Source organism: Solirhodobacter sp., from assembly GCF_964715405.1.
Genome location: NZ_CBAICG010000018.1, coordinates 1 through 54,766, shown reverse-complemented (window position 1 = coordinate 54,766; position 54,766 = coordinate 1). Strand labels below are relative to the sequence as shown.

General features: G+C 68.1%; 54 protein-coding genes, 2 tRNA genes, 1 other RNA gene and 1 pseudogene (1 of these 58 cut by a window edge). 36 read left to right on the top strand and 22 right to left on the bottom strand.

Translation table 11 applies throughout. The features are described from left to right. From AC11WY_RS10025 to AC11WY_RS10000, 6 genes and pseudogenes are all read right to left on the bottom strand, one after another. Positions 1-387, bottom strand: a pseudogene (locus tag AC11WY_RS10025) (ATP-binding cassette domain-containing protein) (it extends 92 nt beyond the left edge of the window). A gap of 151 nt (positions 388-538) precedes the next feature. After that, entirely contained in the window at positions 539-778 is a 240-nt protein-coding gene (locus AC11WY_RS10020) for a hypothetical protein (protein WP_482924966.1), read from the bottom strand. Between the two features lie 46 nt (positions 779-824). Then, a complete protein-coding gene (locus tag AC11WY_RS10015; protein WP_482924964.1) occupies positions 825-1,277 on the bottom strand; it encodes a hypothetical protein in 453 nt (150 codons plus the stop codon). A 49-nt stretch (positions 1,278-1,326) separates the two neighbouring features. Further along, positions 1,327-1,668 (bottom strand): Gfo/Idh/MocA family oxidoreductase, encoded by a 342-nt coding sequence (locus tag AC11WY_RS10010; RefSeq protein WP_482924962.1) that lies wholly within the window; start codon positions 1,666-1,668, stop codon positions 1,327-1,329. After that, on the bottom strand, positions 1,665-2,681 hold the full coding sequence (locus tag AC11WY_RS10005; RefSeq protein WP_482924960.1) for a Gfo/Idh/MocA family protein: 1,017 nt from the start codon (positions 2,679-2,681) through the stop codon (positions 1,665-1,667). The genes AC11WY_RS10010 and AC11WY_RS10005 overlap by 4 nt, the downstream gene beginning before the upstream one ends. Beyond that, positions 2,678-3,742, bottom strand: a complete 1,065-nt coding sequence (locus AC11WY_RS10000; RefSeq protein WP_482924958.1) for a Gfo/Idh/MocA family protein — start codon at positions 3,740-3,742, stop codon at positions 2,678-2,680. Before AC11WY_RS10000 ends, AC11WY_RS10005 begins: the two co-directional genes overlap by 4 nt. A 110-nt stretch (positions 3,743-3,852) precedes the next feature. Between AC11WY_RS10000 and AC11WY_RS09995 the strand changes: the two genes are divergently transcribed. From AC11WY_RS09995 to AC11WY_RS09975, 5 genes are all read left to right on the top strand, one after another. Continuing rightward, positions 3,853-4,605 carry a GntR family transcriptional regulator gene (locus AC11WY_RS09995; RefSeq protein ID WP_482924956.1) on the top strand — a complete coding sequence of 251 codons (753 nt, stop codon included), beginning with the start codon at positions 3,853-3,855 and terminating at the stop codon, positions 4,603-4,605. 7 nt (positions 4,606-4,612) lie between these two features. Continuing rightward, entirely contained in the window at positions 4,613-6,001 is a 1,389-nt protein-coding gene (gene uxaC, locus AC11WY_RS09990) for a glucuronate isomerase (RefSeq protein ID WP_482924954.1), read from the top strand. Between the two features lies 1 nt (position 6,002). Further along, on the top strand, positions 6,003-7,268 hold the full coding sequence (locus tag AC11WY_RS09985) for a mannitol dehydrogenase family protein (protein WP_482924952.1): 1,266 nt from the start codon (positions 6,003-6,005) through the stop codon (positions 7,266-7,268). Then, a complete protein-coding gene (locus AC11WY_RS09980) occupies positions 7,265-8,221 on the top strand; it encodes a sugar kinase (RefSeq protein WP_482924950.1) in 957 nt (318 codons plus the stop codon). The genes AC11WY_RS09985 and AC11WY_RS09980 overlap by 4 nt, the downstream gene beginning before the upstream one ends. A 331-nt stretch (positions 8,222-8,552) precedes the next feature. Then, positions 8,553-10,037, top strand: a complete 1,485-nt coding sequence (locus tag AC11WY_RS09975; RefSeq protein ID WP_482924948.1) for an ArnT family glycosyltransferase — start codon at positions 8,553-8,555, stop codon at positions 10,035-10,037. A 123-nt stretch (positions 10,038-10,160) separates the two neighbouring features. On the opposite strand, the gene AC11WY_RS09970 is transcribed toward AC11WY_RS09975, so the two are convergent. Then, positions 10,161-10,236, bottom strand: a tRNA-Ile gene (locus tag AC11WY_RS09970). A gap of 36 nt (positions 10,237-10,272) precedes the next feature. Continuing rightward, the gene (locus AC11WY_RS09965) at positions 10,273-10,794 is read right to left on the bottom strand and encodes a cupin domain-containing protein (RefSeq protein WP_482924946.1); all 522 of its coding nucleotides are present in this window, start codon (positions 10,792-10,794) and stop codon (positions 10,273-10,275) included. Positions 10,795-10,924: 130 nt separating this feature from the next. Between AC11WY_RS09965 and purM the strand changes: the two genes are divergently transcribed. The 3 genes from purM (at position 10,925) to rnd (ending at position 13,859) form a co-directional block, all read left to right on the top strand. Then, positions 10,925-11,971, top strand: a complete 1,047-nt coding sequence (purM, locus tag AC11WY_RS09960; RefSeq protein ID WP_482924944.1) for a phosphoribosylformylglycinamidine cyclo-ligase — start codon at positions 10,925-10,927, stop codon at positions 11,969-11,971. Continuing rightward, positions 11,968-12,558, top strand: a complete 591-nt coding sequence (gene purN / locus AC11WY_RS09955) for a phosphoribosylglycinamide formyltransferase (protein WP_482924942.1) — start codon at positions 11,968-11,970, stop codon at positions 12,556-12,558. The genes purM and purN overlap by 4 nt, the downstream gene beginning before the upstream one ends. Before the next feature lie 146 nt (positions 12,559-12,704). Beyond that, complete coding sequence (gene rnd / locus AC11WY_RS09950) at positions 12,705-13,859, top strand: ribonuclease D (RefSeq protein WP_482924940.1); 1,155 nt, start codon at positions 12,705-12,707, stop codon at positions 13,857-13,859. 5 nt (positions 13,860-13,864) lie between these two features. Here rnd and AC11WY_RS09945 read toward each other — a convergent pair whose 3' ends face one another. After that, the gene (locus tag AC11WY_RS09945; protein WP_482924938.1) at positions 13,865-14,344 is read right to left on the bottom strand and encodes a hypothetical protein; all 480 of its coding nucleotides are present in this window, start codon (positions 14,342-14,344) and stop codon (positions 13,865-13,867) included. A 123-nt stretch (positions 14,345-14,467) separates the two neighbouring features. Between AC11WY_RS09945 and AC11WY_RS09940 the strand changes: the two genes are divergently transcribed. Next, the gene (locus AC11WY_RS09940; protein ID WP_482924936.1) at positions 14,468-14,896 is read left to right on the top strand and encodes a SufE family protein; all 429 of its coding nucleotides are present in this window, start codon (positions 14,468-14,470) and stop codon (positions 14,894-14,896) included. Position 14,897: 1 nt separating this feature from the next. Here AC11WY_RS09940 and AC11WY_RS09935 read toward each other — a convergent pair whose 3' ends face one another. From AC11WY_RS09935 to AC11WY_RS09925, 3 genes are read right to left on the bottom strand one after another with little or no spacing between them, the layout of a single operon-like run. Continuing rightward, on the bottom strand, positions 14,898-15,938 hold the full coding sequence (locus tag AC11WY_RS09935; RefSeq protein ID WP_482924934.1) for a zinc-dependent alcohol dehydrogenase family protein: 1,041 nt from the start codon (positions 15,936-15,938) through the stop codon (positions 14,898-14,900). A gap of 1 nt (position 15,939) precedes the next feature. Further along, positions 15,940-16,179 carry a phosphoribosylformylglycinamidine synthase subunit PurS gene (gene purS / locus AC11WY_RS09930; RefSeq protein WP_482924932.1) on the bottom strand — a complete coding sequence of 80 codons (240 nt, stop codon included), beginning with the start codon at positions 16,177-16,179 and terminating at the stop codon, positions 15,940-15,942. An 11-nt stretch (positions 16,180-16,190) separates the two neighbouring features. Continuing rightward, positions 16,191-16,949 carry a phosphoribosylaminoimidazolesuccinocarboxamide synthase gene (locus tag AC11WY_RS09925; RefSeq protein ID WP_482924930.1) on the bottom strand — a complete coding sequence of 253 codons (759 nt, stop codon included), beginning with the start codon at positions 16,947-16,949 and terminating at the stop codon, positions 16,191-16,193. A gap of 152 nt (positions 16,950-17,101) precedes the next feature. Between AC11WY_RS09925 and AC11WY_RS09920 the strand changes: the two genes are divergently transcribed. Then, a complete protein-coding gene (locus AC11WY_RS09920) occupies positions 17,102-17,416 on the top strand; it encodes a DUF1476 domain-containing protein (protein WP_482924928.1) in 315 nt (104 codons plus the stop codon). A 132-nt stretch (positions 17,417-17,548) separates the two neighbouring features. Continuing rightward, complete coding sequence (gene bmt / locus AC11WY_RS09915; RefSeq protein ID WP_482924926.1) at positions 17,549-18,559, top strand: betaine--homocysteine S-methyltransferase; 1,011 nt, start codon at positions 17,549-17,551, stop codon at positions 18,557-18,559. Positions 18,560-18,625: 66 nt separating this feature from the next. Here the strand turns inward: bmt and AC11WY_RS09910 are convergent, their stop codons facing one another. Further along, a complete protein-coding gene (locus AC11WY_RS09910) occupies positions 18,626-19,714 on the bottom strand; it encodes a PA0069 family radical SAM protein (RefSeq protein WP_482924924.1) in 1,089 nt (362 codons plus the stop codon). Between the two features lie 164 nt (positions 19,715-19,878). On the opposite strand from AC11WY_RS09910, the gene AC11WY_RS09905 reads away from it, so the two are divergent. From AC11WY_RS09905 to AC11WY_RS09870, 8 genes are all read left to right on the top strand, one after another. Continuing rightward, positions 19,879-20,580, top strand: a complete 702-nt coding sequence (locus tag AC11WY_RS09905) for a corrinoid protein (RefSeq protein ID WP_482924922.1) — start codon at positions 19,879-19,881, stop codon at positions 20,578-20,580. Positions 20,581-20,684: 104 nt separating this feature from the next. Beyond that, entirely contained in the window at positions 20,685-20,849 is a 165-nt protein-coding gene (locus AC11WY_RS09900; protein WP_482924920.1) for a hypothetical protein, read from the top strand. Further along, complete coding sequence (locus AC11WY_RS09895; protein WP_482924918.1) at positions 20,846-21,484, top strand: DUF1638 domain-containing protein; 639 nt, start codon at positions 20,846-20,848, stop codon at positions 21,482-21,484. The genes AC11WY_RS09900 and AC11WY_RS09895 overlap by 4 nt, the downstream gene beginning before the upstream one ends. Positions 21,485-21,569: 85 nt before the next feature. Next, positions 21,570-22,238 (top strand): phosphoribosylformylglycinamidine synthase subunit PurQ, encoded by a 669-nt coding sequence (gene purQ, locus AC11WY_RS09890; RefSeq protein WP_482924916.1) that lies wholly within the window; start codon positions 21,570-21,572, stop codon positions 22,236-22,238. Positions 22,239-22,284: 46 nt separating this feature from the next. Continuing rightward, positions 22,285-24,051 (top strand): sensor histidine kinase, encoded by a 1,767-nt coding sequence (locus tag AC11WY_RS09885; RefSeq protein WP_482924914.1) that lies wholly within the window; start codon positions 22,285-22,287, stop codon positions 24,049-24,051. Between the two features lie 7 nt (positions 24,052-24,058). Further along, on the top strand, positions 24,059-25,390 hold the full coding sequence (locus AC11WY_RS09880) for a sigma-54-dependent transcriptional regulator (RefSeq protein WP_482924912.1): 1,332 nt from the start codon (positions 24,059-24,061) through the stop codon (positions 25,388-25,390). A 225-nt stretch (positions 25,391-25,615) separates the two neighbouring features. Then, positions 25,616-25,825, top strand: a complete 210-nt coding sequence (locus AC11WY_RS09875; protein ID WP_482924910.1) for a hypothetical protein — start codon at positions 25,616-25,618, stop codon at positions 25,823-25,825. A 428-nt stretch (positions 25,826-26,253) separates the two neighbouring features. Further along, complete coding sequence (locus AC11WY_RS09870) at positions 26,254-28,977, top strand: Rne/Rng family ribonuclease (RefSeq protein ID WP_482924908.1); 2,724 nt, start codon at positions 26,254-26,256, stop codon at positions 28,975-28,977. 54 nt (positions 28,978-29,031) lie between these two features. Here the strand turns inward: AC11WY_RS09870 and AC11WY_RS09865 are convergent, their stop codons facing one another. Beyond that, entirely contained in the window at positions 29,032-29,259 is a 228-nt protein-coding gene (locus AC11WY_RS09865; protein ID WP_482924907.1) for a sulfurtransferase TusA family protein, read from the bottom strand. A 106-nt stretch (positions 29,260-29,365) separates the two neighbouring features. On the opposite strand from AC11WY_RS09865, the gene AC11WY_RS09860 reads away from it, so the two are divergent. From AC11WY_RS09860 to AC11WY_RS09850, 3 genes are read left to right on the top strand one after another with little or no spacing between them, the layout of a single operon-like run. Continuing rightward, entirely contained in the window at positions 29,366-30,118 is a 753-nt protein-coding gene (locus AC11WY_RS09860) for a cytochrome c biogenesis CcdA family protein (RefSeq protein ID WP_482924905.1), read from the top strand. 39 nt (positions 30,119-30,157) lie between these two features. Further along, positions 30,158-31,384, top strand: a complete 1,227-nt coding sequence (locus AC11WY_RS09855) for a hypothetical protein (protein WP_482924903.1) — start codon at positions 30,158-30,160, stop codon at positions 31,382-31,384. After that, the gene (locus AC11WY_RS09850; protein WP_482924901.1) at positions 31,381-32,724 is read left to right on the top strand and encodes a cytochrome P450; all 1,344 of its coding nucleotides are present in this window, start codon (positions 31,381-31,383) and stop codon (positions 32,722-32,724) included. Before AC11WY_RS09855 ends, AC11WY_RS09850 begins: the two co-directional genes overlap by 4 nt. A 27-nt stretch (positions 32,725-32,751) precedes the next feature. Here AC11WY_RS09850 and AC11WY_RS09845 read toward each other — a convergent pair whose 3' ends face one another. The 8 genes from AC11WY_RS09845 to AC11WY_RS09810 all read right to left on the bottom strand — a co-directional run bounded on the left by AC11WY_RS09845 (position 32,752) and on the right by AC11WY_RS09810 (position 38,829). Next, positions 32,752-32,982 carry a ribbon-helix-helix domain-containing protein gene (locus AC11WY_RS09845; RefSeq protein WP_482924899.1) on the bottom strand — a complete coding sequence of 77 codons (231 nt, stop codon included), beginning with the start codon at positions 32,980-32,982 and terminating at the stop codon, positions 32,752-32,754. After that, positions 32,979-33,158: a DUF4169 family protein gene (locus AC11WY_RS09840; protein WP_482924897.1), complete on the bottom strand. Its 180-nt coding sequence runs from the start codon at positions 33,156-33,158 to the stop codon at positions 32,979-32,981. Before AC11WY_RS09840 ends, AC11WY_RS09845 begins: the two co-directional genes overlap by 4 nt. Next, positions 33,158-34,552, bottom strand: coding sequence for a class II fumarate hydratase (gene fumC, locus AC11WY_RS09835; protein ID WP_482924895.1), 1,395 nt, complete (start codon positions 34,550-34,552; stop codon positions 33,158-33,160). The genes AC11WY_RS09840 and fumC overlap by 1 nt, the downstream gene beginning before the upstream one ends. Before the next feature lie 88 nt (positions 34,553-34,640). After that, positions 34,641-35,093: an SspB family protein gene (locus AC11WY_RS09830; RefSeq protein ID WP_482924893.1), complete on the bottom strand. Its 453-nt coding sequence runs from the start codon at positions 35,091-35,093 to the stop codon at positions 34,641-34,643. An 86-nt stretch (positions 35,094-35,179) separates the two neighbouring features. Next, positions 35,180-36,436, bottom strand: a complete 1,257-nt coding sequence (gene chrA / locus AC11WY_RS09825) for a chromate efflux transporter (RefSeq protein ID WP_482924891.1) — start codon at positions 36,434-36,436, stop codon at positions 35,180-35,182. Next, positions 36,433-37,227 (bottom strand): chromate resistance protein ChrB domain-containing protein, encoded by a 795-nt coding sequence (locus AC11WY_RS09820; RefSeq protein ID WP_482924889.1) that lies wholly within the window; start codon positions 37,225-37,227, stop codon positions 36,433-36,435. Before AC11WY_RS09820 ends, chrA begins: the two co-directional genes overlap by 4 nt. A 126-nt stretch (positions 37,228-37,353) precedes the next feature. Next, positions 37,354-37,709: a transfer-messenger RNA gene (gene ssrA / locus AC11WY_RS09815) on the bottom strand. Between the two features lie 70 nt (positions 37,710-37,779). After that, positions 37,780-38,829, bottom strand: coding sequence for an ABC transporter substrate-binding protein (locus AC11WY_RS09810; RefSeq protein ID WP_482924887.1), 1,050 nt, complete (start codon positions 38,827-38,829; stop codon positions 37,780-37,782). 323 nt (positions 38,830-39,152) lie between these two features. Between AC11WY_RS09810 and AC11WY_RS09805 the strand changes: the two genes are divergently transcribed. From AC11WY_RS09805 to tcmP, 14 genes are all read left to right on the top strand, one after another. Next, positions 39,153-39,689, top strand: a complete 537-nt coding sequence (locus tag AC11WY_RS09805) for a DinB family protein (RefSeq protein ID WP_482924885.1) — start codon at positions 39,153-39,155, stop codon at positions 39,687-39,689. A gap of 10 nt (positions 39,690-39,699) precedes the next feature. Then, positions 39,700-40,689 carry an acryloyl-CoA reductase gene (gene acuI / locus AC11WY_RS09800; RefSeq protein ID WP_482924883.1) on the top strand — a complete coding sequence of 330 codons (990 nt, stop codon included), beginning with the start codon at positions 39,700-39,702 and terminating at the stop codon, positions 40,687-40,689. Positions 40,690-40,883: 194 nt separating this feature from the next. Then, positions 40,884-42,113 (top strand): aminotransferase class V-fold PLP-dependent enzyme, encoded by a 1,230-nt coding sequence (locus AC11WY_RS09795; protein WP_482924881.1) that lies wholly within the window; start codon positions 40,884-40,886, stop codon positions 42,111-42,113. 33 nt (positions 42,114-42,146) lie between these two features. Next, entirely contained in the window at positions 42,147-43,562 is a 1,416-nt protein-coding gene (locus AC11WY_RS09790; RefSeq protein ID WP_482924879.1) for a cryptochrome/photolyase family protein, read from the top strand. Positions 43,563-43,610: 48 nt separating this feature from the next. After that, on the top strand, positions 43,611-44,825 hold the full coding sequence (locus AC11WY_RS09785) for a class I SAM-dependent methyltransferase (RefSeq protein ID WP_482924877.1): 1,215 nt from the start codon (positions 43,611-43,613) through the stop codon (positions 44,823-44,825). Next, positions 44,826-45,266, top strand: coding sequence for a TrgA family protein (locus tag AC11WY_RS09780; RefSeq protein WP_482924875.1), 441 nt, complete (start codon positions 44,826-44,828; stop codon positions 45,264-45,266). After that, the gene (locus tag AC11WY_RS09775; protein WP_482924873.1) at positions 45,263-46,405 is read left to right on the top strand and encodes a gamma-glutamylcyclotransferase; all 1,143 of its coding nucleotides are present in this window, start codon (positions 45,263-45,265) and stop codon (positions 46,403-46,405) included. The genes AC11WY_RS09780 and AC11WY_RS09775 overlap by 4 nt, the downstream gene beginning before the upstream one ends. Before the next feature lie 69 nt (positions 46,406-46,474). Next, positions 46,475-47,506 (top strand): cysteine synthase A, encoded by a 1,032-nt coding sequence (locus AC11WY_RS09770; protein ID WP_482924871.1) that lies wholly within the window; start codon positions 46,475-46,477, stop codon positions 47,504-47,506. Then, entirely contained in the window at positions 47,506-49,860 is a 2,355-nt protein-coding gene (locus AC11WY_RS09765) for a DUF3772 domain-containing protein (RefSeq protein ID WP_482924870.1), read from the top strand. Before AC11WY_RS09770 ends, AC11WY_RS09765 begins: the two co-directional genes overlap by 1 nt. Continuing rightward, positions 49,857-50,582 (top strand): alanyl-tRNA editing protein, encoded by a 726-nt coding sequence (locus tag AC11WY_RS09760; protein ID WP_482924868.1) that lies wholly within the window; start codon positions 49,857-49,859, stop codon positions 50,580-50,582. Before AC11WY_RS09765 ends, AC11WY_RS09760 begins: the two co-directional genes overlap by 4 nt. A 211-nt stretch (positions 50,583-50,793) precedes the next feature. Then, the gene (locus AC11WY_RS09755; RefSeq protein ID WP_482924866.1) at positions 50,794-52,737 is read left to right on the top strand and encodes a potassium transporter Kup; all 1,944 of its coding nucleotides are present in this window, start codon (positions 50,794-50,796) and stop codon (positions 52,735-52,737) included. A gap of 75 nt (positions 52,738-52,812) precedes the next feature. Next, a tRNA-Ser gene (locus tag AC11WY_RS09750) sits at positions 52,813-52,902 on the top strand. Positions 52,903-53,285: 383 nt separating this feature from the next. Continuing rightward, a complete protein-coding gene (locus AC11WY_RS09745; RefSeq protein WP_482924864.1) occupies positions 53,286-54,053 on the top strand; it encodes a DUF5131 family protein in 768 nt (255 codons plus the stop codon). Continuing rightward, on the top strand, positions 54,053-54,631 hold the full coding sequence (gene tcmP, locus AC11WY_RS09740; protein ID WP_482924862.1) for a three-Cys-motif partner protein TcmP: 579 nt from the start codon (positions 54,053-54,055) through the stop codon (positions 54,629-54,631). Before AC11WY_RS09745 ends, tcmP begins: the two co-directional genes overlap by 1 nt. The last annotated feature ends 135 nt before the right edge of the window (positions 54,632-54,766 follow it).

The following is a 54,766-nucleotide window of genomic DNA, read 5'->3' as shown; positions in this document are numbered from 1 at the left end:
CCTTGCTGACGCGGCCGACGAAGAAGTTCATCCGGGGGCTGCCGATGAGGCCCGCGACGAAGGCGTTCGCGGGCGCGTTGTAAAGGTCGAGCGGGCTGCCGAACTGTTCCGGCCGCCGGCCGCGCGGCACGGCGATCTTGTCGGGCATCGTCAGCATCTCGACCCGGAGTTCGGCATCGAGGTTCGACGGCGGCTGGTCGAACAGGAACACGCGCGGTTCACGCACCACGGCGCTGCCGATCGCGACGCGCTGACACTGACCGCCCGACCGGTCTTTCGGGCTCCGGTCCGGCAGCATGTCGATCTGCAGCATCCGGGTGGTGGCGGTGACGCGGGCCGCGATGTCGGCCTTGGTCGCGCGCAGGTTTTCGAGAGCCCCGAGATCATCCGCAGGAGCGTGGACTTGCCACAGCCGGAGGGGCCGACGAAGACGCAGAACTCGCCTCGGCCACCTTCAGGTCGACCCCCTTGATGACCTGCATCGCGCCGTAGCTTTTGGTGACTCCGCGAAGGTCCGGATCGGCCATGCGAGGTCTCCCTATTTCCCGCCGGTCGCGGCGATGCCGGTGGCGAAGTGATTTTGGGCCAGATGTTCCACCGGCACGCGATCGCCGATCGGCACCTTGACGATGGTCGCGGGCACATCGCGTTGCACGACCTGGGCGACCAGGCCGATCCGGCGTACCTGCGCCACGTCCTGCCCGGCCAGGTCGCCTTGCGTGAGGTGAAAGACCGGCGGCGGGTCGGGGTAGCCGGGAAGCCGCACGATCTGCCGCACATGGGGCGCAACCGGGCGGGGTGCAAGGCGCCGCCCCGGCCCGGCGTCAGTTCGCGGCGGCCAGCGCCTGTTTCAGGTCGTCCGTCGCGCGGGCCAGTGCATCGTTCAGCTTCATCTCGCCCACGATGACCTGCGTCAGCCGGGTGACGGCGATGTTGAACATCGCGCGGTTGTTGCCATAGCCCCGATAGGCAAAGGCCTCCGCCGGGCCGCAGGGTGCCGGGATCACCTCCCGGTTGATGGGGGTGCCGATCTGGCTGGCGAACTTCTGCACCTGCCAACTGCCGGAGTCGTGGAACGCCATGTCGCCGCTGATGAATTCCTTGGTGGCGCCGACCCAGGTCGCGCGAGCGCCCGGAACCGGCACCTTGGCCAGATCGAACAGCGTCTTGTTGAGATCGGCGCCGGTGATCGTCAACGGGCTGTGCAACCCGCAGATGTCGTGGTCATCGGGGCCGCCCGATACCAGTCCCGCGTCTTGCCGAAGTTCTTTTCCCAATGGGCCGCATCCACATAGGGCGTGAGATTGGGGGAATCCTTGCGCAACCCTAGGTCGGTGACCTTGGCAAGGTCGGGGCCGGTGCCCGCCGCCAGTTCCACCGGCAGGGTTTCGAGGGTCGCCGTGTCGGGCACCAGATCCGTCGTGACGGTGATGTCGGGGTTGGCGTCAGCCGCTTGCCCGCGGCCTTCGCGGCCGCCAGCAGCCGGTCCGCATCGGCCAGCGAGGCGACCAGCGGCTTTTCGCAGATCACATGCTTGCCCGCCACCGCCCGCGCCCGCGTGGTATCCAGATCGACCGGCGCCGCGACCCGGTAGCGGCCGGGCAGGGCGCGGTAGCCGTCGAGATGCTTGCGCCCGATCCCGGCGCCCAGGATGGCAACGCGGATCATCGCCCCTCCGCCTCGGCCAGCCCCTGCGCGGTGATCGCCAGTTCCATCACCTTGAAGGCATGGGCCTGCGGCATCGCGGTTTCGCGGCGCTCGCGGATGTCGGTCATCAGCCGGGCGAAGTAGGGCAGGCCCGCGTCGGCGCACTGGATTTTCTCGCACCGGCTGCCGTTCACCAGGATCAGGTGGTCGGTGCCCTCGGTGCCGCCGACATCGACGTATTTGCGCAACTCGATATAGCCTTCGGTGCCGAGGATGGTCAGCCGCCCGTCGCCCCAGGTCGGCAGCGCATCGGGGGTGTACCAGTCCACCCGGATGTAGCCGTGGCCCTTGTCCGACCGCAGCACGATCTCGCCGAAGTCCTGCAGGCCGGGGGTTTCGGGGTTGGCGTGGTTGGCGACCGTCGCCCATTCCACGGTGGCGTCGGTCGAGCCGGTGAAGAACAGGAACTGGTCGACCTGGTGGCTGCCGATGTCGGTGAGGATGCCGCCGCAAGCCTCGCGCCGGAAGAACCATTCCGGCCGGATCGCCCGGTTCAGCCGGTGCGGCCCGATGCCCAGCGTCTGCACGACGCGGCCGATCGCGCCCGCCGCGACCAGTTCGGCGGTGCGGGTGACGGCGGGCACCTCGAAGCGTTCCGAGAAGTCGACCGACCAGATCCGGCCAGTTTCGGCCTGCGCGGCCCTCAGCGCGGCGAGTTGATCCAGCGTGACGCAGCCCGGCTTGTCGCTCATCACGTCCTTGCCCGCCTGCATCGCGGCGATCGACAGCGCGGCGCGGTCGGCGGGAATGGCGGCGATCAGGATCAGGTCGATGCCGTCATCGGCGAAGATGTCTTCCTTCGAGGCGACGCGCGGCACCTCGGGGAACCGCCCCACGAAACTGTCGAGCGTGTCGGGCGTCCCTTCCGTCCACCAGCCGACGAAATCGGCCCCGGCGTCGATCATGTTCTGCGCCATTCCGAAGATGTGGCTGTGGTCGATGCCGAGGGCGGCAAAGCGGAGCGGGCGGGTCATGGTCTCTCCGGCAGGTCGGTGGGCAGGTCGATGGCGCGGCCCTCGGCGGACGAGGTCACGAGGGCTTCGATGAGGTGATGAACGGGCAGGGCGGCGCGGCCCGGAACGGCGGGCGGGCGGCCTTGGGTGATCGCGGCGGCGAAGTCTTCGAGGATCGCCTGATGCCAGGCATGGGTGAAGGCCATCGGATCGTCGCCGTCGCCGGTGCCCCCGCCGGTGCCGTCGCCGTGCCCGAAGGTTTCCGTACTGCCGTCGCGCCAGCTCAGTTCCAGCCGATCCGCGATCAGCCGGGCCGAGCCTCTGGTGCCGTGCAGCGTGATCGTTTCGGCGCTGCCGGGGGGACTGGCGGTGGTGGCGAACAGGCTGCCCACCGCGCCGCTGGCGAAGTCGAGCCCGGCGGTGACGGTATCCTCGGCCTCCATCCGGTGCAGCCGGGTGGTGCGCGCCATCGCCTGCACCCGCGCCACCGGCCCGGCAAAGCTCAGCGCAAGGTCGAGCGTGTGGATCGCCTGCGAGATCAGCACACCGCCGCCGTCGCGCGCATAGGTGCCGCGGCCGGGCTGGTCGTAGTAGCTTTGCGGCCGCCACCACGGCACGGCAATCTCCACCAGGCCAAGCTCACCCAGCGCGCCTTCGGCCAGCAGGGCCGACAGCCTGTGCACCGAAGCGCGCATCCGGTGTTGCAGCACGATGCCCAGCGGCACCCCGGCGCGTTCGCAGGTTTCGACCAAGGCGGTCGCCGCCGCGGCGGTGCGCTCGAGGGGCTTTTCCATCAGGATCGGTTTGCCCGCCGCGGCAAGGATCGCCACCGCCTCGGCCCGCGCATCGGGCGGGGTGGCGAGGATGACGAAATCCACCTCCGGGTCGGCGGCGATTTCGGCTGCGCTGACATAGACTTGCGGCACGCTTTGCAGGGTCGGCGCGACGCGCTGGGCAAAGCGCGCGGCGCCATCGGGGTGGCGCGCGCAGACCCCGGCAAGGCCGATGCGCCCCTCGGTGGCGGCGATCGCCTCGACATGCGTGTCGGCGACCATCCCGAGCCCGATCAGTGCCGCCTTCATCCCATCCTCCCGTCGCGATTCCCGCCCTTGATCTTTGCATGAGCAGACCGGTATACCGGTTGTAAACGCTTAGGATACCGGTATACAGGAAAGACTCGAAGAGGCCGCCAATGTCCACGTCCCCTGTTTCCGCCCCATCCCGAGAGTCGTCCCGCGAACTGTCGCCGCCCGAGGTCAGCCGCCTTCAGGTGCCCAGGGTCGACCTGACGCGACCCGCGGGCAATCAGATTTTCCTGGCCCTCAAGGTGGCGATCCTGCGCATGGACCTGACGCCCGGCTGCATCATCTCGGAATCAGAGATCGGCGCCCGCTTCGGCGCCAGCCGCACCCCGGTGCGCGAGGCGCTGGCCCAGTTGCGCGACGCGGGGCTGGTGATGACGATCCCGAGCCGGGGCAATTTCGTCACCAAGCTGAACGCCGACAAGATTCGCGAGGCGCGCTTTCTGCGCGAGGCGCTGGAGGTGGCAACCGTCGCGCGCATCGTCGAGACCGGCATGTCGGCGGCGGTCGAGGCCGACCTGACGCAATGCCTGATCCGCCAGCAGGAGGCGATCGACGCCGACGACGATCCGGCCTTTCAGGCCGAGGATGACCTCTTTCACCTCAAGCTCGCCCGTGCCACCGGCTATCCGCGCGTGGCGCATGTGCTGGAACATGAGAAGATGCAGATCGACCGGCTGCGCGTGCTGTCCTTGCGCGACCACGACCACCTCGACACGCTGCAGATTCAGCACTGCCAGATTTTCGACGCGCTGCGCGCCCGCGACATGAAGCTGGCGATCGGCACGACGCAGACCCACCTGCGCTCGATCCTTCTGGTGCTGGCCGATCTGACCGTCAGCCACGCCAGCTATTTCGACTGAGGCCGCCATGACCGACGCCCCCGATGCCGTCCTTGCCCTGCCCGCCGCGGCGCAGGCGATCTATGAGGGGGTGCGCGCGCTGCCCATCGTCTCGCCGCACGGCCATTGCGACCCGGCGTGGTTCGCGCAGGATGCGGCCTTTGCGGACCCCGCAACGCTGCTGATCGTGCCGGATCACTACGTTTTCCGGATGCTCTACAGCCGCGGCGTGCCGCTGGCGGCGCTGGGGATCGGCGTGCCGCCCGAAGCGCGCGACGGGCGGGCGATCTTCCGGCTTCTGGCGCAGCACTGGTCCCTCTTTCTCGGCGCGCCCAGCCATTTGTGGTGGGCGCATGTGCTGCACCATCTGTTCGGCGTGTCGGAGCGGCTGACGCCCGCCAACGCCGATGCGATCTACGACCGGATCGACGCCGCGCTGAAAACGCCCGACTTTCGTCCCCGTGCGCTGTTCCAAAGGTTCGGCATCACGACACTGGCCACCACCGACAGCGCGCTCGACCCGCTGGAGTCTCATGCGGCGATCCGGGCCAGTGGCTGGCCGGGCCGGGTGATCCCGACCTTCCGGCCCGATGCGGTGCTCGACCCACAGACGCCCGGCTTTGCCGCCAACGTGGCCGCGCTGGGGGCGATGACCGGCTGCGACACCGGAACGCTGAAAGGCTACCTCGAGGCGCTGCGGCGGCGCCGCGCGGCGTTCAAGGCGATGGGGGCGACCGCCACCGACCACGCCGTGCTCGACCTGACGACCGAATGGCTCGACAAGGGCGAGGCGAAGCGGCTGTTCGGCAAGGCGCTTGCGGGCAAGCTGGACCGGGCGCAGGCGGCGCGACTTTACGGGCACCTGCTGGTCGAGATGGCGCAGATGTCGGTGGACGACGGCCTTGTGATGCAACTGCATGTCGGCGCGCGGCGCAACACCAACCGCGCGCTGCTGGCCGCGCAGGGACGCGACATGGGCGCCGACATTCCGCAACGCACCGATTGGGTCGGCGGCCTTGACGGGCTGTTGAACCGGGTCGGCAACGAGGCCGACCTGACGGTGATCGCCTTCACGCTGGACGAAAGCAGCCACGCGCGCGAGTTGGCGCCGATGGCGGGGCACTGGCCCGCACTGCGGCTGGGGCCGCCGTGGTGGTTCCACGACAGCCCGATGGGCATCCGCCGCTATCTCGACGCCGTGGTGGAAACGGCGGGCTACGAGAACCTCGCCGGGTTCAACGACGACACGCGGGCCTTCCTGTCGATCCCGGCGCGGCACGACCTGTGGCGCCGCGCGGTCAGCCTGCATCTGGCCGATCAGGTGGCGCGCGGCCTCTTTGGCCGGGCCGATGCCGACCGGCTGGCGCGGCGGCTGTCGCGTGATCTGGCGGTGGAAACCTACCGGCTGGGGGCCTGAGATGGGGCGGATCGTCCACATCGGCCTGGGCAACTTCCACCGCGCGCATCAGGCCTGGTACACCGCGCAGGCGGGCGGCTGGGCGATCACGGCGGTATCGCTGCGCAGCCCCACCTTGCGCGACGCGATGGCGGGGCAGGGCAACGGTTATACGCTGGTCACGCGCGGGGCTGTGGGTGCGCGCCATGACTGGCTGACGGTGATCGACCGTGTGCTGGTGGCCCCGGAAGACCCCGAGGCGGTGCTGGCCGCGCTCGCCGATCCGGGCGTCGGCGTGATCACGGTGACGGTGACCGAGAAGGGCTATCACCTGGATGCCGCCGGGCGGCTGGACGTCGCCGATCCGGCGATCGTCGCCGATCTGGCGGGCGGCGCGCCCGCGACGCTGGTGGGCTATCTGGCGCGCGGGCTGGCGCGGCGTCAGACTCCCGTGACGGTGCTGAGTTGCGACAACCTTTCCGGCAACGGCGCCAAGCTGGGCGCGGCGGTTGCGGCCTTTGCCGCGCGGGCCGGGCTGAGGCTGGGCGAGGTCACTTTCCCCGACAGCATGGTGGACCGCATCACCCCCGCCACCACCGAGGCGCTGAAGGCCGAGGTGCTGGCCGCCACCGGCCGCGCCGATGCCGCGCCGGTGGCGACGGAAACCTTCACCGATTGGGTGATCGAGGATCGGTTCTGCGCCCCGCGCCCGGCCTGGGCGGCGCGCTTCGTGACCGAGGTCGCGCCCTATGAAATGCGCAAGCTGCGGATGCTGAACGGCCCGCACTCGCTGATCGCCTATCTTGGCCAAGTGCGCGGCCACAGCTTTGTGTACGAGGCGATCGCCGATCCGGTGGTGCGCGCGGCGGCGACGGGGCTGATGGCCGAGGCGATGACGACCCTGCCCGAAGCGGTGGTGGCCGACGCGCCCGCCTATGCCGCAGCACTGATCGACCGCTTTGCCAACCCCGCGCTGCGCCACGAGCTGCGCCAGATCGCGATGGACGGCTCGGTGAAACTGCCGGTGCGCATCTTGCCGGTGATCGCCGCCCGCGCCGCGCAGGGGCAAGGCGCGCCCCATGCGCTGGCCGCGCTGGCCGCCTGGGTCGCCTTCGCGCGGCGCGAGGTGGCGGCGGGCCGTGTGCTGAACGACCCGAAGGCCGCCGCGATTGCCGACGCGGCGCGGGCCACCGACCCGGTCGGGGGTCTTCTGGCGCTGTTGGGAGCGCCCCTCGATGCGCGGGCCGTCACCGCGATTACGAAGCTTTCCGAAGGGTTTGCGCAATGATCTTCACACGACATTCCGGCCCGCTCCGCATCGCCTGCATCGGCGAGGCGATGATCGAGCTCAGCTTTCGCGGCCCCGGCCCGAGCGAGCCGCGCATCGCCTATGCCGGGGACACGCTGAACACCGCGATCTACCTGCAACGGGCTTTGGGCGCTGCGGGCCGCGTCTCCTACGTCACCGCGCTGGGCACCGATCCGTTTTCCGACGCCGCGCTGGCCTTCATGGCCACCGAAGGGATCGACACCGCCCGCATCGCCCGCGATCCGGCGCGGCTGCCCGGCCTTTATGCCATCACCACCGACGCGGCCGGCGAGCGCAGCTTTCATTACTGGCGCGACGCCTCGGCCGCGCGGCAATTGTTCCAGGGCCCCGACGGCTTTGCCGCCCTTGACGGTTTCGACCTGATCTACCTCTCGGCGATCACGCTGGCGATCCTGCCGCCCGCGGTGCGCGGCGCGTTGGCCGACCGCCTTGCCGCCCTGCGCGCCACCGGCACCCGGATCGCCTTCGATTCGAACTGGCGCCCGCGGCTCTGGCCCTCGGCGGCGGAAGGGCGGGACTGGATCGCGCGGTTCTGGCGCCTGACCGACATCGGCCTGCCCTCGGTCGACGACGAACAGGCGCTGTTCGGCGAAACGGAGGAGGCCGCCACGCTGGCCCGCCTGCGCGGCTACGGTCTGGGCGATGGCGCGCTGAAGCGGGGTCCGCGCGGGCCAATGGCACTTGATCCCGCCGTTGCGCCCGGCCACTACCCGCCCGCCGTGCAGGTCGTGGATACCACCGCTGCCGGTGACAGCTTCAACGCGGGCTTCCTCGCGGCGCGGTTGACCGGGCAGGCGACGCAAGCCGCCCTCGCCGCCGGTCACGCGCTGGCGCGCGAGGTCGTCGGCTTTCGCGGCGCGTTCCGGGAACAGGTGGTCGGCCCGCCGAGTCGTGACCCTTCTCGCATTTGAGAATTGAAACAACAACACCTTGGCGGGCGAAGCGCCGAAAGGCCTGCGGCCCCGCGCGGGCAATTCATCGGGGTTCCGAGTGCTTGCGTCGCGGTGAAGCAAGATGGACGGCGCCAGCACTCTCGCGTATCCCGGATCGGTCGCAGGGCGGCTGACCGGGGGCATTCCGCCGTCGCGGGTCATCGTCACATGTCGTTCGTTCGGGTGTCGCCATCGAGATCATCGCTGCAAGGTTCGTCAGCCGGTTGACCAGCGCCGGGGGCATGCGGGCACCGCGGGCGGCCGCATCTGCCGTCGTGTCCGCTGGCCCAATCGTCTTTTGGCGGGCACCATGACAATCGCCGCCAGCCGAAACCTGCCTGTCCCGCGCGTGCTCTGGCTCATCCTCGGGGCGTCGCTGGTCGGACGGGTGATCTTCGCGGCCATCACGCCGATCATCACGGACGAGGCTTATGCCATCGCCGTGGGGCGAAGCTTCTCGCTCAGCTTTTTCGACCATCCGCCGCTTGGCTTCTGGCTGCCCGCCATCGCCGAGAAACTGGGGGCCGACTCGGCGCTTGCCTACCGTGTGCCCTCGCTGCTCCTGGGCACGCTGAGCGTCTGGCTTCTCTTTCTGATCGGCCGCGAATTGGGCGGCGCGCGCGCGGGCCTTTGGGCTGCCGGCCTTGGCGCATTGACCCCGACGCTCGCATTCTCGGGGATCTTCATCCTGCCGGATGCGCCCCTTGATGTCTTCACGCTGGCGACCCTGCTCGTTCTGGTTCGCATCGCGACGTCGGAAACCCCGCGACTGCCGCTCTGGGTGGCCGGGGGGGGCACGCTGGCCCTCGCGTTCTGTTCGAAATATCAGGCGGGTCTGATCCCGATCTCGCTTCTGCTCTGGATGGCCAGCACGCCGAGGGGGCGAAGGTGGTTCGCCACACCGGGCTTCTATGTGGCCGTTTTCGTGTCGCTGCTTGGCCTGCTGCCGGTGATCATCTGGAACATGGGGCATGATTGGGCATCGTTCCGGTTTCAGACCGGGCGTGCCGACAACGGCCCGTCTTCCACGAATTTCGCCCTGATGGCCCTGGGGCAGACGCTCTATCTGCTGCCCTTCGTCCTGGTGTGGTCGATCCGCGAGGTGATCGACCGTCGAAACTGGGTCGCGCCCGAGCGTCGGCTGGTCGTCCTGATCGCCCTCGGGCCGATCCTGATGTTCAACCTGATCTATCTGCTCAGCAAGGACACGCTGCCGCATTGGTCGATGCCCGGCTGGATATGTCTGATCCCCCTGATCGGAGTGCGCCTGTCGGACGGTGCCTTCCGCCGCGCCAGGGCGTGGAATTTCATCACGGCGGCGGGCCTTTATGCGGTGCTGCTGGTGGTGGCGACGCATCTGGCCACCGGCTGGCTGGCGCGGTTCCCGGATCACGATCCCGCCTGGGACCGGACCGCGCCGAACGTCTCGCTCACCGAACTGCGCGCGACACTGATCCGCAGCGGCGTTCTCGTGGGTGCGGATGTGCTGGTGACGGAGAACTGGATTCAGGCGGGATACATTGCCGCCGCCGTCGACGATCGCATTCCGGTGCGGGTCTTTCCGGGCGCCGCGCATCATTTCGCCTACCTTGCGGGCGCGCATGCGGCAGGGTCGGGCGTGCTGTTGAGCATTGTTGACGCATCAGACGCGGCGGACCGGCAAGACAAGCTGATCGCCCTCGCAAGCCGGTTGGACCCCGACGCCTCCACCCCCGAGCAAATCCCGTTGCGGCGCGGAACGCAGGACCATTTCCGCATCATCGCGATCAAGCTCAGGATCCAACCCGGCGCGTGATCGGAGTCCCGCGAAACCGGCTGCCCGCGCGGTCGGCACATCGCGCCGCCGCGCGTCCGTTGCCGAGCCCTGCCGGGGCACACTCGGCCGGAACGGCGTTGAAGCTAGGGGATCCAGATGGTTTGGTAGGCCCGGAGGGACTCGAACCCCCAACCAAGGCGTTATGAGCGCCCTGCTCTGACCATTGAGCTACAGGCCCGGCCGGTGGCATCCGTAGACCGGAGCCCCGCATCGGTCAACCCTGCCGGGCTTTCGCGGCGCGGCGGGCGTCGGTCAGGCCGTCATGGGGGCCCATGGGCCGGGCGGGCACATCCTCCCACCAGTCGGACCTGAGCGGCCGCCGGTCCGGGTTCAGCGGGTAGAAGATGCGGTTTTCATCCCGGTCGGTGTCGCCGACGACCAGCAGGCGCACCTCGGCCTCGGTGTTGTTCAGGAAGCTGTGGCAAAGCCCGGTTCCCGCCGGAAACCCGACCGATTCGCCGGGGCGCAAGCGGTGCAGGTGCCCATCGAGCCAGACATCGGGGGTGCCTGACAGGACGTGGACGAACTCCTCCTCGGCGCTCTCGGCATGGGGGAAAGAGGTGCGGCGGCCGGGCAGCAGGCGCACATGGTGCAGGCCAAGCCGGGTCAGGCCGAAGGGGCGGCCAAGGTCGGTGTCGAGGCCCAGAAGCTCGTCATCCTGCGGATAGTGCCTTGTGTCGGGCCCTTCGATCTCGCTCCAGTGGGTGATGCAGTCCGGTCTTGCCGCCGTCGTCATGCTGTCCTCCGCCGCTTTCGCGCGCAGGCTAGGGCCGCGGGGGCGCCGGAACAAGCCAAAGCCGCGCGCGCCCGCGTTGCGCGCACCGTGGGGATCGTCTAGAGCAGCGGCAAACCAGAGGGGACGTGCCATGAGCCAGGGGAAGAACGGGCTGACCTACGCCGAGGCGGGCGTCGACATCGACGCGGGCAACGCCCTGGTGGAGCGGATCAAGCCCGCAGCCAAGCGCACCGCGCGGGCGGGCACGATGGCGGGGCTTGGCGGTTTCGGCGCGCTGTTCGATTTGAAGGCGGCGGGCTACAGCGACCCGATCCTGGTGGCGGCGACCGACGGCGTGGGCACCAAGCTGCGCATCGCGATCGACACCGGCCATGTCGCCACCATCGGCATCGACCTGGTCGCGATGTGCGTCAACGATCTGGTCTGCCAGGGCGCGGAACCCTTGCTGTTCCTCGACTACTTCGCCACCGGCAAGCTCGACGTGGCGCAGGCCGCCGAGATCATCGAGGGCATCGCGGATGGCTGCGCCGCCTCGGGCTGTGCGCTGGTCGGCGGCGAAACGGCCGAGATGCCGGGCATGTATCATGGCGGCGACTTCGACCTTGCGGGCTTCGCCGTCGGCGCGATGGAGCGCGGGTCGGACCTGCCCGCGGGCGTGGTGGCGGGCGACGTGCTCCTCGGCCTCGCCGCGTCGGGCGTGCATTCCAACGGCTATTCGCTGGTGCGCAAGGTGGTGGACATCGCGGGCCTGTCGTGGGACGCACCGGCACCCTTCGCTGATGCCACGGTGGGGGCGGCGCTGCTGACCCCGACGAAGCTTTACGTGAAGCCCGCGCTGGCGGCGATCCGCGCCGGGGGCGTGCACGGGCTTGCCCATATCACCGGCGGCGGGCTGACCGAGAACCTGCCGCGCGTGTTGCCCGCGGGGTTGGGCGCGACGATCGACCTCGGGTCATGGCCACTGCCGCCGGTGTTCCGCTGGCTCGCCGAAACGGCGGGCATCGCCGAGCCGGAACTGCTCAAGACCTTCAACGCCGGGATCGGCATGGTCGTCGTCGTGGCCGCCGACCGCGCCGAGGCGCTGGCGGCGCTGCTGACGGCCGCGGGCGAAGCGGTGACCCGCATCGGCACCGTGACGACAGGCGAGGGCGTGCACTACATCGGCCGCCTGCTGTGAAACGGGTCGCGATCCTGATTTCGGGCGGCGGCTCGAACATGGTCGCACTCGTCCGCTCGATGACCGGCGATCATCCGGCGCGCCCCGTGCTGGTTGCCGCGAACGACCCCGCCGCGGCGGGGCTGGCCAAGGCGGCCGCCCTGGGCCTGCCCACCGCCGCCGTGGACCACCGCGCCTTCAAGGGCGACCGTGCCGCCTTCGAGGCGGCGCTGCTGGAACCGATCCTCGCCGCCGATCCCGACATCCTTTGCCTTGCGGGCTTCATGCGCATCCTGACACCGGGCTTCATCGCGCGCTTTCCGCACGGCATGCTGAACATCCACCCCTCGCTGCTGCCGAAATACCCCGGCCTGCACACCCATCAGCGCGCGCTCGACGCGGGCGATGCCGAGGCGGGCTGCACCGTGCACGAGGTCACCGCCGACCTCGACGCCGGTCCCATCCTCGGCCAGGCGCGCGTGCCCGTGCGCCCCGGCGACACGGCCGATACGCTCGCCGCCCGCGTGCTGGCGCAGGAACACCGCCTCTACCCCGCCGTCCTGCGCCGCTTCGCCTCCGGCGACCGCCGTCTGATCCTGCTGCCCTGACCATTCATCTTGGCCAAAATATCCCCCCGCCGGAGGCGTTCCCCCCGCGCGGCCCGACGCGCCCCCAAGGTCTTTCCTTTCGCCGCCCGTGGCCCTATAGCGGTCCTGCGGGATGACCCCGCGCCCACGCGAATGCCGGAACCCGGATGAACCTGATCACCACGACCGACGCGCTGGCCCGCTTCTGCGATGCCGCGAAGTCCGAGCCCTACGTCACCATCGACACCGAGTTCCTGCGTGAACGCACCTACTGGTCCAAGCTCTGCCTGATCCAGATGGCGCTGCCCGGCAAGACGGGGCAGGCGGTGCTGGTCGATCCGCTGGCCGAGGGGCTGTCGCTCGACCCGCTCTACGATCTGTTCCGCCACGAGGCGACGATGAAGGTGTTTCACGCCGCCCGGCAGGATCTGGAGATCTTCTTCGTCGAGGGCAAGGTGTTTCCCACGCCGCTCTTTGACACCCAGGTCGCCGCGATGGTCTGCGGCTTCGGCGAGCAGGTCGGCTACGAGACGCTGGTCAAGAAGATCGCGCACGAGCCGCTCGACAAGACCTCGCGCTTCACCGACTGGTCGCACCGCCCGCTGAGCGAGGCGCAACTGGTCTATGCGCTGGCTGACGTGACGCATCTGCGCGTGGTCTACGAACACCTCGCCCAGCAGATCGAACTCTCGGGCCGCCAGAAATGGGTCGCCGAGGAACTGGCGGTGCTGACCGATCCCGCGACCTACACCATCGCCCCCGACGAGGCCTGGACGCGGGTGAAGACGCGCACCAATTCGGGCAAGTTCCTCGCCGTGGTGAAGGAACTGGCACAGTTCCGCGAGGCCTATGCGCAGTCGCACAACGTGCCGCGCTCGCGGGTCTACAAGGACGATGCGCTGCTGGAACTCGCCTCGACCAAGCCGACCAATCACGAGGAACTTGGCCGCTCGCGGCTCTTGCTGCGCGAGGCGCGGCGCGGCGAGATCGCGGATGGAATCATCGCGGCGGTCAAGGCCGCGGCGGCGATGAAGCCCGAGGACATGCCCAAGCCCGACCTCAGCCGCGAGCAGATGCAGGTGAACCCGGCGCTGGCCGACCTGCTGCGCGTACTGCTGAAGGCGAAATCGGAAAGCGCGGGGGTGGCGGCCAAGCTGATCGCCTCGGCCGCCGATCTTGACGCCATCGCGGCGGGCGAGCGTGACCTGCCCGCCCTGCACGGCTGGCGCGCCGAGGCCTTCGGCGATGACGCCCTGCGGCTCTGCCGCGGCGAGATCGCGCTGTCGGCCAAGGGCAACGACGTCAAGGTGGTCCGCCTCTGACCGCTTTAGCGGCGGCTGGACCGGGCGTTGTTCAGGCCGGTCACGGTGATCTGGGTCACGCCGTCCAACTGCGCATCCGACAGATAGGCCGCCACCGTCACCTCGCGCGATTGCGGGGTGGACACCGGCGTTGCCGTCACCGGCGCCGCGATGGCAAAGCGGAAGGTCAGCACGCCCTTGACCGGCTTGCCGTCATTCTCGACCACCAGCGCGGCGTTCCACCAGCCCTGCGTCGGGGTCAGCCCGGTCGCGCGGATCAGCGCGCCGCCCGGACGGCGTTCCACCACCAGCGTCTCGACCTCGGCCACCATGTCGCGCGTATCGGCGGGCACCGGCTTCGCGCCGGTCACCGGGTCGACGGCGACGGACGCCGTCCGCTGCGAGCCGCCGAACCAGTTGAGCGGATTCATCCGCGACTGGCGGAACCCGCTGCAGGCGCCAAGCGCAATCGTCAGGACCAGCGCGGCAAGCAGCGGTTTCTTCATGTCTTCCCCCATCGCATCGGGTCTTGGGTAGCCCAATCCGGCGGCTTTGAAAAGCCGCTCCGCGCGGGCACTGGACCTTTGGCGGCCGCCGCCTTACCTCAACCCCAGCAAATGGAGACGCCGATGGCCACGCCCGCCTTCGAAGACCTCGCCGACACCTTCGCCTTCCTCGACGACTGGGAGGACCGTTACCGCCACCTGATCGAACTTGGCCGCGCCATGCCGCCGCTCGACGAGGCGTTCCGGGTGCCCGCCACCAGGGTGCAGGGCTGCGCGAGCCAGGTCTGGCTGTTGCCGCGGATCGACGGGCAGGGGCCCGGCGCGCGCTTCGATTTTCAGGGGGAAAGCGACGCGATGATCGTGCGCGGTCTGGTCGCGGTGCTGCATGCGCTTTATGCCGGGCTGACGGTGGCCGAGGTCGGCCGGGTCGATGCCGCGGCAGAGCTTGGGCGGCTGGGGCTGACCGAACACCTGTCATCGCAGCGCTCGAACGGGGTGCGAGCGATGGTGGAACGCATCCGCAGCGTGGCCAGCGCGGCGGCAGCGGCTTAGTTCAGCCCGCGAAATCGGTGATCACGGCCACGCCGGGCGCCGTCGGTCCGTCGAAGGCGGCGAGTTCGGCCGAAGCACCCGACAGCGGCACCCGCCGCGCGATCAGCGGCGTGAGGTTGACCCGGCCAGCTTCGATCAGCGCGAACAGGCTCGGGTAGCGCCAGCCCGGCATCCCGCGCGTGCCAAAGATCGCCAGTTGCCCGGAATAGACCGCGTCCATCGGCAGGCGCATGGTGGCGTGCGCGCCCGCGGGCATGCCGATCTGCACCATCCGCCCGCGCTTGCGCAAGGACCGCAGCGCCGCCACCGTGGTCGCCTCGATTCCCAGCGCCTCGATCGCTACATCGGCGCCGCCGCCGGTGATCTCGCGCACCTGTTCCGCCGCATTACCGCTGCGCGCATCGACCACCGCATCGGCCCCCAGCGCGGTGGCGAAGGCGAGCTTTTCCGGCACCACATCGACCATCACCACCCGCGCGCCGATCGCCCGGCCCAGCAGCAGCGCCGACAGCCCGACGCCGCCCGCGCCCTGCACCGCCAGCCACTCGCCCGGCGCCAGTGCGGCGCGGTCTGTCAGCGCATGCCACGCTGTCGTCACCCGGCAGCCGAGCGACGCGGCCAAAGCCGGGTCCATCCCTTCGGGCAGGCGCGCCAGATTGGCGTCGGCATGGGGCACGGCGACGAACTCGGCGAATGCGCCCGGCGCGGTGAAGCCGGGCAGCACTTGCATGGCGCAGATCGTCTGGTGCCCGGCGCGGCAGTCGGGGCAGGCGCCGCAGGCTAGGATGAAGGGCGCGATCACCCGATCGCCCCGGCGCCAGCCGGTGACGCGGGGGCCGACCGCTTCCACCACGCCGCAATATTCATGGCCGGGGATATGGGGCAGGGGCACCGGGTCGGCGCCGGTCCAGCCGTGCCAGTCGGACCGGCAGATGCCGCAGGCGAGCACGCGCAGCACCACGCCGTCCTCGGGGCAGACCGGGTCGGGAACCTGGCCGATCTCAAGCGGCGCGCGCCAGCCGGTCAGCCGGGCGGCGCGCATCTCAGGCGATCTCGACGGTGTATTTCTCGATCACGGTGTTGGCGAGCAGACGCTCGCACATCGCGCGCACCTCGGTTTCAGCCGCCGCACGGTCGGTGGCGGTCAGGTCGAGGTCGATCACCTTGCCTTGCCGCACGCCCGCGACGCCGGAAAACCCAAGGGTTCCAAGGGCATGGCGCACCGCCTCGCCCTGCGGGTCAAGAACGCCATCCTTCAGCATGACATGGATGCGGGCTTTCATCGCGGGGCCTTTCAGTTGATCAGGGTCGGTTTCGCGGCATGGGTCACATTGGTGGGCATCACGCCCAGCCGCTGCGCCAGTTCGGTATAGGCGTCGGTCTTGCCCGCCAGTTCGCGCGGCGGATCGTCCGGCGAGGTGATGCCGCGGGCATCCCACAGGCGGCAACTGTCGGGGCTGATCTCGTCGGCGACGATCAGGCGCTGGAAGTCGCCTTCCCAGATGCGGCCCACTTCGATGCGGAAATCGGCCAGGCGGACGCCGATGCCCATCATCACGCCCGACAGGAAGTCGTTCACCCGCAGCGCCAGCGCCACCATGTCGTCCAGATCCTGCTGGCTGGCCCAGCCGAAGGCGATGATGTGTTCTTCGGTCACCAGCGGGTCGCCGAGCTTTTCGTCCTTGAAGTAGAACTCGACGATCGGGCGCGGCAGCGGCGTGCCCTCGGGAATGCCGAGGCGGGTCGTGATCGGCCCGGCGGCGAAGTTGCGCACCACGACCTCCAGCGGGATGATCTCCACCGCGCGGATCAGTTGCTCGCGCATGTTGATGCGGCGGATGAAATGGGTCGGCACGCCGATCGAATTCAGCCCGGTCATGAAGAATTCCGACAGGCGGTTGTTCAGCACGCCCTTGCCTTCGATCGTGTCGCGGCGCTCGGTGGTGAAGGCGGCGGCGGCATCGTCCTTGAAGTACTGCACCAGCGTGCCGGGCTCGGGGCCTTCATACAGGATCTTGGCCTTGCCTTCGAAGATTTTCTTGCGCCGCGCCATGTCAACTCCGATGGGCGCACGCACCGGTGGATGCGCCCGCTTCGCCCCGCTATAGGCCAATGCGCAGGTTGTCGCAAGGCGAAGCCGGGGCTTGCGTCGCGGCCCGGCGTCGCCCACATCTGAAGCGACGATCACGAACCCGAGAGGATGCCATGTCGACCTTCGATGACCGCGAAACCGCCTTCGAGGCCAAATTTGCCCATGATGCCGAAATGCAGTTCAAGGCCGAGGCGCGGGCCAACAAGGCGCTGGGGCTCTGGGCCGCAGGCCTGCTGGGCAAATCCGGCGCCGAGGCCGAGGCCTATGCGATGGGCGTGGTCAAGGCCGACTTCACCGAAGCCGGGCACGAGGATGTGATCCGCCATGTCGCCGCCGATCTGGGCGACAAGGCCGACGCCGCCGCCGTGCGCGCCAAGCGCGCCGAATGCCTTGATGCGGTCCGCGCCGAACTGGCTAGGGGCGCGTGACGCGCGGCCCTTGGCGGTCCGCCGCATGAAGATCATGCGGATTGCGCAATTGCCTGTGGCCGCGTGACATGCGAGATCAGGGCGGTCGGGCCGACATCGGCCCGGCGACCGTTCCACATGCAAGGGGCCGAGATGAGCGACCTGCTTTCCACACTTCTCGCCTCGCGCGACTGGCTGATGGCCGATGGCGCGACGGGCACCAACCTGTTCAACATGGGCCTGTCGTCGGGCGACGCGCCCGAGATGTGGAATGTCGAGAAGCCTGACAACATCCGCAGCCTCTACCGCGGCGCGGTCGAGGCGGGCAGCGACATCTTCCTGACCAATACCTTCGGCGCCAATGCCTCGCGCCTCAAGCTGCACAATGCGCAGGGGCGCACGCATGAGCTGAACCGGATCGGCGCCGAACTGGGCCGCGAGATCGCGGACAAGGCCGGGCGCCCGGTCGTCGTCGCGGGCTCGATGGGGCCGACCGGCGAGATCATGGCGCCGATGGGCAACCTGACGCACGAGATCGCGGTGGAGGTGTTCCACGAGCAGGCCGAGGGGCTGAAGGCGGGCGGCGTCGATGTGCTGTGGGTCGAGACAATCTCCGCCGCGGAAGAGTTCAAGGCCGCCGCCGAGGCCGCCCGGCTGGCCGGAATGCCCTGGTGCGGCACGATGAGTTTCGACACCGCGGGGCGCACGATGATGGGCCTGACCTCGGCCGCGCTGGTCGATCTGGTCGAGAAACTGCCGCATCCGCCGCTCGCCTTCGGCGCCAACTGCGGCGTCGGGGCCTCGGACCTGATGCGCACGATCCTCGGCTTCGTGGCGCAGGGCACCGAGCGGCCGATCATCGCCAAGGGCAATGCGGGCATCCCGAAGTATCACGACGGCCACATCCATTACGACGGCACGCCCGCGCTGATGGCGGAATATGCCGTGCTGGCGCGCGACGCGGGCGCGCGCATCATCGGCGGCTGCTGCGGCACGATGCCGGAACACCTGCGCGCGATGCGGGCCGCGCTGGAAACCCGCCCGCGCGGGCCGCGCCCGGCGCTGGACACGATCGCCGAAAAGCTTGGCGGGTTTTCCTCGGCGTCGGACGGCACCGGCGACGATGCGGGCGGGCCGAAGCGGGAACGGCGTCGGCGCGGGTGAGGACGGCTGGCGGCCGGGGGCGCTGCCCCCGGACCCCCGGGATATTTCAGGACCGAAAGTGTTGGGTCAGAGCGCCAGGCTGAGTTGATCGCCGGGCTTCGGCGGCACCGCGAACAGGTCGGTGCGCAGCGGCGTTGACGGCCCGTCCATCCCGAGCCGCCTTGTGGCGGCGCGGAAGCGTTGCGCCATCAGGTCGGCCCATGGCCCCTCGCCGCGCATCCGTTTGCCCCAGTCGGGGTCGTAGTCCTTGCCCCCGTGCAACGCGCGCACGCGGCCCATGATGCGGGCGGCGCGGTCGGGGAAATGCGCGGTGAGCCAGTCGCGGAACAGCGGCGCGACCTCCAGCGGCAGGCGCAGCGCGATATAGGCGGCGCGGCTGGCGCCCGCGTCATGCGCGGCCTGCAGGATCGCCTCGGTTTCGTGGTCGGTCAGCGCGGGCACCACCGGGGCGATCATCACCCGCACCGGCACCCCGGCCCCGGCCAGCCGCCGGATCGTCGCCAGACGGCGGGCGGGGGCGGGCACCCGCGGTTCCATCGCGCGGGATATGGCAGGGTCGAGCGTGGTCAGCGAGATGCCGACATGGGCGAGGCCCTTTGCCGCCATCGGGGCGAGCAGGTCGAGGTCACGCTCGATCAGCGTGCCCTTGGTGGTGATCGCGACCGGGTGGTTGAAGGCCGACAGCACCTCCAGCACCTCGCGCATCACGCGGTGTTCGGCCTCGATCGGCTGGTAGGGGTCGGTGTTGGTGCCGATCGCCAGCGGGGCCGGGGCGTAGCGGCGGGCGGACAGCTCGCGTGCCAGCACGGCGCCGATGCCGGGACGGGCGATCAGCCGGGTCTCGAAATCAAGGCCGGGCGAGAACCCGAGCCAGGCGTGGCTGGGCCGCGCGAAGCAGTAGATGCAGCCATGTTCGCAGCCGCGATAGGGGTTGAGCGAGCGGTCGAACGGCAGGTCGGGCGAGGTGTTGCGGGTGATCGCGCTGCGCGGGCGTTCCAGGGTGACGGTGGTGCGCAGGGTCACCGCGTCCTCGGGCCGGTCCCAGCCGTCGGGTTCCGGCACGCGCCGTTCCGGCTCGAACCGTCCGGCGGCGTTCGAGCGGGCGCCGCGGGCGCGCAGGCGCAGGTGGGGCGGGATCGTGGCCTCGTCGGACATCGGGAAAATCTAGAACAAAAGAGAAACATGCGCCAGCCCTCGGCGGACCGCGACTTGCCATTTCCCGCCAAGTCGTGGATGACACGGCGCATGTCGCAATCCGGACAGTGCCCCCAGACCTTTGGCCGCATTTAGATCGCGACATCCGAGCGCAGGAGCAGGCCATGGCCGACGAACAAGAAATCATCCTTTCCGAACTGTCGGACGACGAACTTGTGCTGCAGATGCACGACGACCTCTACGACGGCCTGAAGGAAGAGATCGAGGAGAGCGTCCACATCCTGCTGGATCGCGGCTGGACGCCCTACGATGTGCTGACCAAGGCGCTGGTGGCGGGCATGACGATCGTCGGCTACGACTTTCGCGACGGCATCCTGTTCGTCCCCGAGGTGCTGCTGGCCGCCAACGCGATGAAGGGGGGGATGTTCATCCTCAAGCCGCTGCTGGCGGAAACCGGCGCGCCGCGCATGGGCAAGATGGTGATCGGCACCGTGAAGGGCGACATCCACGACATCGGCAAGAACCTTGTCGCGATGATGATGGAGGGCGCCGGCTTCGAGGTGCGCGATCTCGGCATCAACAACTCGGTCGACAAGTATCTGGCGGCGCTGGAAGAAGAGCAGCCCGACATCCTGGGCATGTCGGCGCTGCTGACCACCACGATGCCCTACATGAAGGTCGTTATCGACACACTGAAGGAAAAGGGCCTGCGCGAAGAGTATATCGTGCTGGTCGGCGGCGCGCCGCTGAACGAGGAATTCGGCCGCGCGATCGGCGCCGATGCTTACTGCCGCGACGCGGCGGTGGCGGTGGAAACCGCCAAGCAATACATGCTGCGCAAGCACAATCAGGCGGCGATGTCCTGAAGCAACCTCCGAGGGGGCACATGCAGGGATTGCATCCCGTTTGCGTGAACCCCCTTGGCAAACGCCCAGAACCTGCGCACATGTCGCGGCCAGGGAGGCCCTTCATGCATCTTCATCCAATGATCCGGATTGCCCTGCTGTCACTGGGCGCGGCGGGTGTCGCGCTGCTGCTGGGCTACCTGCTGCGCGGCGGGATCAGCCCGATGGATGGCGTCTGGGCCCTGCTCGCCGCGGCGCTGCTGTTGCAGCTCGCCGGGCGGCGGGCATGAGCCCCGACGACCATGCCTTGACCGAGCGGGGCCTGCCGCTCGACGCGCCGCAGGGCCGGGTATTGCTGCTGGCCTGCGGCGCACTGGCGCACGAGATCCTGGCGCTGAAACGGATCAACCACTGGGACCATCTCGACCTGACCTGCCTGCCCGCCAACCTGCACCTGTGGCCCGACCGCATTCCGGCCGCGGTGGAGGCGGCGGTGGCCGAGCATCGCGCCGACTATGAGTCGATCTTCGTGGTCTACGCCGATTGCGGCACCGGCGGATTGTTGCAGGCGAAATGCGCCGAACTGGGTGTCGAGATGGTCGAGGGGCCGCATTGCTACGCGTTCTTCGAGGGCAACGCGGCCTTCGCGGAACAGGCCGAGACCGAGTTCACCGCCTTCTACCTGACCGATTTCCTGGCGCGGCAGTTCGACGCCTTCATCTGGCGGCCGCTGGGCCTCGACCGTCACCCGGAACTGCGCGACATGTATTTCGGCAACTACACCAGGCTGGTCTACCAGGCGCAGACCGACGACGCCGCGCTGGATGCCAAGGCGCGCGATTGCGCGGCGCGGCTGGGGTTGGCCTACGAGCGCCGCTTTACCGGCTACGGCGATCTGGAAACCACGCTCGCGCGCGTGCGCTGATCCGGATTCTCGGCGAAAATTCGTGTTGGCGGGCGGCCGCGCTTTGCGGTAGGGCAGGGCCATCGTCAGCAGGGGAGCCGCCGCCATGAAAGCCGCCGTCATCACCTTTCCGGGGTCGAACTGCGACCGCGACCTGGCCGACGCCTTCGCGGCCGCGGGCGCCGAGGTCGTGCGGGTCTGGCACAAGGAAACCGCGCTGCCGACGGGCACCGACATCGTCGGCATCCCCGGCGGGTTCTCGTTCGGTGATTACCTGCGTTGCGGCGCCATTGCCGCGCGCTCGCCGATCTCGGCGGCCATTGGCGCCCATGCACGGCGCGGCGGCTATGTGCTGGGCATCTGCAACGGCTTTCAGGTGCTGACCGAGATGGGCCTGCTGCCCGGCGCGCTGATGCGCAACGCGGGCCTGCGCTTCATCTGCCGCACGGTCGGGCTGACGGTGGCGACCTCCGACAGCGCCTATACCGCGGGCTGGCACAGGGGCGCGACGGTGGCGATCCCGATCGCGCATCATGATGGCAACTATACCGCCGATGCCGATCTGGTGGCGCGGCTGACCGGCGAGGATCGCGTCGCCTTCCGCTACCGCGACAACCCCAACGGCTCGGTCGATGCGATCGCGGGCATCCTGTCGGAAAACCGTCGCGTGCTGGGGATGATGCCCCACCCCGAACGCTGCGTGAGCCCGGCGCAGGGCGGCATTGACGGCGCGGTGCTGTTTCACGCGCTGGTCGGCGCGATGGCGCCGGCCTGAGCGTCCGGCGCTTGAGACCGCGCCCGGCGCGGCGTAGTCTGCCGCCATGACGCTGAACGATCCCGCAGACGAAACCCCGCCCGATCCGGCCCGGCGCGCGCCGTGGCTGGCGCGGATCATCGTGGGCCTGCTGGTGGTGGTGGCGATCGGGGTCGTTCTGATGACGAACGACGTGCTGACCCAGCGTTTTACCGAGACGACGCGCAACCGGGCGATGCTGCGCCTCGCGCTCTATACCGGCAACGTGATGAGCGAGTTGCAGCGCACCTCGGTGGTGCCCCTGCTGCTGTCGCGCGACCCGGCGCTGATCGAAGCGCTGACCACGACCGATTTCACCTCGACCTCGCAGCGGCTGATCTCGTTGCAGGCCGAGATCGGCGCGGCGGCGATCGTGCTGTTGGACAGCGACGGCCGCGTGGTGGCCGCGACCGACCGCAACCGGATCGGCACCAACCTGAAGGCCGCGCCGGCCTTCGTCGAGGCGCAGCGGGCCAAGGATTCGGTGTTCACGGTCAACCCGCGCGACTCGGGCGGGTTCGAGTTCACCTATTCGCGCAGCCTCAGCCAGACCAACGCGACGATCGGGGTGATCGTCGTCGAGGTCGACCTGAGCAAGTATGAACGGAGCTGGGCCGGATTCTCGGACGCGGTGGTGGCGACCGACAGCGAGGGCAAGATCGTGCTGTCGACCGAACCGCGCTGGCGCGGCCATGCCCTGCAGGATGCGCTGGTCGAGCGTGACGCCCCCTCGGCGATCGAGCGGGCCTGGAACGTCACCGCCGACTGGACGCGGGCGCGCCCCGACGCCTATCTGCGCGGCCTGGCGGTGATGAAGAACTCCACCACCATTCCGTTCCGCGGCTGGAAGCTGACCGCCTTCACCCGCTACGATTCGATCCGCGAGCAGGTGAACGCCGTGCTGGCGCTGGAGATCATGGGCTTCGCCATGCTGCTGGCGCTGGCCTTCTATATCCTGTCGCGGCGGGCGGTGTCGCAATCGGTGCTGTTCCAGCGCGAGTCGGCGGAACTGCGCCAGTTGAACGCGCGCTTGCAGCGGGAAATCGCCGAACGCGAGAAAGTGCAGCAAGACTTGAACCTTGCCGAACAGACGCTGGCGCAGTCCTCCAAGCTTGCCGCGCTGGGCGAGATGGCGGCGGCGGTCAGCCATGAGCTGAACCAGCCGCTGGCGGCGATGAAGACCTATCTGGCCGGCGCGCGCCTCTTGCTGCAACGCAAGCGGCCGGAGGAGGCGCTGTCGTCGTTCCAGCGCATCGACGACCTGATCGACCGCATGGGCGCGATCACCCGGCAGTTGAAATCCTATGCCCGCAAGGGCGGCCAGGCGTTCGAGCCTGTTGACGCAAGGCATTGCGTTTCCACGGCTTTGTCGATGATGGAGCCACAATTGAAGACCCGCGCGGTGAAGATCACGCGGACCCTGCCGCGCAGCCCGGTGATGGTGATGGCCGACCGCATCCGCTATGAGCAGGTGATCATCAACCTGCTACGCAACGCGCTGGATGCGACCAAGGGCGAGCCCGATCCGCGCATCGACATCCTGCTGACGGCAGGCGAGACGGCGACGCTGACGGTGCGCGACAACGGCCACGGCATCGAGAACCTCGACCAGTTGTTCGAACCGTTCTACACCACCAAGAAGCCGGGCGAGGGGGTGGGGCTGGGGCTTGCGATCTCCTCCGGCATCGTCAAGGACTTGGGCGGACGCTTGACGGCGCGCAACGGCGAAAGCGGTGGCGCAGTGTTCGAGGTGCAACTGCCCATCCTGGCGCGGGACGTCGAAGCAGCGGAATGAGGGTCTGATGGTGCGTGCGATGAAAGTGGCGATCGTCGACGACGAGCAGGACATGCGGCAGTCGATCAGCCAGTGGCTGGCGCTGTCGGGGTTCGACGCCGAGGCCCATGCCAGTGCCGAAGAGGCGCTGAAGGTCATCGGGGCCGATTTTCCGGGCGTCGTGGTCAGCGACATCAAGATGCCGGGGATGGACGGCATGGCCTTCCTGAAGCGGCTGATGAGCATGGATTCGGGCCTGCCGGTGATCATGATCACCGGCCACGGCGACGTGCCGATGGCGGTGGAGGCGATGCGGCTGGGCGCCTACGACTTTCTGGAAAAGCCGTTCAACCCGGACCGCATGACCGAACTGGTGAAGCGCGCGACGCAGGCCCGGCGGCTGACGCTGGACAACCGCGCCCTGCGGCGTGAGCTCAGCGACGGCACCGTGCTGATGCGCAAGCTGATCGGCACCTCGGCGGTGATGGAGCGGTTGCGCGAGGATATCCTCGATCTGGGGCAGGCCGACGGGCACGTGCTGATCGACGGTGAAACTGGCACCGGCAAGACACTGGTGGCGCACGCGCTGCACGCGGTCGGGCCGCGGGCCGGGCGCAAGTTCGTCACCATCTCTTGCGCCGCGTTTTCCGAGGATGCGCTGGCGACGCGGCTCTTTGGCCCGACCGAGGAAGGCAGCGGCCTGCCGCTGGTGGAAGAGGCGCGCGGCGGCACGCTTTGCCTGGAAGACATCGAGGCGCTGAGCCAGGGGATGCAGGCGCGCCTGCTGACCCAGATCAACGACCAGGGGATGCCCGCCGAAACGCGCATCATCGCGATCTGCAACGAACACGCGCCCGACCGCACGCTGGAGGAGACGCTGCGGCCCGACCTTTACTACCGGCTGGCCGCGCTGAAGATCACCCTGCCGCCGCTGCGCACGCGCGGCGAGGATATCCTGACGCTGTTCACCCGCCTGACCGAGCAGTTCGCCGAGGAATACGGCTGCGAGGCGCCGCAACTGACCGCGCAGGAAGCGGCGCAACTGTTGCAGGCGCCCTGGCCCGGCAACGTGCGCCAACTGGTGAACATCGCCGAGCGCGCGGTGCTGCAGAACCGCCGCGGCACCGGCACCATCGCCTCGCTGCTGATGGCCGACAACGAGGCGGCCGCGCCTGCGGTGACCACCGAGGGCAAGCCGCTGAAGGACTATGTAGATGCCTTCGAGCGGATGCTGATCGACAACACGATGCGCCGCCACAAGGGTTCGATCGTCGCGGTGATGGAAGAACTGTGCCTGCCGCGCCGCACGCTGAACGAAAAGATGGCGAAATACGGGCTGAGTCGCGGCGATTACGTCTGAGGCTCGGCGGGCATCCCACTTGACGGGGAAAGGTGCCCGCAGGTAAGATCATCCTGTGGTTGTGCGGCCTGACTCTGTCGCCCGGACGAATGATCGGTCACGATCAGGCGACAACCCATAGTATCGGTTGGACTTTGATGCAAACCGAGGGTTAGGCTCCGTCGATGAGATTCGTCTTCGAGGAGAGCGAAGTCAAACCTGCGCCCGCCTTCCAAAGGATGTCCGATGTCTGCACTGATGAACATTCGCGGCGTGACCTGCCGGTTTTGTGGCCATAATACCCGACTGATGTCGCCGATCTGCGGCAAGTGCCATCAGCGCAAGAGCCTTGTGCAGCGCCTGCCGATTCTCGTGCTGCCACCGCTCGTCATCGTGATCCTGCTGGTCGGCGTGGCGACGGCCGGCCTGCTGATCAACCACGGGCTCGCGCAATAGGCGAACCCCGGCGCGCAGAATTTCCATTGTCTTTTGCTTGCCTGACCCGCTACAGTCGTGCAACGGGGGTTCCGTGTCGCCGAACCGGACCCGCCGAGTCAGTTTCGCCGCTGATTCCGATGACGGGCACCTTGCCCTTGCGATCGGAATTGGTCGGTCGATGGGTCGCAAGACCGAGGAATTGCCCGAACGGTCGGTGACGGTGCGGGCTGATAGGACGGGTGCCGACGTTGGTGCCCTGGAACAACCGCGATGGACTGCGCAGACCTGCCGAAGCCGAGACTGGGACGCCCGACCGGGCGCTCGGCTCGGCATTGGTGTCTCTGTTCGACGGCCCGCTTCGCCCGAACAAGTCACCCGACCGCTGTGAGCCGCCCGCCCGGATCTGTCCGCGCGGCCCTCGCCCCGCCAGGGTGCAATGGAACAACATGGCCACCAAGATGCTTATCGATGCCACCCACCCCGAGGAGACCCGGGTCGTGGTGGTGGACGGAAACAAGGTTGAGGAATTCGACTTTGAAACCGTCAACAAACGGCAACTCGCCGGCAACATCTACCTTGCGAAAGTCACGCGGGTAGAGCCTTCGCTGCAGGCCGCTTTCGTCGATTACGGCGGAAACCGGCACGGGTTCCTGGCGTTCTCGGAAATCCATCCGGATTATTACCAGATTCCGACGGCGGACCGTAAGGCGCTGCTGGATGAAGAACGCGCCTATGCCCGCGCGATGGAAGATGACGAGGGCCGCGAACGCTCGCGCCGCCCGCGCCCGCAGCCGCGCGCCGAAGACGCTGAGAACGGCGACGCCGTGACCAACCGCGAGATCGGCAACATGGATGTCGTCGATCTGGGCGAGGATCGCGGCGCGGATGCGCTGTATGATGCGCCGAGTGCCGAGGCGCCCGCAGCGGAGGCGCCCGCCGCCGCCGAGGATCATGACCACGCGCCCCATGACCATACCAACGGCGACAGCGTCGACGAAACCGGCGAAGAACGCAGCGAACGGCGCTATCGCGCGCTCGACCATGCCGCCGACAACGACGAAGAAATCGAGTCGATCGCCGAAGAGGACGTCGCCGAGGAAATCCGTCAGCCGCGCAAGCCGCGGGCGCGGAAATACAAGATTCAGGAAGTCGTCAAGGTCCGGCAGATCATGCTGGTCCAGGTCGTCAAGGAAGAACGCGGCAACAAGGGCGCGGCGCTGACCACCTATCTGTCGCTGGCGGGCCGCTACTGCGTGCTGATGCCCAACACCGCGCGCGGCGGCGGCATCAGCCGCAAGATCACGCAAGTGGCCGACCGCAAGAAGCTCAAAGAGATCGCGGGCGAGATCGAGGTGCCGGAAGGCGCGGGCCTGATCATCCGCACCGCGGGCGCCAAGCGCACCAAGGCCGAAATCAAGCGCGACTACGAATACCTGATGCGGCTTTGGGAAGAGATTCGCGAACTGACGCTGAAATCCATCGCGCCCGCCCCGATCTACGAGGAAGGCAACCTGATCAAGCGCACGATCCGTGACCTTTACACCCGCGAGATCGAAGAGGTTCTGGTCGAAGGCGCGGAGGGCTACCGCGTTGCCAAGGACTTCATGAAGATGATCATGCCGTCCCATGCCAAGGTGGTGCAGCAATACACCGAGCAGATGCCGCTGTTCGCGCGCTATCAGGTGGAAACCTACCTGAACGGCATGTTCAACCCGGTGGTGCAGCTCAAGTCGGGCGGCTACATCGTGATCGGCATCACCGAGGCGCTGGTGGCGATCGACGTGAACTCGGGCCGGGCCACCAAGGAAGGCTCGATCGAGGAAACCGCGCTGAAGACGAACTCGGAAGCGGCCGAGGAAATCGCGCGGCAACTGCGGCTGCGCGACCTCGCCGGGCTGATCGTGATCGACTTCATCGACATGGAAGAACGGCGCAACAACCTGGCCGTTGAAAAGCGGCTGAAGGACAAGCTGAAAACCGACCGGGCGCGCATCCAGGTGGGGCGCATCTCGGGCTTCGGCCTGCTGGAAATGAGCCGCCAGCGCCTGCGGCCGGGGATGCTGGAGGCGACCACCGCGCCCTGCCCGCATTGCCACGGCACCGGCCTGATCCGCTCGGATGACAGTCTTGCGCTGTCGATCCTGCGCCAGCTCGAGGAAGAGGGCACCCGCAAACGCTCGCGCGAGGTGCTGCTGAAGGCGCCGGTCGCGATCGTCAACTTCCTGATGAACCAGAAGCGTGAACACATCGCGCAGATCGAACTGCGCTACGGCATGTCGGTGCGCATCGAGGCCGATCCGACCCTGATCAGCCCGGATTTCTCGATCGAGAAGTTCAAGACCGCGCTGCGCGCCGTGCCGGAAGCGCATCATGTCGTGTCGGTCGATACCTCGCTGATGGATGACCTTGTCGAAGAGGACGAGGTCGAGATCGAAGAGGACGAGGCCGAGGTCGAAGAGGTGGCCGAGGTCGCCGAGGTCGCGGCGGTGGCCGAGGCGGTTCCGGGCGAAGCGCCGAACGGGCCGAAGAAGAAGCGCCGCCGTCGGCGTCGCCGCAAGAACGGCGCCGCGGGTCAGGCCGAAGGCGGCACGGACGCGCAAGGCGCCGAGGGCGACGACGGCAGCGATGACGACGGCACCGAGGACGAGGGCGAGGACGAAGCCGCCGTCGCGCAATCCGTCGCCGAGCCTGCGGCGGACGAGGCCCCGGCCAAGCCAGCGCGCCGTCGCAGCCGCAGCCGCGCCAAGCCGAAGGTCGCGGAAGAGGCCGCCGTCGAAGAGCTGACCGCGGACGAGGGCGGCGTGGCCGAAGCGGTCGCCGAGGAAACCCCGGCCCCGAAGAAGCGCGCACCCCGCAGCCGCACGCGCAAACCCGCAGCCACGGCGGAGGCGGAAGCCCCGACCGAGGTCGAGGCCCCGGCCGAGCTGGCGCCCGCGCCGCAACCGGTGGCGGTGGAACCCGCGCCGATGCCCGTGCCGGAACCGGCGATGGCCGAAACTGCCCCGGTGCCGGTGGCCGAGGTCGCCGTCGCGGCGGCCCCGCTGGCCGCACCGATGGCGGATGATGCGGTCACGGTGACCGAGACGCTGCAACCCGCGCCTGATCCGGAGGTCGCCGAGGATGGCGAGCCGAAGGCGAAAAAGCGCGGCTGGTGGTCGCTCGCCCGCTGATCCGGCGGATCGCACGAATGACGGAAGGCGCCGGGCATCCCCCGGCGCCTTTTGCTATCCGCGCCGGATCAGGAACACCTGATGCGGGCCCTCTTCGGTCTGCAACAAGAGCCTGTGCCCGGCTTCGGCGCAGAAATGCGGCACGTCGATGATCGAGGCCGGATCACTCGCGATCAGCCGCAGCACGGCCCCCGGCGGCAACCCCAGCAGCCGCTTGCGCGCGCGCAAGACGGGCAGCGGGCAGATCAGCCCGGCGGCATCAACTTCGACGTCCCACTCCATGCGCGGCGTGATAGGCCGATCATGGGCCCGCGTCCACGGCGATGTGACGCATTGGCCCCGTGACGGCGGCCGCGAAATCGTCTATCCGGCGCCAAAGGGGATGCGCATGTTCGGATTGGATCTGATCGACGCGGGGCTGCTGCCCGCGATGTTCATCGCGCTCTGCGCGGGCATATTGTCGTTCCTCAGCCCCTGTGTGCTGCCGATCGTGCCGCCTTACCTCGCCTACATGTCCGGCATCAGCATCGCCGAACTGCACGGCGCCGAGGGCACGCGCCGCAGTCCGATGGTCCCGGCGCTGTGTTTCGTGCTGGGGCTGTCGACGGTGTTCCTGTTCCTGGGCTTCACCGCCTCGGCCTTTGGCGCGTTCTTCCTGAAGAACTCCACCACCTTCGCCACGCTGTCGGGGGTGATCGTGATGGTGTTCGGCGCCCATTTCCTGGGCGTCATCACCATCCCGTTCCTGAACCGCGAGGCGCGGCTGGACGTGGGCGACCGTGGCGGATCGGCCTTCGGCGCCTATGTGCTGGGCCTTGCCTTCGCCTTTGGCTGGACGCCCTGCATCGGCCCGCAACTGGGCGCCATCCTCTCGCTTGCCGCGAACGAGGCGAGCGTCAGCCGGGGCACGCTCTTGCTGGGCGTCTATGCGCTCGGGCTGGGGCTGCCGTTCCTGGCGGTTGCCGCCTTCTTCCCGCGCCTCGCCGGGCTGATGCGCTGGATGAAGGGCCGGATGGAACGGATCGAGCGCATCATGGGGCTTTTGCTGTGGACCATCGGCCTATTGATGCTGACGGGCGGGTTTTCCAGCTTTTCCTACTGGCTGCTGGAGCATTTTCCCGGCCTCTCCAGCCTCGGCTAGCCCCTTATTTTTGCCGGAATTGCCGCCTATGCTGGCGCCATGACGGCGGCGGACGGCAGCACAGGGGGCCAAGTGGCGCGGCGGCGGGTGTTCTACATCCCCGGCTACGATCCCGTGCCCGCCCGGCGCTACCGCGAGATGTATCGCAAGGAAGGCACCGCGCAGGCCGCCATCTCGGGCTACCGCCTGACGCTGAGCCCGAGGCGCGGCCGCGGCGCCTATGGCTGGCAGGTGCAGGCCGAGGTCGACGGCGCGGCGGTGGAAACCGGGGTCGAGATGCTGATCTGGGCCGACATCGTGCGCGGCTCGATGGCGCAGGGGATCGGGGCGACCTATCTGCAACTGGCGCGCACGGCCTGGGTCTATATCGGCTCGGGCGCGCTCTTCCGGCTGATGCGGCTGCGCAAGGGGCCGATCATCGCCGCACTTTATCCCATCGTGGTGCTGCTGGCGCAACTTGGCGTGGCCGGTCTGGCCGGGGCGGTGGTGGCTGCGCTTCTGGCCCTGGTGGCGCCGCAGGTGGTGGCAGCCCTTGCCGGTCTTGCCGTCGTGCCACTGGTTCTGCGCGGGTTCCGGGCGCAGGACAGCCGATTTCTGGCCTATTACCTGATGCACGACTATGCCCATACCGCGCAGGCGCGCGGCGCGCTGCCGGACGACCTGTCCGCGCGGATGGCGGTGTTTCGCCAGGCCATCGCCGCGGCGCTGCGCGAGCCGGTGGACGAGGTGCTGGTGGTCGGCCATTCCTCGGGCGCGCATCTGGCGGTGTCGGTCCTAGCCGACCTTCTGCGCGCGGGTGAGGGTCCGCGGGCGGGGGGGCCGGTGCTGGCCTTCCTGTCGCTGGGGCAGGTGATCCCGATGGTGTCCTTCCTGCCCGATGCGTGGAAACTGCGCGACGATCTGGCCTTTCTCTCGACGCGCGACGATCTGACCTGGGTCGATGTCACCGCACCTGGCGACGGGGCCGCGTTCTCGCTGTGCGATCCGGTGGCGGTGTCGGGGGTGGCGCCGCCGGGCAAGCGCTGGCCGCTGGTGATCTCGGCGGCGTTCACCCAGACGTTGAGCCCGGAACGCTGGCGGGCGCTGCGCTGGCGGTTTTTCCGGCTGCATTTCCAGTATCTGTCCGCTTTCGACCGGCCCGGCGATTACGACTACTTCCGCATCACGGCGGGGCCGCTGACACTGGCCGCGCGCTACGCCGGGCGCGCGCCGTCGAAAAGCCGGATCGAGCGGCCGCTGTCGCGCTACACGAGCCGCGCGGCATGATCCCGCCCAAGCCCCAGCCGCGCCCCGACCGCGTGTCGCTCTGGCGCTATCTGCGGCTCTTTCGGCAAGACATCCTGTCGGCCCAGCCCGCCCGGCTTTACCGTGCCTGGATGGCCGAGTTCCGCACCCCGTTCTTTCGCAGCTACCTGTGCAACGATCCGGCGTTGATCGACCTCGTGCTGAAGGAACGCCCCGACGATTTCCCCAAGTCGGGCCGGATCGGCGAGGGCCTGCGCCCGCTGCTGGGCCGCTCGGTCTTTGTCACCAATGGCGCGGAATGGAAGCGCCAGCGCCGCATCATCGACCCCGCCTTCGAGGGCGGGCGGTTGCGCGACACCTATCCGGCGATGCTGGCGGCCGGGCAGGCGGCGGTGGCGCGGCTGGCCGAGGGCGTGCAGGAGGTCGAGGCGCCGATGAGCCATGCGGCGGCGGACGTGATCTTCCGCACCCTCTTTTCGATCCCGATCGAGCATGAGGTGGCGGCGGCGGTCTTCACCCAGTTCCGCGCGTATCAGCGCACCCAGCCGATCCTGAACCTCGCCGCTTTCGTGCCGCTGCCGCGCTGGATGCCGCGCTTCCACGCGCGCCGGACCCGGGCGACGGCGCGGGCGATCCGGGCGCTGATCACGCGGCTGACGGCGGATCGCGCGGCCGCGATTGCGGCGGGCACGGCGCCGGACGATCTGGCGACCAAGATCATGACGACGCCCGATCCGCTGACCGGGGAACTCTTTGCCACCGCCGAAATGGTCGATCAGGTCGCGATCTTCTTTCTGGCCGGGCACGAAACCTCGGCCTCGGCGCTGGCCTGGGCGCTGTATCTGCTGGCCCGCGCGCCGCAGGTGCAGGATCGGGTCGCGGCAGAGGCGGCGTCGTTGCCGGAAAACCCCGCCTTTTCAGACCTGTCCAAGCTGAGGTTCACCCGTGATGTGTTCCGCGAGGCGCTGCGGCTTTATCCGCCGGTGCCGATGATGGTGCGCGAAAACCGCTGCCCGGAGGTGTTCCGTGAGCGGGCGGTGGCTCCGGGCGCGCAGATCGTGCTGAGCCCCTGGCACCTGCACCGGCACGAACGCCTGTGGGCCGATCCCGATGCCTTCGACCCCGACCGCTGGCAGACCGAGGCCTGCCGCGCCTCGGCGCGCGACGCCTACATGCCGTTCTCGGCCGGGCCGCGGGTCTGCACCGGGGCGGGCTTCGCGATGGTGGAAGGGCCGTTGCTGCTGGCGCTGCTGGTGCGGGCGTTCCGCTTTGCGCCGGTGGCGGGGCGGGATCCGGTGCCGGTGGCGCATCTGACGGTGCGGGCCAAGGATGGCATCTGGCTGGATCTGCGCCGCCGCTGAAGCCCGATTTTTCGCCGAAAAATCAGATCAAATCTTCTGCGAAGATTTGGCGCGGACCGCGTCGAGCACGAAGACGCGGATCGCCGAGGCCAGCCCCACATCGCCGCGGCCCGCGTCGATTTCGGCCGCCAGCGTGTTGATGCCCTGTCCGCGGCTCGCGGCAATCTCGCGGAACGCCTGCCAGAACGCGGCCTCCAAAGACACGCTGGTGCGGTGCCCGGCCAGGGTCAGCGAGTGCTTGACCGGGCGGCCGCTCATTCCGGCTCGCGGGCGTGACCGTCGAGCGTGGCGCGGGCCTTGTCGGCCTGCGTCTGCTCCAGCGTCTTTTCGGCCTTGCTGCGACCGAACTTCCGCGCGTTCGCGGCGCCTTCGACCCGCGCCTTCGCCTTGGTCTGCACCTTGCGGGCGCGGTTGAGGTTGACGATCTCGACCATTACCCCTTCGGCCCCACCATGTCCTCGGGTCGCACGATGCGGTCAAAGGTCTCGCCATCGACATAGCCGAGTGCGATCGCCTCTTCCCGCAGCGTGGTACCGTTGTGGTGCGCGGTCTTGGCCACCTTGGTCGCGGCATCGTAGCCGATCGTCGGCGCCAGCGCGGTGACCAGCATCAGTGATTCCTTCATCAGCTTGTCGATCCGCACCGTGTTGGCCTCGATCCCGACCACCATGTTGTCGGTGAAACTTGCCGAGGCGTCGCCCAGAAGCTGCATGGATTGCAGCACGTTGTAGGACATCATCGGGTTGTAGACGTTCAGCTCGAAATGACCCTGGCTGCCGGCAAAGCCCACCGCCGCGTCGTTGCCCATCACATGGGCGCAGACCATCGTCAGCGCCTCGGCCTGGGTCGGGTTGACCTTGCCCGGCATGATCGAGGATCCCGGCTCGTTCTCCGGCAGGATCAGTTCGCCCAGACCCGAGCGCGGGCCGGAGCCCAAAAGGCGGATATCGTTGGCGATCTTGAACAGCGAGGCCGCGACCGTTTTCAGCGCACCCGAGAACATCACCATCGCGTCATGCGCGGCCAGCGCCTCGAACTTGTTGGGCGCGGTGACGAACGGCAGGTCGGTGATTTCAGCAATCTTGTCGGCGACGCGGACGTCCCAGCCGACGCGGGTGTTCAGCCCGGTGCCGACGGCAGTGCCGCCCTGCGCCAGTTCGTAGATGTCGGGCAGGCACATCTTCACCCGCGCAATCCCCTTGGCGACCTGCGCGGCATAGCCGGAAAACTCCTGCCCCAGCGTCAACGGGGTGGCGTCCTGGGTATGGGTGCGGCCGATCTTGATGATGTCCTTGAATTCCGCCGCTTTCGCCGCCAGCGCCGCATGCAGCTTTTCCAGCCCCGGCAGCGTCACGTCGCGCGCCTGCATGGCGATGGCAACGTGCATCGCGGTCGGGAAGGTGTCGTTCGACGACTGCCCCATGTTGACGTGATCGTTCGGGTGAACGGGCTTCTTCGAGCCCTTGACGCCGCCCAGCATTTCAATCGCGCGGTTCGAGATCACCTCGTTGGCGTTCATGTTCGACTGCGTGCCCGACCCGGTCTGCCAGACCACCAGCGGGAAGTTGTCGTCGAACTTGCCCTCGATCACCTCGGTTGCGGCGGCGGCGATCACATTGCCCAGTTCCGGCGCGATGTCGCCCTGGTCGATGTTGACCAGCGCGCAGGCCTTCTTGATCACGCCAAGCGCGCGGATGATCTTCACCGGCTGGCGTTCCCAGCCGATCGGGAAATTGATGATGGAACGCTGCGTCTGCGCGCCCCAATACTTGTCGGCGGGAACCTCGAGCGGGCCAAAGCTGTCGGTTTCGGTGCGGGTCGCGGTCATTGGCAAGCCTCCTCGAATGTCGCGAGGGGTTTAGCGGGACGGTGCTGCAAAATCAATCGGCATGCCGTCGCATACCGCAGGCGGGACGCTATTTCCGCCAACTGTCGAGGCTGACCACCTCGGCCTCCTTGGGCGGGGCGTCGTCCTCGGCTTCTTCCTCCATCTCGGCCTCGTCGTCGTCCTCGTCGTCATGCGTCTCGAAGCGCAGGCCGAATTCGACCGAGGGGTCGACGAAGGTGCGCACCGAGTCGAAGGGGATGAACATCGGTTCGGGCTGGTTGCCGAAATTCAGCGTGATGGTGAATCCTTCATCGGTGACGGTCAGGTTCTCGTACCAGTGCTGAATCACCACGGTCATCTCGGCCGGGTAGCGATCCTTCAGCCAGGCCGCCATCTGTACGCCACTGTGACGGGTGTCGAAGGTGATGAAGAAGTGATGCGCGCCGGGCAGCCCGTTCGCGGCGATGTCGGTCAGCACCTGCTGGATCAGTCCCCGCATCGCACGGTGCATCAGATTTCCGTAGTCGATGGAACGGGTCATCAAAAGGCCTTTCGCAACCGCAGTATCGTCAGCATAGGGGATTCGATTTCGAAGGGAAGAGGCCGGGTGCCGGTTTTTGCCCGGCCTCAGACCTGCACGGCCAACAGGCCGAGGCCCGCCGAAAAGGCCAGCGCCGCAGGCAGCGGCCAGTGCAGGCGCAGGATCGTCAGCCCCGCAACGGCGGTCAGCGCCAGCGCCAGCGGATCGACCGTCGTCAAGTCCGGCCAGGGCAGCGACACTGGCCCCCAGGCGGCATGGCCGACGGTGCGGAACAAGACGTGCAGCGCGAACCAGACCGACAGGTTCAGGATCACCCCCACAACCGCCGCCATCACCGCGCCAAGCGCCGCCGAAAGCCGCGGCCGCGCGGTGATCGAGTCGATCCAGGGGGCGCCGACGAAGATCCACAGAAAGCAGGGGGCGAAGGTCATCCACAGCGTCACCACCGCGCCCGCCACGCCTGCCCAAGGCCCGCCCTGCCGGTCGGCGGCGAGGTAGCCGACGAATTCGGTGACGAGGATCAGCGGCCCCGGCGTGGTTTCGGCCAGGCCGAGCCCGTCGATCATCTGGGGCGGCGTCAGCCAGTGAAAATCGGCCACCACGGTCTGCGCCATCCAGGCCAGCAGCGCGTAGGCGCCGCCAAAGGTCAGCACGGAAAGGCGGGCAAAATAGGCGCCGATGTCGGTCAGGATGCCGTGTTCGAACACCGCCAGCAGCCCAAGCGGCAGCAGCCAGATCGCCAGCCAGAGCGCGCCCGTGCGCAGCGTCGGGCCCAGCGACGCGGACGGGGCGGGCGTGGTGGCGGCGGGCCCCGTGACCGCGCCGTAAAGCGCGGCCAGCGCGATGACCAGCGGGAAGGGCAGCGCAAAGGCGAACAGCGCCACGAAAGCAAGGCCCGCGATCACCCGCTGGTTGCGCCCCTTCAGCGCGCGCCGCGCGATGCGTTGCAGCGCCTCGATCACGATCACCACGACGGCGACCTTGATCCCCAGGAACGCGGCCTGCACCAGCGGGGCGCTGCCGAAGGCTGCGTATCCCGCCGCCAGCGCCAGCATCAGCGCCGCCCCCGGCAGCACGAACAAGAGCCCCGCGACCAGCCCGCCGCGCTGCCCGTGCAGCCGCCAGCCGGCATAGGTCGCCAGTTGCATCGCCTCGGGCCCCGGCAGCAGCATGCAGAACGACAGCGCCGAGAGGAACTGCCGCTCGGTCAGCCAGCCGCGGGCGTCGACCAGCTCGCGGTGCATCAGCGCGATCTGCGCCGCCGGGCCGCCGAAGGACAGCAGGCCGATGCGGGCGAAGACGCGGGCAGCCTCGGACCGGGTCGGCGGAACCGCGTCGGTCATGCCCGCCCCGCCGGCCAGTCGTGACCTTCCTCGAAGCCGTCGCGCGCCCAGCGATAGAGCGCGTCATAGATCGTCATCCCCGCCGCGAGCTGGTCGAGGTCGTCGCGAAACTGCCGCGACAGCCCGACCGAGATCGCCAGCAGCCCGGCCGCCTGCGGCGCGAGGTCGTGCCGGTCGGTATCGGCGGCGCGCACCACGGTTGCGAGGCGCAGCAGGGGGTCGGTGCGAAGGCAGAACTCCTCCACCATCGTGTCGAATGTGCAACCTTCGCCCCGGTGGCTCCAGAATACGCCGTCGATGTCGAACGGGGTCGCGCCGAAGACCTTGGCGACGGCGGGCACCTCGGCGGGCGCCACGAACAGGAACTGCGCCGCGGGATCGACGAAGCGGCGGATCAGCCAGGGGCAGGCGATGCGGTCGATCTTGGGGCGGTGGCGGGTGACCCAGAGCGACCCCGGCACGGCGGCCAGCGGAACCATCGGCTGTCCGGCGGCGCGCCAGCCCGCGACGCCGTCCTCCAGCCGTTCGGCGGCGATGCCGCGGGTCCGCAGGAGTGCGGCCGCGCCTTCGCTGAGCTTGGCGCCGCGCTGGCAGGCGACCACAACCCGTCGCCCGGCCAGCGCCGGAACCAGGTCCAGCACATCGGCGAAGGGGTGCGGACGCGATCCGGGGATCAGGGCGGGGTCCAGCGCACTGTCTTCGGGCAGGCGCACGTCGAGGATGGCGGGGGCATCGGCAAGGCCGATCAGGCGCGAAAGCTGCGCGATGGTCATGGTGTTGGGGGCAGGCATGGGCATCCTCGCTGAAACGTTCAGACGGATGCGACGCTTGGGCTTGCGCCTCAAGGGGCGTTCGCGGAACCCCATGGGGCCATAGATCATGCGCGCTGCATGTCCGTCAACAGGGTCCGGGGAGGAAGTGCAGGCTTCTGTTGCCAGGTGCCTGCGAACCCCGCCTTACGCTGCTAAGCGCAAGGGCTTATTTTCGGCGACTCGAACTGCTTACGCAGCCAGAGCCATTGCCGGAGCACGGTTGTCATTGGCAACTGTACATTTTGGACCGATAACGGTGGTACCTCACCGGGCAAAAGCTAACACCTTTAGTCGTTCGTCGATCCTATTTCGACCCCATGACCCGCAATGCCGGGTGTTTGGTGGAGTCGCCGGGTACCGCCCCCGGGTCCGATCCGCTTATTACGTGCGCGTTTATCACCATAGTCCGGGTTGCCCCGGACAAGACCAATATAGGGGCGGACGCGCGCAGGCTCAAGGCCGCTGACGATGTCGCGCAAAGGAAAACGCCGCCCGGCAAGGGGCGGCGTTTCCTGTATTGCTGTCAGAGGTTTAGAAGCCTGCCTTGATCTTCTGGAATTCTTCCACCATGCGGTCGCGCAGCTTCTGGTCCAGCGGGGTCTGGGCCAGCAGGGTGCCCTTCACCGGGCTGACATCGTGCGAGACCAGCTGATCGGCCGGAATTGACGCCTCGCCGACCTGGTTGGTCGAGGCATAGCCGAAGTCGTCCAGCAGGCCCTGCGCGGTCGAGGGCGCGAGGAAGGCGTTGACGAAGTCATAGGCGCGCTGGTCGTCGCCGGGGGCGTCCTTCATGTGGACCCAGCCGCAGAACCAACTCGACGCGCCTTCCTTGGGCTCGCGGTTGAACACGACCTTCATCCCGGCCGCCTTCAGTTGCGTCGCCGAGTCATTCCACGACCAGGCCACCGTCACCTGACCCGACTGCATCAGCTGGTTCAGGCTCGACGGATCGCTCCAGTAGGACACCACGTTCTTGTGCGCCAGGCGCAGCCAGTCGGCGGCCTTCTTGAACTGCGCATCATCGACCTTGGTCCAGTCGGTCACGCCGGTCGCCAGCAGCGCCAGTGCCCAGACGTCATCCGAGTTGTCGGGCAGCGAAATCTTGCCGGCATATTTCGGGTTGACGAAGACCTGCAGCGTTGCCGCGTCCGCATCCGCGACCTTCGCGGGGTCGTACAGCGTTGCGGTGTAGGCGTAGTCGGTCGGGATGTACCAGACCGTGCCATTGTCGACGAAGACCTTGGAGTTCAGGAAGCGCGGCGCGATGTCCTTGAAGGCCGGGATCTTCGAGGTATCCCACGGCACGATCAGGCCCGCGTCGCGGTATTTCTGGATCATCTGCGAGCAGGGGTGGGCGATATCCACCTTGAAGCCCGAGGATACTTTCTGGAACGCCTCGTCGTCGTCGCCGAAGAAGGCATAGGTCGGCTGGTCGCCGTATTTGGTGACATAGTCGGCCACGAGGTTCTTCTGGTCGAAGCCCGCCCAGTCGAACACGGTCAGCTTGGGATCGGCGGCGTTGGCGGCCTGACCGAGCGCGAGGGTCGCTGCGGTGGCCAGCATCAGGGTGCGGATGTTCATTCTTGTCCCTATTGTCAGAGTTGTTATTGCCGCAAGGCTAGTTTAGCGGCGACAGCGTCTCAAGCATTTATTCGCGGGCCCGATGAAAATCGGGGCGCCGGACCGCGGCACGTTCCGACTGGAAAGCCCTTCCGGATCAATCTCTTGATGGCCGCGTTCAAGGGTGTTGGCGCGCATCACGGCGATGTGATGATGGCCGGGGCGCGCGGGAAGGAAGGATCCGTCGGCCGGTCGGCGGTGCGATGGGGTCTTGCCTCGCCGAAGTCTCCGGCGGAAGAAGGGGCGCGCGGGCCGGAAACGGCGCCGCGGCAAGGAGCGGCGCAATGACGGCAGCGGCAAGCGGCGGGGGACTGGTGACGGGCGATTATGTGCGCCTGATGGCGCGCTACAACGGCTGGCAGAACGCCAGCCTGCTGGCCGCGGCGGCGACGCTGGACCCGGTCGAACGCAACCGCGATCGCGGCGCCTTCTTCGGCTCGATCACCCGCACGCTGTCGCATCTGCTGTGGGGCGATCTGGTCTGGATGGGCCGCTTTGACGGCGGGCCGCGCCCCGAGGCCGGGATTGCGGGAAGCCCCGATCTGTTCCCCGACGGGCCCGACTATCTGACCCGCCGCGCCGAAACCGACGCCCGCATCCGCGCCTGGGCCGAGGTGCTGACCGACGCCGATCTGGCGGGCGATCTGCGCTGGTTTTCCGGCGCGGTCGGGCGCGAGGTCACCCGGCCGCGCGCCTTCTGCATCGTGCACATGTTCAACCATCAGACCCATCACCGCGGGCAGGTCCACGCGATGCTCACGGCGGCGGGCGCGCGGCCGGGCGACACCGACCTGTTCATAATCCCCGACAGCATCGACTGAGGAGAGAGCCATGTTTACCGCGCTGGTCGTCGAGAAGGACGCCGAGGGCAACACCCACGCTTCGGTGCAGGCCCTGAGCGAGGATCGCCTGCCCGAGGCCGAGGTGACGGTTGCCGTCGAGTATTCGACGTTGAACTACAAGGACGGGCTCTGCCTCGGCGCGGGCGGCGGGTTGGTGCGGCACTGGCCGCATGTGCCGGGGATCGACTTTGCGGGCCGGGTGGAGGCGTCGTCGGACCCCCGCTACAGCCCCGGCGACAAGGTCGTGCTGACCGGCTGGCGGGTCGGCGAGGCGCATTGGGGCGGTTATGCGCAAAAGGCCCGCGTGCGCGCCGATTGGCTGGTGCCGCTGCCGGACGGCCTTACGACGCGGGCGGCGATGGCGGTGGGCACGGCGGGCTTTACCGCGATGCTGGCGGTGATGGCACTCGAGGATCATGGGCTAACCCTACAGAAAGGCGAGGTTCTGGTGACCGGCGCTGCGGGCGGTGTGGGCTCGGTCGCGGTGGCGGTTCTGGCGCATCTTGGCTATCAGGTCGCGGCCGTCACCGGGCGACCCGAAACGGCGGACTATCTGCGCGGGCTTGGCGCGACCCGGATCGTGCCGCGCGAAGACCTGGCCGAGACGGTCAAGCGCCCGCTGGAGGCGGAAACCTGGGCGGGCTGCGTTGATGCGGTGGGCGGCGCGATGCTGGCGCGCGTGCTGGGGCAGATGAAATACGGCGCCTCGGTCGCCGCGGTGGGCCTGGCGGGCGGATCGGCGCTGCCCGCCTCGGTGGTGCCGTTCCTGCTGCGCGGGGTGAACCTGCTGGGCATCGACTCGGTCCTGCGGCCCTACGACGACCGTGTGCGGGCCTGGGCGCGCATTGCCCGCGACCTGCCGATGGACAAGCTGGAGGCGATGATCCGCCCCGCGACGCTGGCCGACCTGCCCGCGCTGGGGGCTGCGATCCTGCAAGGGCAGGTGCAGGGCCGCGTGGTGGTGGATGTGAACGCCTGAGCCGGGGCTTTACGAGGCCCAGGCGACAGGCTAGCAAGGACGCGACCCCGCCGGTTTCGCGGGGTCTGCCGGTGACCTTCGACAGCCGTCGGACGCAGCGGCTCGGCTGGAAGACCTGCCATTCCGGGGGTGACATCCTCAACGGTATGGTCATCCCCGGGCGCGTCGGATGTGTTTTGCAAAGGGCCTCACCCATGACAGACCTTGATCTTTCCTTCACCCGCAGCCAGTTTCCGGCCTTTTCGCAGCCCGCGCTGCAAGGTCAGGCGTTCTTTGAAAACGCCGGCGGATCATACCCTTGCGTGCAGGTCTTCGACCGGCTGACGCGGTTCTACCGCGAACGCAAGGTGCAGCCCTACGCGCCCTATGCCGTCTCGGAACTGGCCGGGGCCGAGATGGACGAGGCGCGCGCGCGCCTGGCCGCGATCATGGGCGTGGCGACCGACGAGCTGAGCTTCGGCCCCTCGACCAGCGCCAACACCTATGTTCTGGCGCAGGCGTTCCGCCAATGGCTACCGTCGGGCGCCGCGATCGTGGTGACCGATCAGGACCACGAGGCGAACACCGGCATCTGGCGCCGTCTGGCGAACGACGGGGTAGAGGTGCGCGTCTGGGGCATCGACCGTGATACCGGGCATCTGGACCCGGCGGTGCTGAAGGGGCTGCTGGCGGATGGCAAGGTGCGGCTGGTGTGTTTCCCGCATTGCTCCAACGTGGTGGCCGAGATCAACCCGGTGGCCGAGATCGTGGCCATCGCCCATGCGGCGGGGGCGGTGACCTGCGTCGATGGCGTCAGCTATGCGCCGCACGGGCTGCCCGATGTCGCGGCACTGGGGGCCGATATCTACCTCTTTTCGGCCTACAAGACCTATGGGCCGCATCAAGGCCTCATGGTGATCCGGCGCGCCTTGGGCGAGGCGCTGCCGAACCAGGGCCATTATTTCAACGGCGATACGCTCTACAAGCGCTTCACCCCGGCCGGGCCGGACCATGCCCAGATCGCCGCTAGCGCCGGGATGGCCGACTACATCGACACGCAGGCCGCCCATCACGGCGGCGGGGCGCTGAGCGCCCGCGCAAAGGGCGTGCTGGTGCACGACCTGATGCGCGCGCATGAGGTGCGGCTGCTGCAACCGCTGCTCGACTACCTTGCCGCGCGCAACGACGTGCGGCTGCTGGGCCCGCGCCACGCCGAGGATCGGGCGCCGTCCGTGGCGCTGGCCTGCGACCGGCCGGGCGAGGACGTGGCGCGGGCGCTGGCCCCGCACGGCATCATGGCGGGGGGCGGCGATTTCTACGCCGTGCGCCCGCTGGCGGCGATGGGCGTTGATCCGGGCCGCGGCGTGCTGCGTATGAGTTTCGTGCACTACACCAGCGCCGACGAGGTGGCCCGGCTGATCCGGGCGCTTGATCAGGTGCTGTAACCACGGGGCATTCCCGTGCCGGACAGGACGGGAATGACGAACCAGCCGCCGATGATCCTGTGGTTTCGCCGCGATTTCCGGCTGGCCGACAACCCGATGCTGGCCGCCGCCGTGGCGACCGGGCGGCCGCTGATCGGGGTGGCGATCTGCGATGAAACCATTGCGGCGCTCGGGGCCGCGCCGCAATGGCGCTGGGGGGCCGCGGTCGGCGCCTTCGCGGCCCGGCTGGAGGCGATCGGCGCCCGGCTGATCCTGCGCCGGGGGCCTGCGCAGGACGCCCTCGACCGGCTGATCGCCGAAACGGGGGCGACGGCGGTCTGGTGGGGGCGGCTGTACGATCCGGCCGCGAAGGCGCGCGACACCGCCGTCAAGGCCGCGCTGCGGGCGCGCGGGATCGACGCGCAGAGTTTTCCCGGCTTCCTGCTGCACGACCCCTGGACGGTGGCGACCGGGCAGGGCGGTTTCTACCGGGTCTATACGCCCTACTGGAACGCGGTGAGAACCCGCGCCATCGACCTGCCTGCGCCGACCGTGGCGCGGTTGCGCCCGCCCGAGGCCTGGCCCGCAAGCGACCGGCTGGACGACTGGCGGCTGGGCGCGGCGATGCGGCGGGGCGCGGCCATCGTGGCGCGACACGCCCGCGTCGGCGAGGCGGCGGCGCAGGACCGGCTGGCGGCGTTCATCGCCACCCGCGTCGGGCGCTACCGCGAGGCGCGGGATTTTCCGGCCGAGGACGCGACCTCGCGCCTGTCGGAAAACCTCGCGGTGGGCGAGATCGGGCCGCGTCAGGTCTGGCACGCGGGCCAGCGCGCGCTGCAGGAGGGCGCCGGGGGCGCCGAGCAGTTCCTGAAGGAACTGGTCTGGCACGAGTTCGCGTATCACCTGCTGCACCACACCCCCGAGATCGCCACCCGCAACTGGCGGCCCGAGTGGGACGCCTTCCCCTGGCGCGGCGACAGCCCCGACGCCGAACGCTGGCGGCGCGGCCAGACCGGCGAGCCCTTCGTCGATGCCGCGCTGCGCGAGATGTATGTGACCGGCACGATGCACAACCGCGCCCGGATGATCGCGGCGTCCTACCTGACCAAGCACCTGCTGACCGATTGGCGCCTGGGGCAGGCCTGGTTCGCGGATTGTCTGATCGACTGGGATCCGGCGGCGAACGCGATGGGCTGGCAATGGGTGGCCGGATCGGGGCCCGATGCCGCGCCCTATTTCCGCGTCTTCAACCCCGCGACGCAGGCGGAAAAGTTCGACTCCGATGGCGCTTACCGCCGCCGCTTCATTGCCGAGTGGTCGCCAAGACCCGGACCCGAAGCGCTCGATTTCTTCCGCGCGGCGCCGGTGTCCTGGGCGCTCGACCCGGCGGCGCCCTATCCGGCGCCGATGGTGGCACTGAACGCTGGGCGCGACCGCGCCTTGGCAGCCCATGCGCAACGAAACGCTTGAGCGACGGCCGCGTATCTGGAAGGGTGCAGAAAAACCCTGGGGGATGGGATGATGGTGCTGACCTCCGTGAAGGGCCAGACCGGCCTGCCGCGCTACTTCGCCCAAGTGTTCGAGGTGGCGCAGTCGTTGGAAAACGGGCGGCTCGATTTCGTGCTCGACGATGGCCGGGTGTTCCGCGCCGAGGGGCGCCATCCGGGCCCGGTGGCGGTGGTGGAGGTGCACAACCCTGACCTTTTCGCGCGCCTGATCCGCGAGGGCGATCTGGGGTTTCTCGAAGCCTACATCGACGGCTGGTGGACGACGCCCGACCTGCAGGCCTTCATGGACCTCGTGCATGCCCGCAACGACACGCTTTATGACGGCTTTCCCGGCATGGGGCTGGTGCGCACCTTCGAGAACCTGCGGCACTGGCTGCGCGGCAACTCCCGGCGACAGGCGCGCAAGAACATCGCGGCGCATTACGACCTTGGCAACGACTTCTACCGGCTATGGCTGGACGAGACGATGACCTATTCCTCGGCGCTGTTCCGGTCCGGGCAGGAGCCGATGGAGCGGGCGCAGCGCCAGAAATATGAAAGCATGGTGGACCAGATGGGCGCCCAACCGGGCGATCATGTGCTGGAAATCGGCTGCGGCTGGGGCGGGTTCGCGGAGTATGCGGCGGCGGAGCGCGGTCTTCGCGTCACCGGCCTGACGATCTCGCAGGCGCAGCACGACTATGCGGTGGCCCGCATCAAGGCGGCCGGGTTGCAGGACCGGGTCGAGATCAAGATGCAGGACTACCGCGACGAGCGTGGAACCTATGACGGTATCGCCAGCATCGAGATGTTCGAGGCGGTGGGTGAAAAGTACTGGCCGACCTACTTCCGCACCGTCCGCGACCGGCTGAAACCGGGCGGCAACGCCACGCTGCAGATCATCACCGTGCAGGATGCGCGCTTCGAGATTTACCGCAAGGGCGTGGATTTCATCCAGAAATACATCTTTCCCGGCGGCATGCTGCCGTCGCCGACCGCGCTGCGCGACGAGGTACGCCGCGCCGGGCTTCAGGTCCGCCACTCGATCGAGTTCGGCGATGGCTACAGCCAGACCCTGCGGCGCTGGTATGACACCTTCAACACCCGCTGGGACGAGATTTCGCGGCTCGGGTTCGATGACCGCTTTCGGCGGATGTGGAATCTCTACCTCACCTCTTGCGCCGGGGCGTTCGAGGGCGGTAACTGCGACGTGACCCAGATCACCATCACAAGGCCCGCCGCCTGAATGCCCACCGCCCCCAAACTGTTCGCGGCCATCGCCTTCGGCCTGCTCGCCTTCTTTGCCGCCGAGGCGCTGAAACCCTACCTGCCCGAGGGAACGCCGTTCGGCTTCTACTCCGAGATTTGCGCGGCGTTCGGGGTGCTGACCGGCTGGATGATGATGGGCAAGATGGCCGGGCGCGGCTACAGCGCGGCGATCAGTTCGGGTCTTGGCAGTTCGGCCACGATGGTCGTCGTGTCGCTGTTCGCGTTCTCGGGGCGCGAGATGATCCTGCGGTCGCTCGACCACCGCTACAAGGGGCCGCAGCAGGCGGTGGAGGCGGTGTTCGGCCTGATGGCGGACTACGGCAAGCTGCTCTTGAACCCGGCTGACCTGACGATCCTGATCGGCGGCGCGGCCGTCGCCGGCATGTTCGTCGAGTGGACAAGCCGGCGCTGGCTGTGAGCGGGGTCACCTTCTTCTTCTATGGCACGCTCTGCCATGCGCCGCTTCTGGCCGCGGTGCTGGGGCGCGCGGTCCCGATGCGGCCGGCGCGGCTGGCCGGTCATGCCGTGCACTGGGTCGCGGACCATGCCTTTCCGATGATCCTGACGCAGGCGGGTGGCGTCGCGGCGGGTGTCATCGTCGAGGGGCTGGAGCCGACCGATATCGCCCGGCTCGACTTTTACGAAGGCGGCTTCGACTACGCCACCCATGAGGTGACGGCCGAGGCCGACGGCACCCGCATCGCGGCGCGGGTCTACATCGCCACCGCCGACCGGCTGCACCCCGGCGCGCCTTGGGTGCTGCAGGACTGGGTGGATCGCTACGGCGCGGTGGCGGTGCGCGCCGCCGGGCGGTTCATGCAGGATTTCGGCCGGGTGCCACCGGGCGAGGCTTGGCGGCGCTATCCGGCGATGCTGGTGAGGGCGGCGGCCGAGCTGCGCGCGGCGCAGGCGGCGCCAACGCGGATGCGGCGCGCGACGGCGCCCGGCGATGTCGAGGTGACGCGCCACACCGAGCCCTACGCCCAGTTTTTCTCGGTCGAGGAGTTTGACCTGCGCCACCGCCGGTTTGACGGCACGATGTCCGAGCCGATGCGGCGCGCCGTCTTCGTTTCGGGCGATGCCGCGACCGTGCTGCCCTATGACCCGGTGCGCGACCGGGTGATGCTGATCGAGCAGTTCCGCGCCGGTCCTTTCGGTCGTGGCGACCCGCAGCCGTGGATGCTGGAACCGATTGCGGGCCGCATCGACCCCGGCGAAACGCCCGAGGCTGCCGCGCGCCGCGAGGCGGTCGAGGAAGCGGGCCTGACACTGGGCGCGCTGGTGAAGGTCGGGCAATACTACCCCTCGCCGGGGATGCTGGCGGAATATCTCTATTCCTTCGTCGGCCTCGCCGACCTGCCCGACGGCAGCGCGGGGCTGGGCGGGCTGGCCGAAGAGCATGAGGACATCCGCGCGCATCTGGTCTCTTTCGACCGCCTGATGGCGCTGGTGGACAGCGGCGAGGTGCAGATCGCACCGCTGCTGGTGACGATTTACTGGCTGGCTGCCAACCGTGCCCGGTTGCGCGCCGAGGCGGGCCTCCTCTCCGCCTCGTGACCGCCCCCCGCGCTTGAGTTCCCGGCCCCCGCCGCCTATCAAGGGAGCGACGCAAGAGGGGCGAGACGCATGCGCATTCAGAAGGACCTGGCCGACGCGATCGGGAATACGCCGCTGATCCGGCTGCGAAAGGCCAGCGACGACACCGGCTGCACCATCCTCGGCAAGGCCGAGTTCCTCAATCCCGGCCAGTCGGTCAAGGACCGCGCCGCGCTTTACATCATCCGCGACGCGGTGGCGAAGGGGCAGTTGAAGCCGGGCGGCACCATTGTCGAAGGCACCGCGGGCAACACCGGCATCGGCCTTGCGCTGGTCGGCGCCTCGATGGGGTTCCGCACCGTCATCGTGATCCCCGAGACGCAGAGTCAGGAAAAGAAGGACATGATCCGCCTGGCCGGCGCCGAACTGGTGCAGGTGCCCGCCGTGCCCTACAAGAACCCCAACAACTATGTGCGCTATTCCGGCCGTCTGGCCGCGGCGCTGGCCAGGACCGAGCCGAACGGGGTGATCTGGGCGAACCAGTTCGACAACGTGGCAAACCGGCAGGCGCACCTCGAGACCACGGGGCCGGAAATCTGGGACCAGACCGGCGGCCGCGTCGATGGCTTTGTCTGCTCGGTCGGTTCGGGCGGCACGCTGGCAGGCATCGGCCTCGCGCTGCAACCCAAGGGCGTGAAGATCGGACTTGCCGACCCCGAGGGCGCGGCGCTTTACAGCTATTACACCCGCGGCACCTTTGATGCGCCCGGATCGTCGATCACCGAGGGCATCGGGCAGGGCCGCATTACCGCCAACCTCGAAGGCTTCACCCCCGACATGGCTTGGCGCATCCCGGATGCCGAGGCGCTGCCGATCGTGTTCGACCTGCTGTCGGAGGAAGGGCTCTGCCTTGGCGGATCATCCGGCATCAACATCGCGGGCGCGATCCGCATGGCGCGCGCGATGGGGCCGGGGCACACCATCGTCACCATCCTGTGCGACTACGGCACCCGCTATCAGTCCAAGCTGTTCAACCCGGCATTCCTGAAGGAAAAAGGGCTGCCGGTTCCGGCCTGGCTGGACGCGCCGCCGCGCGCGATCCCGAGCGTGTTCGAGGGGTGATGGGGCGGCTTCTCTCCACCCTGCGGGCGGTGCTGGTTCTACTCTGTCTCGCGGCGGTGCCCTTGCTGGTCGCCCAACTGGTTCCGGCGCAGGCGCAGGACCAGACCACGGCGCCCGACTATCCCACCTGGGAGAAGTTCGCCACCCACGCCGAGACGGTGATCTCGGACGCGCATACGACGAATCTCGCGCTCGACCAGTTGCGCAAGGCGGTGGTGGACTGGCGCAGCCAGTTCCAGGCCGCGCAGAACGCCAACAAGACCCGCATCGGCACGCTGCAACAGCAGATCGCGGCGCTTGGGCCGGTGCCCGCCGAGGGTGTCGCCGAGGCGCCCGAGATTGCCCAGCGGCGCACCACGCTGGGCGACCAGTTGGCCAAGCTGCAAGCGCCGGGTCTGGCGGCCGACGAGGCCTATAGCCGCGCCGACGGCATCGTGCGCGAGATCGACAAGGTGCAGCTGACCCGGCAGGCGGATGCGCTGATGCATCTGTCGCCCGCGCCGGTGAACCCGGCGAACTGGCCCGCGGCGCTGACGGTGGCCACCGGAATCGGCACCTCGGTCTGGGGCGAGGCCGTCGATGCCTGGTCGATCGACAACCGCCGCGCCGAACTGCGCAGCAACCTGCCGCTGATCCTGGGCTATCTGGCCTTCGCGCTGGTGCTGCTGGCGCGCGGGCAGCGCTGGATCGGCCTTGGCGTCGCCTGGGTTCGCCGCCGCGCGTCGGATCGCGGGGTGCAGGTGCTGGTGTTGCTGGCCTCGCTGGGCCAGATCGTGCTGCCGTTCCTGGGTGTGCTGGCGCTGGTGCAGGCGATTGCCAGCACGGGGATGCTGGGCCTGGTCGGTCAGACGGTTGTGCTGGTGCTTGCGCCGATGGGGTTGACCATCTTTGCCGCGCGCTGGCTGGGCGGCCAGATGTTCCCGCGCCAGTCCGACGTCCGCCAGGTGCTGGACCTGACCCCCGAGCGCCGGACCGAGGGGCGGTTTCACGCGACCCTGCTGGGTGTGCTGGTGGCGCTTGAGATTCTGCGCTCGGCGCTGGTTCATCCGGGCAGCGAGCAGGAGACCGCGAACGCGGTGATCAGCTTCCCGATCCTGGCGATGTCCGGCTTCGTGCTGTTCCGTCTCGGGTGGCTTTTGAAGCTGCACGCCACCACCGCGGGCGAGGCGGATGCCGACACCAGCTACCGCGATCAGGTCGTCGGGCTGATCGCACGCGGGGTGATGGTGCTGGCCGTTGCCGCGCCGCTGTTTGCCGCGGTCGGCTATATCGCCGCCGCCTCGGCTGCGATCTTTCCCACCGCGCTGTCGCTGGCGCTGATGGGGCTTCTGGTGCTGGCGCAGCGGCTGGTGGATGACCTTTACCGCTGGACCACCGGCGCCCCCGAAACCGATGACGGCGGTCTGCTGCCGGTGCTGATCGGCTTTGCGCTGACGCTGGTGATGTTGCCGGTCTTCGCGCTGATCTGGGGCGCACGGGTGGCCGATCTGGCCGAGCTTTGGACGCAGGCCGCCCAGGGCTTCTCGATCGGGTCGACCCGCATCTCGCCGACGAATTTCCTGACCTTCGCGATCATCTTCGCGCTGGGCTACGGCGTCACGCGACTGGTTCAGGGGGCGCTGAAGGCGACCGTGCTGCCCAGAACCCGGATCGACCTTGGCGGCCAGAACGCGATCATGGTGGGGGTAGGTTACCTTGGCATCGTGCTGGCCGCGCTGATCGCGATCACGGCGGCGGGCATCGACCTGTCGGGCCTTGCCATCGTCGCCGGTGCGCTGTCGGTCGGCATCGGTTTCGGCCTGCAGAACATCGTGTCGAACTTCGTTTCGGGGCTGATCCTGCTGATCGAGCGGCCGGTGAGCGAGGGCGACTGGATCGAGGTTGGCGGCGTGCAGGGTACGGTGCGGTCGATCTCGGTGCGCTCGACCCGGATCGAGACCTTCGACCGCGCCGACGTGATCGTGCCGAACTCCAACCTGATCACCGGCACCGTCACCAACATGACCAAATACAGCCGCGTCGGGCGGCTGATCGTGCCGGTTGGCGTGGCCTATGGCACCGACACCCGCAAGGTCGACCGCGTGCTGCGCGAGATCGCCGAGGCGCATCCGCTGGTGGTGCTGAACCCCAGGCCGCAGGTTGTGTTCATGGGCTTTGGCGCGGATTCGCTCAGCTTCGAGATCCGGGTGATCCTGCGCGACGTGAACTTCGTGCTGGATGTGAGAAACGAGATGAACCACCAGATCGCCGAACGCTTTGCCAAGGAAGGGTTCGTGACTCCCTTTGCCCAGCGTGACATCTGGATCCGCAATCCCGAGACGCTGCTGCGCGGGCCGACCAAGGAGACGCCATGACGACCGAGCCGCTGTTTCGCGCCGATGTCTACCTTGACGAAGCCATCGGCATCGTGACGGCCCACACGCCGGAAGGCGGCGTGGTGCTGGACCGGGCGATCTTCTACCCGACCGGCGGCGGGCAACCCGGCGACAGCGGCTGGATCGCCTGGCCCGGCGCGCCAAAGCTGACCATCGCCACCGCGGTGAAGGGCGAGGCGGGCGCGATCGTGCTGGTGCCGGCCGACCCGCTGCCGCTGCCCCCCGTCGGCACCGAGGTGACGCAGACGCTCGACTGGGGGCGGCGGCACGGCCTCATGCGGGTGCACACGGCGCTGCACCTCTTGTCGGTGGTGATCCCGCTGCCGGTGACCGGCGGCCAGATCGGCGCGGAAAAGGGGCGGCTCGACTTCGACATGCCCGAACCGCCCGAGGATGTGGCGGCCGTCGAGGCGGCGGTGAACGCGCTGATCGAGCGCGATCTGCCGGTCACCGAGGACTGGATCACCGACGCCGAACTGGCGGCCAATCCGGGGCTGGTCAAGACGATGTCGGTGCAACCGCCGACGGGGCAGGGGAGGGTGCGCCTGATCCGCATCGGGCGGGGCGCCGAGCAGGTCGATCTGCAACCCTGCGGCGGCACCCATGTCGCGCGCACCGGCGAGATCGGGCGCATCAGCCTGGGCAAGATCGAGAAGAAGGGGCGGCAGAATCGGCGCGTGACCCTGGTGCTCGAGCCCTGAGGCGGGTTTTCTCAAATCACGTTCCTGCTTGCGGTGATCACGATTTCGCGCATATTTCGCCGCTCTGTCGGTCGAGTCGAAAGACACCACCGGCATGGCGCCTGTTTCCGGGCGTTCAACACGGAGCCTGATTCTTGCGCCATTGTGCGATGAGCTGGAACAGCGAAGGCAGCGTGGCCCGGGCGACCGTGCGGCCCGGAGACGAAAACGCATGATCCGCCAACTGAGGGACGTGCCCGCCGGGAACGACATCGCCGAATTCGACGATGACGAGGACGCGCCGACCCAACAGGATTCGCACAAGAGCAGCCTTCGGGCGCTGACGCTCGGCGCGGTGGGGGTGGTTTACGGCGACATCGGCACCAGCCCGCTTTACGCGCTGCGCGAGGCGCTGCGCCCGGTCTCTGCCGAAGGCGTGTCGCGCTTTGATGTGTTCGGGGTGCTGTCGCTTCTGCTGTGGTCGCTGACGCTGATCGTGACGGTGAAATACGTGCTGTTCCTGCTGCGCGCCGACAACCGCGGCGAGGGCGGGGTGCTTGCGCTTTACGCGCTGTCGCGGCTGGCCATCGGGCACCGGTCGATCTGGCTGCTGGCGCTGGGCATCGCGGGGGCCTCGCTGTTTCTTGGCGACGCGGTGATCACCCCGGCGATCTCGGTGCTGTCTGCGGTCGAGGGCATCGGCCTCGTGGCGCCCGCGTTCGAGCAATTCGTGCTGCCGGTGACGCTGGCCATTCTGCTTGGCCTGTTCATCGTGCAACGCCACGGCACCCACACGATTTCGGTCGCCTTCGGGCCGGTCATGGCGCTCTGGTTCCTGGTCATGGGGGCAACCGGACTGGCGCACATCATCGGCGATCCCGAGGTGCTGCTGGCCTTCAATCCGGTCTACGCGATCGAGTTCATCCAGCATCACCAGGTTGTCGCCTTCATCGTGCTGGGCGCGGTCTTCCTGGCCGTCACCGGGGCCGAGGCGCTTTACGCCGACCTTGGCCATTTCGGCCGCAGGCCGATCCGGCTGGCCTGGTTCATGCTGGTGTTCCCGGCACTGGTGCTGAACTACCTCGGGCAGGGGGCGCTGGTGCTCGCCGATCCCGAGACGCTGCACAACCCGTTCTTCCTGATGGTGCCGGATTGGGCGCTGCCGCTGCTGGTCGGGCTGGCCGCCCTTGCCACGGTGATCGCCGCGCAGGCGGTGATCACCGGCGCCTATTCGATGACCCGCGCGGCGATCCAGCTTGGCCTTTTGCCTCGCATGTCGATCGTGCACACCTCCGAGCGGTTGAGCGGCCAGATCTACATCCCCGCGGTCAACTGGCTCTTGCTGGCGGGCGTGCTGTTCTTCGTGCTGACGTTCCGCAACTCGTCCGCGCTGGCCTCGGCCTATGGCATCGCGGTCACCGGCGCCATGCTGGTGGATACGACGCTCGCCGTGGTCTACTCGCTGCGCGGCTGGAAGCTGCCGCTCTGGCTGGTGGTGCCCTGCGCGATCCCGTTCTTCCTGCTTGAAGGCACGTTCTTCCTGTCGAACCTCACCAAGATCCCCGAGGGCGGCTATGTCCCGATCGCCCTGTCGTGCACCTTCGCGCTGCTGATGTGGACCTGGTGGCGCGGCACGCAACTGGTGATGGCGCGCGAAAGCAAGGAGAAGGTCGACATGGACGGCTTCGCCCATTCACTCGCCGAGTCCTCCAGCATCAGCCGGGTCTCGGGCACCGCCTTCTTCCTGACCTCCGACCCGACGGCCGTGCCCGCCGCGCTCTTGCACAACCTCAAGCACAACCGCGTCCTGCATGAGCGCAACGTGCTGCTGACGGTGGAAATCCTGCGGGTGCCGAGGGCGGCCGCGGACGAGCGCGTGGAATACAGCCGGATCGACGACCACTTCGCCCGCCTCAGGCTGCGCTTTGGCTTCATGGAGACGCCGAACCTGAGCCGCGCGCTCGGCCTTGCGCGCCGCGAGGGGCTGAAGTTCGACGTGATGTCGACCTCGTTCTTCCTCGGCCGCCGCAAGGTGGTCCTGGGCGCCCGCGCCGGTGTCGCGCGGCTGCTGGACCGGCTCTACATCGGCCTCAGCCGTTTTGCCGCCGACCCGAGCGAGTTCTATCACCTGCCGCGCGACCGCGTGGTCGAGCTTGGCTCGCGCATCACCGTGTAACGATGCGGAACGGCGATGATTTCTCGCCCCGCCCCCTTGCCACCGCCGCGCCGCTGCCTGTAAACACCGCGACACGGAGCGGTGGCCGAGTGGTCGAAGGCGCACGCCTGGAAAGTGTGTAGACGGGAGACCGTCTCGAGGGTTCGAATCCCTCTCGCTCCGCCACTTGCCCTCGCGAATGCGTTCTCCCGATCCGGCTGCGGCCGGATTTTTCCGTTGTTTTCGGGGGTTATGCGGGTGGGGCTGTTAACCAGCGCAGTCCCCATGTGGACGGAAAGCGTTCTCTCCGGGCCGATATTCTCCGGACCTGTTAACCGCGCACGATACGGTAAACAGCTCTAAGTCGTTGCCTTGGATGTATTTTGGTCGCCCGCGCCTTCATCTCATTTCGCCTGTTCAACTGGGTTCCGGTCGAGACACAGACCAAACAACTGGACTGAAATGGCTGCCTTGGCACGCTGGTGTTCATAATCCCACGGCGTCGCTGTTCGTCCTTTGTACCGAGTCATTCGCGTGCTAAGATTTTGGAAAAAGTGTGAGGCGTGCAGTTGACCCAGAAGTCAGACATCGAATCGACGGACGCGACGTGGAACCCGGTGACGGGCTGCACCAAGGTCGGCCCCGGTTGTGACAATTGCTATGCCGAGCGGTTCGCAGAGCGCTGGCGCGGGATTGCTGGACACCCTTACGAGCAGGGCTTCGACCTGACACTCTGGCCCTCGAGGCTGAAGCAGCCCGTGCTCTGGAAAAAGCCGCGGATGATCTTCGTCAACTCGATGAGCGACCTCTTCCACAAAGACATCGAACGAAAATTTATCGACGCGGTGTTCGATGCCATGGAGCAGGCGGACTGGCACGTCTACCAGGTGCTGACCAAGCGAAGCTCGCTCATGCGCAACTACGTTCGGAAGCGGTATGATGGAGGGCCGGTCCCTCGCCACATCTGGCTCGGCGTTTCGGTTGAGGACGCCGCGCACACGAGCCGGATCGAGCACCTGAAGCAGATCAATTCCGACGCACGCTTCATTTCGTTCGAGCCGCTGCTCGGGCCGATCGGGGATGTTGATCTGCGGGGTGTCGCGTGGGCCATCGTCGGGGGGGAGAGCGGGCCTCGGGCTCGGCCCATGGACGAAAGCTGGGCACGCCAACTTCGTGACATCTGCGACCGTGACGACGTGGCGTTCTTCTTCAAGCAATGGGGTGGCGCCCGGCCGAAGTCGGGTGGGCGTCTGCTCGACGGCGAAGAGTGGAACGGCTTTCCTTGGCAGATTGTCCCTGAACCAATCATTCGCGCCCCGCAGCCAGAGGAAGCTTGATGCCGCCTCGGATCGAAAACTACCAAGGACGTGAGCAGTCATTCATTAAGCATCTGTTTCTTAACAAGTATCTTGAGTCCGCCGCCTACAAGCTCTTCCAAGGAAGATCACCGGTTTTCAATTTCGTTGATGCGTTCGCCGGACCTTGGCGCGTGTCGGACACGAACCTGTATTCGGATGCTTCGTTTTCGCAAGCCATCGAGACGCTTGAAACAGTGCGCAAGTCATTGCTCGAAATGGGGCGGCCAGGCCTCAAGGTGCGTTTCCGGTTCTGCGAAAGAAACCCGGCATCTGTCGCGAAACTTACGCATTTCGCGGCGCTGAAACCCGAGTTTGACATCAAGGTGTTTTCGGGATCCTTCGAAGACAATCTCGATGGTATCCGCAGTGCGTGCCGCGACGGCTTCACCTTCACGTTCATCGACCCCACGGGTTGGAATGTCGAATCCGGGAAGGTTTTTGATTTCCTGCGAGCGCTGAATGGTGAGTTCCTGTTCAACTTCATGGCCGAGGAGGTGAACCGTCATGCTGGTTGGGATGGTGTCGCAGAATCCGTAGGGCGGTTTCTAGTGTTCTGAGTCTGACACTTGCTACCTGTTTCCTCTGACTTCATCGAGTTTGTTCAGCGCGCGTCGTTCACGGGTGAGGATGTCTTCGGCTGTTTTGGTCCAAGTAAACGGCTTTGGTTTTGTGTTGTGCTGCCCGAGGTAGTC

What these genes read in the sequence shown, in the direction of transcription:
- AC11WY_RS10010 (WP_482924962.1), bottom strand. Translation starts at nt 1,668, where the DNA reads ATGATCCGCGTTGCCATCCTGGGCGCCGGGATCGGGCGCAAGCATCTC.
- AC11WY_RS09830 (WP_482924893.1), bottom strand. Translation starts at nt 35,093, where the DNA reads ATGACCCGTTCCATCGACTACGGAAATCTGATGCACCGTGCGATGCGG.
- AC11WY_RS09885 (WP_482924914.1), top strand. Translation starts at nt 22,285, where the DNA reads ATGACGCTGAACGATCCCGCAGACGAAACCCCGCCCGATCCGGCCCGG.
- AC11WY_RS09790 (WP_482924879.1), top strand. Translation starts at nt 42,147, where the DNA reads ATGACGAACCAGCCGCCGATGATCCTGTGGTTTCGCCGCGATTTCCGG.
- acuI (WP_482924883.1), top strand. Translation starts at nt 39,700, where the DNA reads ATGTTTACCGCGCTGGTCGTCGAGAAGGACGCCGAGGGCAACACCCAC.
- rnd (WP_482924940.1), top strand. Translation starts at nt 12,705, where the DNA reads ATGAACCTGATCACCACGACCGACGCGCTGGCCCGCTTCTGCGATGCC.
- AC11WY_RS10000 (WP_482924958.1), bottom strand. Translation starts at nt 3,742, where the DNA reads ATGAAGGCGGCACTGATCGGGCTCGGGATGGTCGCCGACACGCATGTC.
- AC11WY_RS09985 (WP_482924952.1), top strand. Translation starts at nt 6,003, where the DNA reads ATGGGGCGGATCGTCCACATCGGCCTGGGCAACTTCCACCGCGCGCAT.
- AC11WY_RS09780 (WP_482924875.1), top strand. Translation starts at nt 44,826, where the DNA reads ATGCCCACCGCCCCCAAACTGTTCGCGGCCATCGCCTTCGGCCTGCTC.
- chrA (WP_482924891.1), bottom strand. Translation starts at nt 36,436, where the DNA reads ATGACCGACGCGGTTCCGCCGACCCGGTCCGAGGCTGCCCGCGTCTTC.
- purQ (WP_482924916.1), top strand. Translation starts at nt 21,570, where the DNA reads ATGAAAGCCGCCGTCATCACCTTTCCGGGGTCGAACTGCGACCGCGAC.
- AC11WY_RS09860 (WP_482924905.1), top strand. Translation starts at nt 29,366, where the DNA reads ATGTTCGGATTGGATCTGATCGACGCGGGGCTGCTGCCCGCGATGTTC.
- AC11WY_RS09805 (WP_482924885.1), top strand. Translation starts at nt 39,153, where the DNA reads ATGACGGCAGCGGCAAGCGGCGGGGGACTGGTGACGGGCGATTATGTG.
- AC11WY_RS09875 (WP_482924910.1), top strand. Translation starts at nt 25,616, where the DNA reads ATGTCTGCACTGATGAACATTCGCGGCGTGACCTGCCGGTTTTGTGGC.
- AC11WY_RS09945 (WP_482924938.1), bottom strand. Translation starts at nt 14,344, where the DNA reads ATGAAGAAACCGCTGCTTGCCGCGCTGGTCCTGACGATTGCGCTTGGC.
- AC11WY_RS09770 (WP_482924871.1), top strand. Translation starts at nt 46,475, where the DNA reads ATGCGCATTCAGAAGGACCTGGCCGACGCGATCGGGAATACGCCGCTG.
- tcmP (WP_482924862.1), top strand. Translation starts at nt 54,053, where the DNA reads ATGCCGCCTCGGATCGAAAACTACCAAGGACGTGAGCAGTCATTCATT.
- AC11WY_RS09795 (WP_482924881.1), top strand. Translation starts at nt 40,884, where the DNA reads ATGACAGACCTTGATCTTTCCTTCACCCGCAGCCAGTTTCCGGCCTTT.
- AC11WY_RS09870 (WP_482924908.1), top strand. Translation starts at nt 26,254, where the DNA reads ATGGCCACCAAGATGCTTATCGATGCCACCCACCCCGAGGAGACCCGG.
- AC11WY_RS09900 (WP_482924920.1), top strand. Translation starts at nt 20,685, where the DNA reads ATGCATCTTCATCCAATGATCCGGATTGCCCTGCTGTCACTGGGCGCG.
- AC11WY_RS09865 (WP_482924907.1), bottom strand. Translation starts at nt 29,259, where the DNA reads ATGGAGTGGGACGTCGAAGTTGATGCCGCCGGGCTGATCTGCCCGCTG.
- AC11WY_RS09755 (WP_482924866.1), top strand. Translation starts at nt 50,794, where the DNA reads ATGATCCGCCAACTGAGGGACGTGCCCGCCGGGAACGACATCGCCGAA.
- AC11WY_RS09760 (WP_482924868.1), top strand. Translation starts at nt 49,857, where the DNA reads ATGACGACCGAGCCGCTGTTTCGCGCCGATGTCTACCTTGACGAAGCC.
- AC11WY_RS09785 (WP_482924877.1), top strand. Translation starts at nt 43,611, where the DNA reads ATGATGGTGCTGACCTCCGTGAAGGGCCAGACCGGCCTGCCGCGCTAC.
- AC11WY_RS09995 (WP_482924956.1), top strand. Translation starts at nt 3,853, where the DNA reads ATGTCCACGTCCCCTGTTTCCGCCCCATCCCGAGAGTCGTCCCGCGAA.
- AC11WY_RS09965 (WP_482924946.1), bottom strand. Translation starts at nt 10,794, where the DNA reads ATGACGACGGCGGCAAGACCGGACTGCATCACCCACTGGAGCGAGATC.
- AC11WY_RS10005 (WP_482924960.1), bottom strand. Translation starts at nt 2,681, where the DNA reads ATGACCCGCCCGCTCCGCTTTGCCGCCCTCGGCATCGACCACAGCCAC.
- AC11WY_RS09765 (WP_482924870.1), top strand. Translation starts at nt 47,506, where the DNA reads ATGGGGCGGCTTCTCTCCACCCTGCGGGCGGTGCTGGTTCTACTCTGT.
- AC11WY_RS09840 (WP_482924897.1), bottom strand. Translation starts at nt 33,158, where the DNA reads ATGGTCGAGATCGTCAACCTCAACCGCGCCCGCAAGGTGCAGACCAAG.
- uxaC (WP_482924954.1), top strand. Translation starts at nt 4,613, where the DNA reads ATGACCGACGCCCCCGATGCCGTCCTTGCCCTGCCCGCCGCGGCGCAG.
- purS (WP_482924932.1), bottom strand. Translation starts at nt 16,179, where the DNA reads ATGAAAGCCCGCATCCATGTCATGCTGAAGGATGGCGTTCTTGACCCG.
- AC11WY_RS09820 (WP_482924889.1), bottom strand. Translation starts at nt 37,227, where the DNA reads ATGCCTGCCCCCAACACCATGACCATCGCGCAGCTTTCGCGCCTGATC.
- AC11WY_RS09920 (WP_482924928.1), top strand. Translation starts at nt 17,102, where the DNA reads ATGTCGACCTTCGATGACCGCGAAACCGCCTTCGAGGCCAAATTTGCC.
- AC11WY_RS09925 (WP_482924930.1), bottom strand. Translation starts at nt 16,949, where the DNA reads ATGGCGCGGCGCAAGAAAATCTTCGAAGGCAAGGCCAAGATCCTGTAT.
- AC11WY_RS09850 (WP_482924901.1), top strand. Translation starts at nt 31,381, where the DNA reads ATGATCCCGCCCAAGCCCCAGCCGCGCCCCGACCGCGTGTCGCTCTGG.
- AC11WY_RS09935 (WP_482924934.1), bottom strand. Translation starts at nt 15,938, where the DNA reads ATGCGCGCCGCCCGGCTGACCGGCTGGCGCGCGCCGCTTGAGATCGGC.
- AC11WY_RS09880 (WP_482924912.1), top strand. Translation starts at nt 24,059, where the DNA reads ATGGTGCGTGCGATGAAAGTGGCGATCGTCGACGACGAGCAGGACATG.
- AC11WY_RS09895 (WP_482924918.1), top strand. Translation starts at nt 20,846, where the DNA reads ATGAGCCCCGACGACCATGCCTTGACCGAGCGGGGCCTGCCGCTCGAC.
- fumC (WP_482924895.1), bottom strand. Translation starts at nt 34,552, where the DNA reads ATGACCGCGACCCGCACCGAAACCGACAGCTTTGGCCCGCTCGAGGTT.
- purM (WP_482924944.1), top strand. Translation starts at nt 10,925, where the DNA reads ATGAGCCAGGGGAAGAACGGGCTGACCTACGCCGAGGCGGGCGTCGAC.
- AC11WY_RS09905 (WP_482924922.1), top strand. Translation starts at nt 19,879, where the DNA reads ATGGCCGACGAACAAGAAATCATCCTTTCCGAACTGTCGGACGACGAA.
- AC11WY_RS09855 (WP_482924903.1), top strand. Translation starts at nt 30,158, where the DNA reads ATGACGGCGGCGGACGGCAGCACAGGGGGCCAAGTGGCGCGGCGGCGG.
- AC11WY_RS09810 (WP_482924887.1), bottom strand. Translation starts at nt 38,829, where the DNA reads ATGAACATCCGCACCCTGATGCTGGCCACCGCAGCGACCCTCGCGCTC.
- bmt (WP_482924926.1), top strand. Translation starts at nt 17,549, where the DNA reads ATGAGCGACCTGCTTTCCACACTTCTCGCCTCGCGCGACTGGCTGATG.
- AC11WY_RS09910 (WP_482924924.1), bottom strand. Translation starts at nt 19,714, where the DNA reads ATGTCCGACGAGGCCACGATCCCGCCCCACCTGCGCCTGCGCGCCCGC.
- AC11WY_RS09980 (WP_482924950.1), top strand. Translation starts at nt 7,265, where the DNA reads ATGATCTTCACACGACATTCCGGCCCGCTCCGCATCGCCTGCATCGGC.
- AC11WY_RS09940 (WP_482924936.1), top strand. Translation starts at nt 14,468, where the DNA reads ATGGCCACGCCCGCCTTCGAAGACCTCGCCGACACCTTCGCCTTCCTC.
- AC11WY_RS09975 (WP_482924948.1), top strand. Translation starts at nt 8,553, where the DNA reads ATGACAATCGCCGCCAGCCGAAACCTGCCTGTCCCGCGCGTGCTCTGG.
- AC11WY_RS09845 (WP_482924899.1), bottom strand. Translation starts at nt 32,982, where the DNA reads ATGAGCGGCCGCCCGGTCAAGCACTCGCTGACCCTGGCCGGGCACCGC.